Below are 57,671 nucleotides of genomic sequence, written 5' to 3'. Positions count from 1 at the left end.
TGAAATCGCCCTCTCCTCGCTGCCTCGCATTGAGCAGATTTTCGTTAACGCGCCTGCGGGCTGGCGTCCGCGCGATATGGAACGCCGTCTGTTTATCGCCCGTCGCCGCATCGAAAAACGTCTCCAGGACGATAAAGAGTTCTACGTTTGTAGCCTCTCTAACCTGGTAAACATCTATAAAGGTCTGTGTATGCCGGCTGACCTGCCGCGCTTCTACCTGGACCTGGCGGACCTGCGTCTGGAATCGGCCATTTGCCTGTTCCACCAGCGCTTCTCCACCAACACCGTGCCACGCTGGCCGCTGGCGCAGCCGTTCCGCTATCTGGCGCACAACGGCGAGATCAACACCATCACCGGTAACCGCCAGTGGGCGCGCGCCCGTACCTATAAGTTCCAGACCCCGCTGATCCCTGACCTGCACGATGCCGCACCGTTCGTGAACGAAACCGGCTCGGACTCCAGCTCCATGGATAACATGCTGGAGCTGCTGCTGGCGGGCGGGATGGACATCGTGCGCGCCATGCGTCTGCTGGTGCCGCCGGCCTGGCAGAACAACCCGGATATGGACCCTGAGCTGCGCGCGTTCTTCGACTTTAACTCCATGCACATGGAGCCGTGGGACGGCCCGGCGGGCATCGTTATGTCCGACGGTCGCTTCGCTGCCTGTAACCTGGACCGTAACGGCCTGCGTCCGGCGCGCTACGTCATCACCAAAGACAAGCTCATCACCTGCGCCTCTGAGGTCGGCATCTGGGATTACCAGCCTGACGAAGTGGTCGAGAAAGGTCGCGTCGGCCCGGGCGAGCTGATGGTTATCGACACCCGCGGTGGGCGCATCCTGCACTCCGCCGAAACCGACAACGATCTGAAGAGCCGCCACCCGTACAAAGAGTGGATGGCGAAAAACGTGCGCCGTCTGGTGCCGTTTGAAGATCTGCCGGACGAAGAGGTGGGCAGCCGCGAGCTGGACGACGATACGCTTGCCAGCTTCCAGAAACAGTTTAACTACAGCGCGGAAGAGCTGGACTCGGTTATCCGCGTGCTCGGCGAAAACGGCCAGGAAGCAGTCGGCTCCATGGGTGACGATACCCCGTTTGCCGTGCTCTCCAGCCAGCCGCGCATTATTTACGACTACTTCCGCCAGCAGTTTGCGCAGGTCACTAACCCGCCGATCGATCCGCTGCGCGAAGCGCACGTGATGTCGCTGGCAACCAGCATCGGTCGCGAGATGAACGTCTTCTGCGAAGCCGAAGGCCAGGCGCACCGTCTGACCTTTAAATCGCCGATCCTGCTGTACTCCGATTTCAAACAGCTCACCACCATGACCGAGGAGCACTACCGCGCCGACACGCTCGACATTACGTTCGACGTGACCGAAGCGAGCCTCGAAGAGACGGTGAACGCGCTGTGCGACAAAGCCGAGCAGATGGTGCGTAACGGTACCGTGCTGCTGGTGCTGTCCGACCGCAATATCGCCAAAAACCGTCTGCCGGTGCCTGCGCCAATGGCGGTGGGCGCTATCCAGACGCGCCTGGTGGATAAGAGCCTGCGCTGCGACGCCAACATCATTGTGGAAACCGCCAGCGCCCGCGACCCACACCACTTTGCCGTGCTGTTAGGCTTTGGCGCGACGGCGATCTACCCGTACCTGGCCTACGAAACGCTGGCCCGTCTGGTGGACACCCGCGCCATCGACAAAGATTACCGCACGGTGATGCTGAACTACCGTAACGGCATCAACAAGGGCCTGTACAAGATCATGTCCAAAATGGGCATCTCGACCATTGCCTCTTACCGCTGTTCGAAGCTGTTTGAAGCGGTAGGCCTGCACGACGACGTCGCCAACCTCTGCTTCCAGGGCGTGGTCAGCCGCATCGGCGGGGCCGGTTTTGCTGACTTCCAGCAGGACCTGGTTAACCTGTCCAAACGCGCCTGGCTGGCACGTAAACCGCTGGATCAGGGCGGTCTGCTGAAATACGTTCACGGTGGCGAATATCACGCCTACAACCCGGACGTGGTGCGCACGCTGCAGCAGGCGGTGCAGAGTGGCGAATACAGCGATTACCAGCAGTACGCTGAGCTGGTGAACAACCGTCCGGCGGCGACGCTGCGCGACCTTATTGCCCTCAATCCGGGCGATGAAGCGGTCAGCATTGACGAAGTTGAGCCTGCATCCGAACTGTTCAAACGCTTTGATACCGCAGCGATGTCTATCGGCGCGCTGAGCCCGGAAGCCCACGAAGCGCTGGCGGAAGCCATGAACAGCATCGGCGGCAACTCCAACTCCGGCGAAGGCGGTGAAGATCCGGCGCGTTACGGCACCAACAAAGTGTCCCGCATCAAGCAGGTGGCATCCGGTCGCTTTGGCGTCACGCCAGCGTACCTGGTCAACGCCGACGTGATTCAGATTAAAGTCGCTCAGGGTGCTAAACCGGGCGAAGGCGGTCAGCTGCCGGGTGATAAAGTCACCCCGTACATCGCCAAACTGCGCTACTCGGTGCCGGGCGTGACGCTGATCTCCCCGCCGCCGCACCACGATATCTACTCTATCGAGGACTTAGCGCAGCTGATTTTCGACCTGAAGCAGGTCAACCCGAAAGCGATGATCTCCGTGAAGCTGGTTTCCGAGCCGGGCGTCGGTACCATCGCTACCGGCGTGGCGAAAGCCTATGCGGATCTCATCACCATCGCCGGCTACGACGGCGGCACCGGCGCAAGCCCGCTCTCCTCCGTGAAATACGCGGGCTGCCCGTGGGAGCTTGGCCTGGTGGAAACCCAGCAGGCGCTGGTGGCTAACGGTCTGCGCCACAAGATCCGTCTCCAGGTGGACGGCGGCCTGAAAACCGGCCTCGACATCATCAAGGCGGCGATCCTCGGCGCGGAAAGCTTCGGCTTCGGTACCGGCCCAATGGTTGCGCTCGGCTGTAAATACCTGCGTATTTGCCACCTGAACAACTGCGCAACGGGCGTTGCGACCCAGGACGAGAAGCTGCGTAAAAACCACTATCACGGCCTGCCGTTCAAAGTGACCAACTACTTTGACTTCATCGCCCGCGAAACCCGCGAGCTGATGGCGCAGCTGGGCGTGAAGCGCCTGGTAGACCTGATTGGCCGCACCGACCTGCTCAAAGAGCTGGAAGGCTTCACGGCGAAGCAGCAGAAGCTGGAGCTGTCTAAGCTGCTGGAAACCGCGCAGCCGCACCCTGGCAAAGCGGTTTACTGCACCGAGAACAACCCGCCGTTCGATAACGGCGTGCTGAACGCGCAGCTGCTGCAGCAGGCGAAGCCGTACGTGGACGACAAGCAGAGCAAAACGTTCTGGTTTGATATCCGCAACACCGACCGCTCCGTGGGCGCATCCCTCTCCGGCTACATCGCGCAGACGCACGGTGACCAGGGGCTGGCAGCGGATCCGATTACCGCGCACTTCAGCGGTACCGCGGGTCAGAGCTTCGGCGTGTGGAACGCAGGCGGCGTTGAGCTGTATCTGACCGGCGATGCCAACGACTACGTCGGCAAAGGCATGGCGGGCGGTCTGCTGGCGGTGCGTCCTCCGGTTGGCTCAGCCTTCCGCAGCCACGAAGCGAGCATCATCGGTAACACCTGTCTCTACGGCGCGACCGGCGGTCGTCTGTTCGCAGCAGGCCGTGCGGGCGAACGTTTCGCGGTGCGTAACTCCGGTGCGATCACCGTGGTGGAAGGTATTGGCGACAACGGCTGTGAATACATGACGGGCGGGATTGTTTGCGTTCTCGGTAAAACCGGCGTGAACTTCGGCGCAGGCATGACGGGCGGTTTTGCGTACGTCCTGGATGAAGACGGTGAGTTCCGCAAACGCGTGAACCCGGAGCTGGTGGAAGTGCTGGACGTTGATACGCTGGCCATCCACGAAGAACACCTGCGCGGTTTGATTACCGAACACGTGCAGCATACCGGTTCTTCGCGCGGCGAAGAGATCCTGGCGAACTGGCCGGCGTTCTCTGCGAAATTCGCGCTGGTTAAGCCGAAGTCCAGCGATGTTAAAGCCCTGTTGGGTCACCGTAGTCGTAGCGCAGCAGAGCTGCGCGTGCAGGCGCAGTAAGGAATTCAGATGAGCCAGAACGTATACCAGTTTATCGACCTGCAGCGTGTTGATCCGCCAAAGAAACCGCTGAAGATCCGCAAAATTGAATTTGTTGAAATCTATGAGCCGTTTTCGGAAGGCCAGGCCAAAGCACAGGCAGACCGCTGCCTGTCCTGCGGTAACCCTTACTGCGAATGGAAATGTCCGGTACACAACTACATCCCGAACTGGCTGAAGCTGGCCAATGAAGGGCGTATTTTTGAAGCCGCCGAGCTGTCTCACCAGACCAATACCCTGCCGGAAGTGTGCGGCCGCGTGTGTCCTCAGGACCGCCTGTGCGAAGGCTCCTGTACGCTGAACGACGAGTTCGGTGCGGTAACCATCGGCAACATCGAGCGCTATATCAACGATAAAGCGTTCGAGATGGGCTGGCGTCCGGATATGACCGGCGTGAAGCAAACCGACAAGCGCGTGGCCATCATCGGCGCGGGCCCGGCGGGCCTGGCCTGTGCGGACGTGCTGACCCGCAACGGCGTGAAGGCGGTGGTCTTTGACCGCCATCCGGAAATCGGCGGTCTGCTGACCTTCGGTATCCCGGCCTTTAAGCTGGAAAAAGAGGTCATGACCCGTCGCCGTGAAATCTTCACCGGCATGGGCATCGAGTTCAAACTGAACGTGGAAGTGGGCCGCGACGTGCAGCTCGACGACCTGCTGAAGGATTACGACGCCGTGTTCCTGGGCGTTGGCACCTATCAGTCCATGCGCGGCGGTCTGGAGAACGAAGACGCGCCGGGCGTTTATGATGCCCTGCCGTTCCTGATTGCCAACACCAAGCAGATCATGGGCTATGGCGAAACGGCCGATGAGCCATACGTCAGCATGGAAGGCAAACGCGTGGTGGTGCTGGGCGGCGGTGATACCGCGATGGACTGCGTGCGTACGTCCATTCGTCAGAACGCGGCGCACGTCATCTGCGCCTACCGTCGTGACGAAGAGAACATGCCGGGCTCTAAGCGCGAAGTGAAAAACGCGCGCGAAGAGGGCGTGGAATTCCAGTTCAACATCCAGCCTCTGGGTATTGAAGTGAATGCCAACGGTAAAGTGAGCGGCGTGAAGATGGCGCGCACGGAGATGGGCGCGCCGGATGCAAAAGGCCGTCGTCGCGCGGAGATTGTCGCAGGCTCTGAGCATGTGATCCCGGCCGATGCCGTGGTGATGGCGTTTGGTTTCCGTCCTCACAGCATGGAGTGGCTGGCGAAGCACAGCGTGGAGCTGGATTCGCAGGGCCGCGTGATTGCGCCAGAGGGCAGCGATAACGCGTTCCAGACCAGCAACCCGAAAATCTTTGCCGGTGGCGATATCGTTCGCGGTTCTGACCTGGTGGTCACGGCGATTGCCGAAGGTCGTAAGGCGGCCGACGGGATCCTCAACTACCTGGAAGTGTAAAAAAAACAGGCCCAATCGGGCCTGTTTTTTTATTTAACGACACGTAGCGCCGGTCGACCACCGCGAGGTGGCGGATCGTCATCAGGATCGTTGTCATCTTCACGATCGGGCTTATCGCCATCAATCACGGACATTACCGTTTCGCTTTCGCTGGCGGTGATGCCTTCGTCATCGTTGAGGCTGGCAACCTCTTCATCGTATGCCGCTTCCGGCTCGAACATCGTACCTGCACCGTTTTCACGCGCGTAGATAGCCAGCACCGCAGCCAGCGGCACGGAAACCTGACGCGGCACGCCGCCGAAACGCGCGTTGAAGCGCACTTCGTCGTTTGCCAGTTCCAGGTTACCCACCGCACGCGGGGCAATGTTCAGTACGATCTGTCCGTCACGCGCGTATTCCATCGGAACCAGCACGCCCGGCAACGTCACATCCACAACCAGGTGCGGCGTGAGCTGGTTATCCAGCAGCCATTCATAGAAGGCGCGCAGCAGATACGGACGGCGTGGGGTAAGTTGTGACATTTCCACAGTCATTAGCCTCGGCCGAGACGCATTTCACGTTCCGGTTCAGTTAAAGATGCCAGGAAAGAGTCGCGCTCGAATACGCGAGTCATATAGCCTTTCAGCTCTTTTGCGCCAGGGCCGCTGAACTCTACGCCCAGGATTGGCAGACGCCACAGCAGCGGGGCCAGGTAGCAATCCACCAGGCTGAACTCATCGCTCAGGAAGAACGGTTTCTGACCAAACACTGGGGCAATTGCCAGCAGCTCTTCACGCAGCTGCTTACGCGCAGCGTCGGCTTCAGAAGCGGAGCCGCTGGTGATGACGTTCATCAGCGAGTACCAGTCTTTTTCGATACGCTGCATGTACAGGCGGCTTTCACCACGCGCAACAGGGTAAACAGGCATCAGCGGCGGATGCGGGAAACGCTCATCCAGGTATTCCATAATGATACGGGATTCCCACAGGGTCAGCTCGCGATCCACCAGCGTCGGTACGCTTTGGCTCGGGTTGAGATCGATCAGATCCTGAGGCGGGTTATCCTTTTCCACATGCTCGATCTCAAAACTGACACCCTTCTCGGCCAGCACGATACGAACCTGATGGCTATAAATGTCAGTAGGACCAGAAAACAGCGTCATTACCGAACGTTTGTTGGCAGCGACAGCCATGAAAACCTCCAGGTATATTCAGAATTTTTACTGCTACCAGCCCAACAGGGGCCAGCCAGATGTTGTATCGCCCATCCCCGAGAAGACACATTGTTCAAGAATCGAACAAAAATTGAGTATTCACCGATATTTGGGCAGAAAATTGGATGATAGTTTACCAGATTTTGATGGCTTTGTGGTGAGGGGATTCTGGAAATGTGGAAAAAGAGAAGATATATGAAATGTTACTGTGGATAACCCGCGCATTATCCATAAAAAAACCCGCCGAAGCGGGTTTTTCGCCAATCGTTCTGCGTAAGCAGAATGGATTAACGTTTGGAGAACTGTGGACGACGACGTGCTTTACGCAGACCCACTTTCTTACGTTCAACCTGACGAGCGTCACGAGTAACGAAGCCAGCTTTACGCAGTTCAGAACGCAGGGATTCGTCGTACTCCATCAGAGCGCGGGTGATACCGTGACGGATCGCACCTGCCTGACCGGAGATACCACCACCTTTAACGGTGATGTACAGATCCAGTTTTTCTACCATATCAACCAGTTCCAGCGGCTGGCGAACTACCATGCGGGCAGTTTCGCGACCGAAGTACTGTTCCAGAGAACGCTGGTTGATTACGATTTTACCACTGCCCGGTTTGATGAAAACGCGAGCTGCGGAACTTTTGCGGCGACCAGTGCCGTAGTATTGATTTTCAGCCATTGCCTATAATCCCGATTAGATGTCAAGAACTTGCGGTTGCTGTGCCGCGTGGTTGTGCTCGTTGCCTGCGTAAACTTTCAGTTTACGGAACATAGCACGACCCAGCGGGCCTTTTGGCAGCATGCCTTTAACCGCGATTTCAATCACACGCTCAGGACGGCGGGCAATCATCTCTTCAAAGGTCGCTTCTTTGATACCACCGATGTGGCCGGTGTGGTGGTAGTACATTTTGTCAGTACGCTTGTTGCCGGTAACAGCAACTTTGTCAGCGTTCAGAACGATGATGTAATCACCGGTATCAACGTGCGGAGTGTATTCCGCTTTATGCTTACCGCGCAGGCGACGAGCCAGTTCAGTAGCCAGACGGCCCAGAGTTTTACCGGTCGCGTCAACAACATACCAGTCGCGCTGTACGGTTTCTGGTTTAGCTGTAAAAGTTTTCATTAAAAGCTTACCCAAATAATAAGTTACACGTTGGTGAACACCCAAACGTTTAGTCAGTTGAGGTTCACACGACAAAGTCCGGCAAACCTACCCCTTCGAATAGCACATGCCGACACATAGAAAGTTTCGGGAAAAAAACCTTCTCGTAACGTGGGGTCGCAAGATTATAGAGAAGTTGAGGTCAAAGATCGACCCTTAAATGTGATTTGGAATGGGTTTTTCGGGGGGCGAGTTTGTGCCGCCTGATGCCCTCTCCCCCACCCCCTCTGCCACGGGGAGAGGGGGGCTTTTATGGCATATGCTCCAGCTTCAGGTACTCCTCGCTCTGCATCTCCTGCAGGCGCGAGAGGCAGCGCTGGAACTCGAACTTCAGCCGCTCGCCCTGGTAGATCTCATATAAAGGCACCTCGGCGCTGACCACCAGCTTGACGTGGCGCTCGTAAAACTCGTCCACCAGAGCAATGAAGCGCCGCGCTTCGCTCTCCATCAGCCGCGTCATCACCGGCACATCCAGCATCATCACGGTGTGGAACAGGCGCGAAAGCGCAATGTAGTCATGCTGGCTGCGGGCATCCACGCAGAGCGTCGCAAAAGAGACCGCCAGCGTTTGGTTTTCTGCGCCAAGGGTTGGCAACGGACGATGGTTAATCTCCAGCGTCGGTGCGTTTTCGCGTTTTGCACCCGCCAGCGCCAGCCAGAGTTTATCCATCTCGCGGGTGGTGTCGGCGTTTAACGGCGAAAGCCACAGGTGAGCCTGCGTTAACGTGCGCAGACGATAATCAACACCGGCATCGACATTCATGATGTCGCAGTGCTGCTTGATGGCATCGATGGCGGGCAGGAAGCGCGCCCGCTGCAGGCCGTTGCGATAGAGTTCATCTGGCGGGATATTCGACGTGGCAACGAGCGTGATCCCGCGGGCAAACAGCGCCTTCATCAGGCCGCCTAACAGCATGGCGTCGGTGATGTCAGACACGAAAAACTCATCGAAGCAGAGCACGTCCGTTTCCGCCTTGAATCTGTCAGCCACAATCTCCAGCGGATCGCTTTTGCCCTGCAGCGCGGTCAGCTCTTCATGCACCCGCAGCATAAAGCGATGGAAGTGCAGGCGCTGCTTACGCTCACCCGGCAGGCTGAGGTAAAACAGATCCATCAGCCAGGTTTTCCCGCGACCGACGCCGCCCCACATATATAAACCGCGCACCGGCGTCTTGGCCTGCGTTGCTTTTTTGCCGAGCAGGCGCCCAAACGCGGCTTTGAGTCCACCGCTCTGTTCTACTTCAGCAGGTTTTGCCGTGAGCGCCTGATAAATCATCTCCAGACGGTTTACCGCCTCACGTTGAACGTCATCAGGCTGATGAGTGCCCTCATTCAGGGCCAGTTGATATCGCGATGCAGGGGACAGGTTTTGCATAATCTTATTGTTATTCCTTCAATTAACGCTCATCAGCAGGCGTGACTGATGAAAAAAAGGCCGTTCTACACTACGCGATGATACGTCAGGATTCCACTTCTGCGGAAATAGCGGTTATAGTGGCATTATCAGGCACAGGCAGGAGCCGAGCCAACACCCTACGGAACAACAAGACAACGGGAGAAGTTCATGACCTGGGAATATGCGCTAATCGGTTTAGTCGTCGGCATCGTGATCGGTGCTGTGGCCATGCGTTTCGGTAACCGCAAATTGCGTCAGCAGCAGTCACTGCAGTACGAACTGGAAAAGAATAAAGCAGAGCTGGAAGAGTATCGCGAAGAGCTGGTCAGCCACTTTGCCCGTAGCGCCGAGCTGCTGGACAACATGGCGACCGACTACCGTCAGCTCTATCAGCATATGGCGAAAAGCTCCAGCAGCCTGCTGCCGGAAATGACCGCGGAGACTAACCCGTTCCGCAACCGTCTGGCCGACTCAGAAGCCGGTAACGATCAGGCTCCGGTTCAGATGCCACGCGACTACTCTGACGGCGCGTCCGGCCTGCTGCGCGGTGGCGCAAAACGCGATTAATCGCACAACATAAATATATTTTACGGGCGCATCTCTTGCGCCCGTCCTTTCTTCCCGTCCCCAGCTATTATTTAGTCAAACACCTCATTGTTCAGCGGTATAAAATTCAATAACATCATCATGATTTTGGGCCGTTCTTCTTTCATTCCAGGATACGAGAGTCAGCATCAATGAAGAAAAAAAACCAGCTGTTGAGCGCGTTAGCGTTAAGTGTCGGGTTATCTCTCTCGGCGTCCTTCCCTGCCGGTGCGGCGCTGCCTTCGCAGGTGCCGGGACAGGCAGCCATTCCCAGCCTCGCGCCGATGCTGGAAAAAGTGTTGCCCGCAGTCGTGAGCGTTCAGGTAGAAGGCACGGCGGTTCAAAGCCAGCGCGTACCGGAAGAACTGAAAAAATATTTTGGCGATGAGTCCCCCAACCAGCAGGCTCAGCCTTTTGAAGGCCTGGGCTCTGGCGTCATCATTGATGCAGCTAAAGGCTATATTCTGACCAACAATCATGTCATCAGCCAGGCCGATAAAATCAGCGTCCAGCTGAACGATGGCCGCGAATTTGACGCCAAACTGATTGGCGGCGATGACCAGAGCGACATCGCGCTGTTGCAGGTGCAGAACCCGAGCAACCTGACCCAGATTGCCATTGCGGATTCCGACAAACTGCGCGTCGGTGATTTTGCCGTTGCCGTGGGCAACCCCTTTGGTTTAGGGCAAACCGCCACCTCCGGCATTATCTCGGCGCTGGGACGTAGCGGCCTGAATCTGGAAGGCCTGGAAAACTTCATCCAGACCGATGCCTCAATCAACCGCGGAAACTCCGGCGGGGCACTGCTCAACCTTAACGGCGAGCTGATCGGCATTAACACGGCGATTCTGGCGCCGGGCGGCGGCAGCATTGGGATCGGCTTTGCGATCCCGAGCAATATGGCTAAAACGCTGGCGCAGCAGCTAATCCAGTTCGGCGAAGTCAAACGTGGACTGCTGGGTATTAAAGGCATGGAGATGAGCGCGGATATCGCGAAAGCGTTCAATATCAACGTGCAGCGCGGTGCGTTTGTCAGTGAAGTGCTGCCAAACTCCGGCTCGGCAAAAGCAGGCATCAAATCGGGCGATGTGATCGTCAGCCTTAACGACAAGCCGCTGAGCAGCTTTGCTGAGCTGCGTTCGCGTATCGCCACCACCGAACCGGGGGCCAAAGTGAAGCTGGGCCTGATCCGTGACGGTAAGCCGCTGAACGTCGAAGTAACGCTCGACAAGAGCACCTCGTCCTCTGCCAGTGCGGAGCTTATCGCCCCGGCGCTGCAGGGGGCAACGCTGAGCGACGGGCAGCTGAAAGACGGTACGAAAGGCATTCGCATCGACACCGTCGAGAAGAGCAGCCCTGCCGCTCAGGCCGGATTGCATCAGGAAGATGTGATCATTGGCGTGAACCGCAATCGCGTGCAGTCCATTGCCGAACTGCGCAAGGTGCTGGAGAGTAAACCGGCGGTCATTGCCCTGCAGGTCATGCGTGGCAATGAGTCTATCTACATTCTGTTGCGCTAAGCATTTGCGATCCCGGACATCACCGCTGCGTGTGATGTCCGGATAACTCATGTTATGCTGCAAATCGTTCCTTTTATCACGACACGCGCATCATGCTTTTAAAGCTCTTACGTTCCATTGTCATTGGTTTGATTGTCGCTGGCCTGCTGCTGCTGGCGATGCCGTCTTTGCGTCAGTTTAATAAGCTGTCAGCACCCCAGTTCGACAGCACGGATGAAACGCCAGCGACCTATAACCAGGCCGTTCGCCGCGCCGCCCCTGCCGTGGTTAACGTGTATAACCGCGGCCTCAATAGCTCAGCGCAAAACCAGCTGGAGATCCGCACCCTCGGTTCCGGGGTGATTATGGACGAGCGCGGCTACATTATTACGAACAAACACGTGATCAACGATGCCGACCAGATCATCGTCGCCCTGCAGGATGGCCGCGTGTTTGAGGCGTTGCTTGTAGGTTCAGACAGCCTGACCGACCTGGCCGTGCTGAAGATTAACGCCACGGGCGGCTTGCCGGTCATTCCGATCAACCGTAAACGCACGCCTCATATTGGCGACGTCGTCCTGGCAATCGGTAACCCTTATAACCTCGGCCAGACGATTACCCAGGGGATTATCAGCGCAACCGGCCGCATTGGCCTCAACCCGTCAGGGCGGCAGAACTTCCTGCAGACGGATGCGTCAATCAACCACGGTAACTCCGGTGGCGCGCTGGTCAACTCGTTGGGCGAACTGATGGGCATTAATACCCTCTCGTTCGATAAAAGTAACGATGGCGAGACACCGGAAGGAATCGGCTTTGCTATTCCGTTCCAGCTGGCGACCAAGATTATGGATAAGCTGATCCGCGACGGACGCGTGATCCGCGGCTATATCGGTATCGGCGGGCGCGAAATTGCACCGATGCATACTCAGGGCGGCGGTATCGATCAGATTCAGGGTATCGTGGTCAACGAGGTGGCACCGGGTGGCCCGGCGGCTAACGCGGGGATTCAGGTTAACGATGTCATCGTGTCGGTCAACGGCACGCCGGCAGTCTCTGCGCTGGAGACGATGGACCAGGTGGCCGAAATTCGCCCTGGCTCGATCATCCCTGTGGAAATCATGCGCAACGATAAGAAAATGACGCTGCACGTGACGATTCAGGAATACCCGGCAACAAACTAACAGCCATAAAAAAACCGAAGCCAGTAAGTGCTTCGGTTTTTTTGCCGGGAGACGCTTCGTTTTACTTGTTAACGAACTCTTCACCCAGGGTGATATCTTTCTTCAGCGTGTCCAGCATGCCTTCCATCGCGTTTTGCTCAAACGCGCTCAGCGTACCGATAGACTTACGCTCTTCAATACCGTTTTTGCCCAGCAGCAGCGGCTGAGAGAAGAAGCGGGCATGTTCGCCGTCGCCTTCAACGTAAGCGCATTCAACAACGCCTTTCTCGCCCTGCAGAGCGCGAACCAGTGACAGACCGAAACGTGCAGCCGCCTGGCCCATAGACAGGGTTGCAGAACCGCCACCCGCCTTCGCTTCCACCACTTCGGTGCCCGCGTTCTGGATACGTTTGGTCAGGTCAGCCACTTCCTGCTCGGTGAAGCTTACGCCCGGGATCTGCGACAGCAGAGGCAGAATGGTCACGCCAGAGTGGCCGCCGATAACCGGCACTTCCACTTCTGTTGGCTGTTTGCCTTTCAGCTCAGCAACGAAGGTGTTGGAACGGATGATATCCAGCGTGGTCACGCCGAACAGTTTGTTTTTGTCGTACACACCCGCTTTCTTCAGCACTTCGGCTGCGATAGCAACGGTGGTGTTCACCGGGTTAGTGATGATACCGATGCACGCTTTCGGGCACACTTCAGCAATCTGCTGCACCAGGTTTTTCACGATGCCCGCGTTGACGTTGAACAGGTCTGAACGATCCATGCCTGGCTTACGCGCCACGCCTGCAGAAATCAGGACCACGTCAGCACCCTGCAGCGCAGGACGCGCATCTTCACCGGAGAAGCCTTTGATTTTTACAGCGGTCGGGATGTGGCTCAGGTCAACCGCCACGCCTGGGGTTACCGGAGCAATATCATACAGAGAGAGTTCTGAGCCTGAAGGCAGTTGGGTTTTCAGTAGTAGGGCAAGCGCCTGGCCGATACCACCAGCAGCGCCGAGGACTGCGACTTTCATCCTAAACTCCTTATTATGGTTAACTTAAGTATCTGTAAATCCGTTGCCGCGACCTTAAATCAGCAAGTCTTTAATTACAATTTTCGAAGCTAAAGAATTTGAGGTCACACGACTTTATCTCTCACCAGAAAGCTATCTGACAACAGATGGCAACGAATTAAGAGGTGGTTACAATACACCCTGCCCCGCCACCAAAACAACATCATTTTGATAACATTTAATTTACTTTTAAGCTTATTTGCGCGGCGTGACCCAGGCATGTTTTCTGATAACGAAATCTGATAAAATCACTCCCTTTCATAACATTATTTCAGCCTGCCGTTGAGCAGATAATTTGCATAAAAATTCATCCACATGCATAATAATGTTGTTTCTTTCGTCATATTCCGGGTGACTTATGCGAAGCTCGTCTAAGCAAGAAGAATTGGTAAAAGCGTTTAAGGCGCTACTTAAAGAAGAGAAATTCAGTTCTCAGGGAGAAATTGTTCAGGCGCTGCAGGAACAAGGCTTCGATAACATCAACCAGTCGAAAGTCTCCCGAATGTTAACCAAATTTGGCGCGGTGCGTACCCGCAACGCCAAGATGGAGATGGTCTATTGCCTGCCGGCAGAACTTGGCGTGCCGACCACCTCCAGTCCGCTCAAGAATTTGGTTCTGGATATCGACTATAACGACGCCGTCGTGGTCATTCACACAAGCCCGGGTGCCGCGCAGCTGATTGCCCGCATGCTGGACTCGTTAGGTAAAACAGAGGGTATCCTTGGCACCATTGCCGGTGATGACACCATCTTTACCACCCCGGCTAGCGGTTTCTCCGTTAAGGATCTCCACGAAGCGATTCTGGTTCTGTTCGAACAGGAACTGTAATGCGCTCTCCCCGTAGCGCCGCTGCGGGGATCATTCTGCTCTTGCCTCATTTCCCCCTTTATTTCTCTGCCCTTGCTTTGACGATTAGTGCTTTTTACCACTCATTAACATTCATCCAGTGAATAACAATCCCGTAAATCGCACAAAAAATCAAAATACAATATCCCTATGATTTACTTATAAATACCAGCGCAACTTGCTCATAAAACACCCAATATTATGCAATTAGGTTATAAAAAAAAGCGTGTTTAACACGTAATAACAAGGGAAACCATTAGTCTGGTATTAATTTTTGGCGTTATTAGTGTATACTTGATTTTGTGATGAGGGTCACGAAACAAGACCCCACTAAAAAATTCGACGAGGTAAGAATCATGAAAATCAAAACTACTGTAGCGGCGCTGAGCGTCCTGTCTGTCCTGTCCTTCGGTGCTTTCGCGGCTGACGCTATTAATGCTGACCAGGCGCAATCCCGTGAGGCAATCGGTACGGTTTCTGTCGGCGCTGTTGGCACGTCTCCAATGGACATGCATGAGATGCTGAACAAAAAAGCGGAAGAAAAAGGTGCGTCATCCTATCGCATCATCGAAGCACGTTCCGGTGACCACTGGCACGCCACCGCCGAGCTGTACAAATAAGTTTTAGTAATCACTGAAGACGTAATTCTCCACTCAACGGCACCAGGCATAAAAATAGCGGTTCAACCCTTCTCGCCGTTGAGCAAAAAACTTGTTCAGGAGTAAAAACTATGAAAACCAAATTGATCATCGCAACCCTGGGTCTGGCATCCGTTCTCTCTTTCGGCGCAAGCGCAGCCGTGCAGCAAGTGAATGCCGATCAGGCACAAAATCTGCAGCCGATGGGCAGCGTCTCCGTGACGTCAGTCACCGGCTCCCCGATGGACATTCGTCAGGAACTTGCCGCCAAAGCTGAGAAAGCAGGCGCCAGCAGCTATCGCGTCACCGAACTGAATCAGGGTGACCACTGGCATGCCACGGCAGAACTGTATAAATAAACCCTCGTCGTATCTCATCATACGACTTGCCCCTGGCCTCGTGGTCAGGGGCTTTTTTTCATTTAATGCCGCGCGTTAAAGCGCAGCTGTCCTTCAAGCTCTTCCTCCGCTTCATCGAAGAGTAATATCAGCGCGCCAAAACGTCTGCGCAGCTTATCGGGCAGATGGATAAACTCAATCTCCAGCGGTAGCGGCAGCATGCTGCCGGTGACCACATCCCACAGCGTATCCAGATTGGTCACGCTTTCCCGTTCAAGATCAAACGCCCGGATAAATTCCCGATAAAAGTCTTCCTGACTGTCGATTTCGTCAAAATCAAAAGTATAGGTTTTCATTGCCAGCCACCCAGTCCAGGCGGGCGGCAGATGCCGCCCTGTCTATTATAATCCCCCGATATGCAGGGTTTTAACTTCCAGATACTCTTCCAGCCCCAGCACGGATCCCTCACGCCCAAGACCGGACTCTTTTACGCCGCCGAAAGGCCCCAGCTCGGTGGAAACGGCGCACTCGTTAATGCCAATCATCCCGCTCTCGATGGCCTGTGAAACGCGGAAAACCCGGGAAAGGTTCTGGGTGTAGAAGTAAGCCGCCAGCCCGTAAGGCGTGTTATTCGCGCGCTGGATGACCTCATCTTCCGAGGTGAAGCGGAAACACGCCGCAACCGGGCCAAACGTCTCTTCTTCTGCCAGCTTCATGCCTTCGTGACAGTCGCCCAGCACGGTTGGCATCCAGAAATTGCCGCCCAGCGGATGGGGTTTGCCGCCCGCCAGCACGGTCGCCCCTCGTGCGACAGCATCTTCAACGTGCTCACGAACCTTGTCGACCGCGGCGGATTCAATCAGCGGCCCGACGACGACGCCGTCATCAAGGCCATTCCCCACCTTAAGGGCATTAACCGCATCTGCGAGCTTATTCACAAACTTGTCGTAGACGGTTTCCTGAATGTAGAAGCGGTTAACGCTGACGCAGACCTGCCCCGCATTGCGGAACTTATTGGCGATCGCGCCTTTTACCGCAGCCTCGATGTCGGCATCCTCAAAGACGATATACGGGGCATTTCCCCCCAGCTCCATGGAGACTTTTTTCATGGTTTCTGCGGCGTTGCGCACCAGCGTTTTGCCGACGGAGGTCGAGCCGGTAAAGGAGATTTTACGCACGTCGTGGCTGGCCATGATCGCATCGCTGATTTCATGGGTATTTCCGGCCACCGCGTTGAGCACACCGTTGGGCACGCCCGCCTGTTTTGCCAGCGTCAGCAGCGCAAAGGCGCTGAGCGGCGTGTTATTGGCCGGTTTGATCACCCCGGTACACCCGGCTGCCAGCGCCGGGCCTAACTTGCGGGTGAGCATCGCCATCGGGAAATTCCACGGCGTAATGGCCGCAACGACGCCGATGGGTTCACGGGTCGCCATAATGCGCGAGCCGGGCTTGATCGGCGGAATAATTTCACCGTTCGCGCGCTTGGCCTCTTCGGCAAACCACTGGATAAAGCTGGCGGCATACTCCACTTCCCCTTCCGCCTCTTTCAGAGGCTTGCCCTGCTCGATAGTCATTAACCGCCCGAGCCAGCTTTTATTTTCAATAATCAGTTCGTACCAGCGGTAAAGAATGGCCGAACGCTCTTTCGCGGTTTTGGCACGCCATGCCGGGAAGGCTTTGGTGGCCGCTGCGATCGCTTCTTCAGTTTGCGCTTTACCCGCTTTCGCCACTTTAGCGATGACCTCACCGGTCGCGGGGTTCAGCACATCAAACGTTGTGTCCAGCGTTTTCCAGATGCCGTCAACCAGATAGCCGGTCTGAAAAAGGGTGTTGTCCTGAAGCGCCTGAGTCGTCATGTGTCCTCCCTTCCTGAATGTAAGTACGTGCTGGAATAAGTATAGCCACAAAAAAACCGGCGCTTTTGGCGTCGGTTTTTTTTACTTCAGTCAGTTATCCGTGAGGGCATTCTGGTAGCGATGCAGCATAAACACCAGCCGCCCTACCGGCTCGGTCACCTGTGGCGGCGCTTGCCAGTGCTTGAGTTTTTCCTGATAAATATCCAGTTCTTCAAGCAGTTGGGTAAAGTAACGACGGCGTTTGTCGTCACTGCTGGCGGAAAGCACATGGTCGGCGGTACGACGCAGCTGACGGTGGAAGGCCGAGAGATCGTCGTTGATCGGCACCGGCGCGTTACGCAGACGCTGGTGCGCGATGATCATGGTTAACGCCAGGCGGAACTTCGCAACGTCGCCCGGGAACTTGTTCAGCAGTAAAAACAGCTGCTGATAGAGCGCTGGCAGGTGGTTCTCTTTACGACGCGCGGTATTGGTGGTCATCGACGACACGGCAGCCGATACAAACTGGTTCAACAGCACGCGCCCCGTGCGCGCCTGTGAGTTATCCCGTACCAGCAGAATCACCATCATCGCCAGGAAACAGCCCACCAGCTGGCCCAGCGCGCTGTCGAGGAACTGGCTGAAGTGGAAGGTCATCGGGTTATCCAGCACGATGATGTTAATCGTACTCGCCAGCGCCCCCAGCGATCCCAGGCGGCGCTTTTGCACTTCAATGCCTATAAAGAACGCCATCACCGCCAGGCTAATACAGAGCAGCAGCATGCTCTGCTGCGTGGACGGGATGATGACCAGGAAATAGAGCGCGCCAATCGGCAGCGCGGCGATGGTGCCGTAGAGGAAATCAATGGCGACCATGCGCGGGTTAGGCAGACGCATCGCCAGCGCGGTCACGACGGCAATCATCACCATCGCGCCGCTGCCGGACGTCCAGCCCGTCCAAAGCCAGAACAGCGTGCCGAGCATGCAGGCAAGCGTGGTACGCCAGAAGTTGACCATCGCGTGATGGCGCTCGGCTGATTCCGCCTTGATCACCACTTCGCCCTGGAGCACCTCTTCTTCCGCCGCGCTGATTTTGGTGTTACTGATTACACCGCGCTTCAGCAGCAGATAGCGCGTCGCGGCGCCGACCCAGGTATAGATGGTTACCGGCGTGTCGCGCTCCCCGGTCCAGGCAATCACCCGGCGCATGCGCTTAAGCTGCTTATGCACGTCCTGCACGGTCTCTACCGGCTCGGCAAACAGCTCGCGGAACGTATCGGTGACCGCTTCCGGGCGGGTATTCTGGATGAGATAGGTTTCGCATGCCTGGGTAATCAGCGTCAGGGAGACGGTGTTGAGGGCTTTAAGGCGACGATTCGCCCGCGCCCAGCGCGACGACTCCATATTGAGATTGCTGCGCATCCCTTCCAGCGCCTGCGTACGGCGTACCAGCCCGCTCCAGGCTTTATCCACCTCTTCGCTGTCGCCGTGTTTAATACACAGCTGCATCAGCTGGTACTGGGCAACGATCAGAGCGTCCAGCTCGCGATCCACCTCTTGCTTGATCGAGCGCGGAGAGAAAAGCAGATCAGCCACGATGGCGCAGACAATACCAATCACAATTTCGCTGCAGCGCTCCACGGCAAACTGCGGCGCGAGAAGCGGTTCGCTTTGGATGGTGATGACAATGATCAGCGCGGTATAGCCCGCCAGCCCCCAGGCGTAGGAGTTCTCCACTTTCACCAGAGACGAGATCCAGGTGCAGAAACCCGCCCAGATGCAGCAGACCATGAGCATCAGCAGCGGCGTGCGGATCATCAGAATAATAATGGTCAGCGCCGCGAAGCAGCCGATAAAGGTCCCGATGATACGCAGCATCCCGCGATAGCGGATCGCGCCAGAGTAGGGTTCTCCACCCGCGGCGAAGGCTGGGCCCGCTGCGACAATCGCGGCGGTCAGCACCGCCCAGCGAGGGGTTTCAAGCTGGAAGTGGAAGCCGACGAACAGCGCCAGCACGATGGCGCACGCCAGCTTCACGGCGAAGCGAATGTGCTGGCTGGCGATGGAAAAGATACCCATGGCGATTAACCAAACTCGCGCAGGCGATGGGCAATTTTACGGAAGAGGGAGTCCTGGCTGGCATCCCGGTCTTTTTCTCCGGTGATCACCACCGTCGCCGTGGTACCCGCTGGCCACAGGTTGCCCTGCTGCTCATCGAGATGAATACGTACCGGCACGCGCTGCGCCAGACGCACCCACTCCAGGTTAGAATCCACCGTCGCCATCCCTTTGGCATCGTTAGAGCTGCTGGAGTTGGTTACCCCTGCGGCGACGCTGTCAACGGTACCTTTAAAGACGCGGTTGCTGCCAAGCGGCGTGACTTCTGCGCGATAACCCGGACGGACGCCCTCCAGCTTGGTCTCTTCCATATAGGCGAGCACGTAGAAGGAGTTCTGTTTAACCAGCGCCACGGCGGTTGAGCCGCGGGTGATAAACTCCCCGGCATAGACGTTGAGGTTGGTCACCCAGCCATCGGCTGGCGCGCGGATCACGGTACGCTCCAGGTCGAGCTTCGCCAGATCGCGCGTTGCCTGCGCTTTCGCCAGCTGGTGCAGCACGGTTTGCAGCACGTTGTTGGACTGGTCAATCTCTTCACGGGACATGGCCTGAACGCCCAGCTGGTTGCGGCGGCCAGCCTCACGGCGTTTCTCCGCGGCCAGCGCCTGGTAATAGGCCACGTCTGCTTCTGCTTCCTCCAGCGCCTTCTGATAGCGAGGCTGGTCGATGGTAAACAGGACCTGATCTTTCTTCACCAGCTGGTTATCGTGAACGTTAACCGCCGTGATAAGGCCGGCCACGTCGGGGGCAATAGCCACCACATCGGCGCTGAAGCGCGCGTCACGCGTCCACGGTGATTCGGTGTAATAAACCCAGGCGCGAAAAATAGCGATGAACGCGAGGATAACCAGCGCCATGGTAATGGCGGTGCGGGAGATTTTTCTTGTTAGCGTTTTCACATCAACCTCAGACAAACATGCGCGATATCAGGTAAAACAGGCAGCAATACAGCGCGGTATTGAACAATGCAGGGTGCCAGACGAAATCGTAGATCCCGGTCGGGACCAGCACCTTGCGCACCAGCCAGAAGATCGCCAGTGATAAAAGAAGCTCGAAAAATATCGGTGGGAACGACAGACCGAACACCACGATAACGGGAAACAGACTCATGTTGACCTTGATAAGAGAGAGTGCAGGCTTCAGAATTTTTAAGCGCACGCCATCGCAGGAGAGCAAGAAACGCAGGGCGAGAATGGCGCAGCCGTTATGTAATTAATAATATATTAACGTAACTGTTATGCTGTTATCTATCATATGTGATCTAAATCACTTTTAAGCCAGAGTGAACAATGGAACGTTTAAAACGCATGTCCGTCTTCGCCAAAGTGGTTGAACTCGGCTCCTTTACCGCCGCTGCGCGCCAGCTTCAGATGAGCGTCTCATCCATCAGCCAGACGGTGTCCAAACTGGAAGATGAGCTTCAGGTTAAGCTGCTCAACCGCAGCACCCGCAGCATCGGGCTGACGGAAGCCGGTAAAATTTACTATCAGGGCTGTCGCCGCATGCTGCATGAAGTGCAGGATGTTCACGAACAGCTTTATGCCTTTAACAACACGCCGATCGGCACGCTGCGCATAGGGTGTTCTTCAACTATGGCACAAAATGTTCTCGCTGCCATGACGGCGGACATGCTGAAAGAGTACCCAGGGCTTACCGTCAATCTGGTGACGGGCATCCCTGCGCCGGACCTGATTGCCGATGGATTAGACGTGGTGATCCGCGTTGGCGCATTGCAGGATTCCAGCCTGTTCTCCCGTCGACTCGGGAGCATGCCGATGGTGGTCTGCGCCTCGAAGAGCTATCTGGCACAGTACGGCGTGCCGGAGAAACCTGCCGATCTCGCTAACCACTCGTGGCTGGAGTACAGCGTCCGCCCCGATAATGAGTTTGAACTGATAGCCCCGGAAGGGATCTCCACCAGGCTTCTGCCAGAAGGCCGGTTCGTCACCAACGATCCGATGACCATCTCCCGCTGGCTGGTGGCCGGCGCCGGGATCGCCTACGTGCCGCTGATGTGGGTGATCAATGAGATCAACAGCGGCGTGCTGGAGATCCTCTTCCCGCGCTACCAGTCCGATCCGCGCCCGGTCTACGCCCTGTATACCGAAAAGGACAAGCTGCCGCTGAAGGTGCAGGTGTGTATTAACTATCTGACGGACTATTTTGTGGACGTGGCGGAGCTATTTCAGGGGATGCGGGGGAGAAGGAAAGAGTAGGTCTTTCCCCTCACCCCGGCCCTCTCCCCAAAGGGGCGAGGGGGAAAAGACCGCACCGAGCAGTCCCCTCTCCCCGTTGGGGAGAGGGTTAGGGTGAAGGGGGAGGAAAAATTACGCCGTGCCGCCCACCGTCAGGTTATCAACCTTCAGCGTTGGCTGACCCACGCCAACCGGCAGGCTCTGGCCTTCTTTACCGCAAACACCCACGCCGTTATCCAGCTTCAGATCGTTACCGACCATGGAAATCTGCTGCATGGCTTCAATGCCGGAGCCAATGAGGGTTGCGCCCTTCACCGCTTTGGTCACTTTGCCCTTCTCAATCAGGTACGCTTCTGAAGTCGAGAAGACAAACTTACCGGAGGTGATGTCCACCTGGCCGCCGCCAAAGTTTGGCGCAAAGATACCGTAATCCACGGATTCGATAATCTCCTGCGGCGTGGATTTGCCCGGCAGCATATAGGTGTTGGTCATGCGCGGCATCGGCAGGTGCGCGTAGGATTCACGACGGCCGTTACCCGTCGGCGCTACGCCCATCAGGCGCGCGTTGAGTTTGTCCTGCATGTAGCCTTTCAGCACGCCGTTTTCGATCAGCACGTTGTACTGGCCTGGCGTACCTTCATCGTCGATAGAAATCGAGCCGCGGCGGTCAGGCATGGTGCCATCATCCACTACGGTGCATAGCTCAGAGGAGACGAGCTGACCCATCTGGCCGCTGAATACGGACGTCCCGCGACGGTTAAAATCGCCTTCCAGACCGTGGCCCACCGCTTCGTGCAGCAGCACGCCCGGCCAGCCTGCGCCCAGCACCACCGGGAATGTCCCGGCCGGCGCCGCAACAGCATTAAGATTCACCAGCGCCATGCGCACGGCTTCTTTAGCCCACGTGTCAGCGCGCGCTTCGCCGTCAACGTCGCCCAGGAACCAGTCATAGCCGAAACGACCGCCGCCGCCGCTTGAGCCGCGCTCGCGTTTGCCGTTGTCATCGACCTGCACGCTGATGGAGAGACGCACCAGCGGACGCACATCGGCCGCCAGCGTACCGTCCGTTGCCGCCACCAGAATCAGTTCATACACACCGCTCAGGCTGGCGGAAACTTCCTGCACGCGTTTGTCGGCGGCGCGCGCCACTTTGTCCACGCGGCGCAGAATGTCCAGCTTCTCTTCGCGGGTCATGCTCTGCAGCGGGTCGATGCTGGTATAAAGCGCGGAGTGCTGCACTTCACCCAGGGTTTTCACGCGACCGTCGCCGGTATCGCGCACAATGGTACGTGCGGCCTGAGCGCTCTGCTCAAGCGCGGCCAGGCTAATCTGGTCGGCATAGGCAAAACCGGTTTTTTCGCCGCTGATGGCGCGCACGCCGACGCCCTGGTCGATGTTATATGAGCCATCTTTGATGATGCTGTCTTCTAAAACCCAGGATTCGTGATAGCTCGACTGGAAATAGAGATCGCCGTAGTCGAGACGGCGTTCGGTCAGTTGACCAAGAATGGAGAACAGGTCCTGATGGCTCAGGCCGTTCGCTGCGAGCAAATGTTCACTTACCAGGTTCAGACTCATCGTATTGCTACTCGTTCGTTGCCGCCCGTGGCGGTATAAAGATCGTATTTATTGAGAGTGCGGCAATTACCAGCCCACGTCAAATCATTGCTGTGCATCTTTGCGCGGCTGGCGCAGCACCTCGTTAATCTGCGGTTTATCCACCGGGCCGGTAATGCGGTAGCGCAGAATGGAGACCTTGCTCCACAGCGGCCCCAGCACTTTACTGGCGGCAAACACCGCCGCACCGACAATCGGGTTCACCACAAAGGCCGCCGCCACGCCCACGCTTGCGGAAATTTCCGGCGCCACCACGGCTTCCATATCCAGCTCGCGACGCACGAGGTTGACCGAGCCTTTCATGGCGATGTCCGCTTCCAGCCCATCCACCAGGGTGTCGTCCGTATGCAAAACGCCGTCCTTGATCCACGCCGTACTGCGGATGGAGTCATAGTAGAAACCTTCGCTGAAGGTGTCGCTGAAATCGAAGCGCAGCTTGCGCAGCAGCGCATCAAAACTCAGCAGGCGCAGGATCTGCCCGGCACGCCCCGTGCTCACGTCGGCGATTTCACCTTTGCCAAAGTGGGTTTTCAGAATACCGTTCAGCGACGCTTCGTCCGGCGTCCACGGCGCGGCGCGCCAGTGAAGATCGTAATTAACGTTAAACGAGGAGCCGCGCAGCGGCGTGCTGATGCCAAAGAAGTTGGCCGCCGCATCCAGCTTGTTGCCTTTAATGTCGCCCTTCAGGGACGTGCGCTGCTCGCCCGGCTTGTTCACCCATTCTCCGCCCGCCGTCATGCGGCCAAAGCCGGTGTCGATCAACCCGCCGGAGAGCTTGAGCGTATTCCCCTGGATGGCAAAATCACCGTCGATACGGCCGTACTTTTGCCCCCACAGCCAGCACTCCGCGCAGCGCAGCTGCAGATCGGGCCAGCCGCTAAAATCGACGCGGGAAGTAGTACTCAGCGGGGATGTATTCGCCGGTTTATCTTTACTCGCGGCGGCCGGGTTGTAGTAGAGATAGCGGATCGCTGCCTGCCACGGCGCATTATTGCGCATGGTCAGCGTGCCGTTGATCTCCCGGCCCTGAGCCTCCACTGTTGAGCCGTTAGCGGTTGGCTGTGAGACAATGCTCAGGTTGTTCCACTGCTGTCCGCCCAGCATCAGCGACGGCGTGCGTACGGTAATGGTCTGCGGGAACTGGGCGGCTTCATCAACGTTTTGCCCAACGCCTTTCTGGAACAGCGCCAGCCACTCCGCGCCATCCATCGGCGGGAGATTCAGCTCAACGCCCGCATGCTCAGGCAACGGCGGCGTGGTTTTGCTGTCCGTCGTCCAGATGGCTTTGTCGAGGGTGAGCTTGCGGTTAAGCAGCCAGCGGCTGTTAAAGTGGTTTGTTCCGCCCGCGCTTCCGGTCAGCGCGAAGCTGTCCAGATTGCCATCCACGTTAAGCTTCACCGGCAGCGGCTGTCCGGCCTGTTTATCCAGCGGCGCAGGCAGCTGGCTTTGAATATTCTTCAGGTCGCCCGTGATGTCGACCTTATACTTTGCCCCGGCGTGATAAGGCAGGTCGATGGCCACTTTGCCCTGCCAGGCGACCGCGCCCGCCACTGACGCCTCAATCGGCTTCGGCAGGACGTCCATACGCGACGGCTGCCAGTTGCCGTCCAGATTGACGGCCACCTGATAAGCCTTTTGCCCCTCGGCTGTTGAGAAGTCGATATTCACCGGCTGATTAAACCAGCTGGCGGTAAGCGGCTCGCTTTTCAAATTACCGTTTACAAAGCTGAACTGTCCGCTGAGATTTTTCAGGGTGCTATCAAGCGGTTTAATGTACAGGCTGTTGTTCTTCAGACGGACGTCACCTTTGGCGGTGGTCATCTCTCCGTCCAGCGGGATATCAAGATGTAAGCGAGCATTCACATCGCCATCGAGCTGGAGCTGCTGAAGGGTCGCCGCCAGCGACTCTTTGAGTGGAGTCTCCTCAAAGTACGGTCCCACCGCTTTCCCGGGGCCGTTGATGTCGGCATCAATCAGCAGCTTCTCTTTTGAGTAGTCCGGGATGTTGGCCGTCAGGTTGCTGGCCGTTACGCCGCCCAGCGCGACGCTGTCCGCCTTCATCCATAATCCGTCGTTGAGGAAGTTAAGCTCGATATCCAGGTTTTTCAGCGCGGGCCAGCCCGGCTGGAACGCGAAGGTGGCGTCGTGCAGCGGCACCAGCACCTGGAACTGCCCCTCATTATGTTTGTACGGGAAAAGATGCGGGTTACCGCCGTAGACCAGCGTGGCGTTTTCCGCCTGACCGCCCTGAATTGCGCCGCTCAGATAGTCGACCAGCGCCTTCCCCATCAGGTTTTCCGGGAAATAGCGCCATGCCTGAGAGCCGTCATTGGTACTGATCCCGGCCAGAATACCCAGCCACGGTTCGTCACCCTGCGGCTGCAAATAGCGGAAGTCACCGCGCGCGTGTACCGCTTTGGCTTTAACGTCGATATGGCGACCATCAAGCTGGAAGCCCTTATCGTTACGGAGCCAGTTAAGCACCGCGCTGCCCTGTTCAATTTCCAGCGGCGCGCGGAAGACCGTCTCGTAAGGCATTTTAGCGTTGTGCATATCCGCCGTCAGCCTGCCGTTCTCCACGCTCCCTTCCAGCTTGCCGCTGAAATGCTCCGCGCCCGGCAGCATCTTCCACTGCTTCCAGGCAAGATCTTTCCAGGATGCCTGGAAACGGGTTTTTTCCGTCGCCTGAAGCGGGATATCCAGCGCAAGAGAATCAATCTTTCCGCTCGGCTGCGTCGCCAGCCAGATCTCGCCCAGGTCCGGAGAGAGCTTTGCCGCCATGGAGCGCAGGCCTTCAATAGCCGCCAGATCCAGGTTACTGGCGCGGATGCGCAGCTCGTCGCTGCGTTTACTGGCCGCGCCGCCCACGTCCTGTTCCGGCATCCAGGCCAGCGTCAGCGCACCGCGCGGCCACGGCTTGCCGTCCATCGTGATGCGCGTATCCGGGATGGCGAACTGCCAGCCCTCTTTTTCCTGCGTCACGTGCGCGGTGAGGTTATCAACGGAAAGCTGATGCTGCTGTTTTTCGCCCTTCCAGCTCGCGCCCCCCTGCTTCAGCCAGATATCGCCGCTGGCAAATTTCCCTTTCGTCAGGGTCATCCAGCCCTCAAGGCTGAAACGGGCGGTTTCCAGCTGCATGTTTTGCTGTAACCAGTCGCCGAGCCAGGGCTTAACATCCACATCGTCGGCCTGCAGCCAGACTTTGCCGTTGTTTAACAGGCCGTCATCGTCACGCAGGTCCATACGCACCTGCATGACGCCGTGCTGGCCGTTCAGGCTGGAGAGGTTAACCTGCCCCTCGGCGCGGTGCCGATCCTTGCCGTTGAGCCAGGTCAGCTGCGGGATCGCCAGCTCGGCGCGCTGGCCGGAAAGGGTAATAAAGCTCACTTCGCTGTCGCGCAGATCGAAATGATCGAACTGGCGGAGGAAGAGATCGCTGAAGCGGTTGGCTTCCAGGCCCTGATTGTTATCACCGCCCGTCAGCGGCGTATTGGTCAGAAACTGGAGTTGATAAAAGGTGAGATCGCGAAACTGCCAGCGCAGATGCAGCAGGCTCTGCCAGACGTCCAGCGCCAGGGTCACGCGTTTGATTTTCAGGTAGCCGCCGTCTTTCAGGCTGGCGTTGATGTCCCGGACATCGAGCGTCGGGCCAAAGTTCTGCCAGCTGGCGCTGACCTGGCTGACGTCCACCGGCACGCCGGTGGTGGATTCGATTTTCGCCAGCAGCTGCGGACGCCAGCTGTCCAGATGCGGTAACACGAGGCGTAGCCCGCTCACGAGCAACGCGACAATCACGACCAGCGTTGCCCCTGTAAGCAATAAAATCCCCGGCAATCGCCTCACGCATCTCTCCTTGTCAGCTTTCGTCACGCAGCGTACTGCGTTTTACATCATTACGACGTCAAACTGCTCCTGGTTATAGAGCGGTTCAATTTGTACTTTTACCTGTTTGCCGACAAAGATTTCCACTTCCGCCAGCGCGTGCGACTCTTCGCCTTTCAGCGCTTCAGCCACCGCAGGGGAAGCATAGACCAGAAAACGATCGGAGTCGTAGGCATGATGAACACGGACGATTTCGCGCATAATTTCGTAGCAGACGGTCTCAACCGTCTTTACCGTTCCGCGTCCATGGCAGGTTGGGCACTCATTACACAGCACATGCTCAACGCTCTCGCGGGTGCGCTTGCGCGTCATTTCCACCAGCCCCAGCTGAGAGAAGCCGTTGATGCTGGTCTTCACGCGATCTTTACTCAGCGCCTGCTCCAGCGAGTGCAGCACGCGGCGGCGATGGTCTTCATTACTCATATCGATGAAGTCGATGATGATAATGCCGCCGAGGTTGCGCAGACGAAGCTGGCGCGCAATCGCCTGCGTGGCTTCGATGTTGGTGTTGAAGATGGTGTCATCCAGATTGCGATGGCCGACAAACGCGCCGGTGTTGATATCGACGGTGGTCATCGCTTCGGTTTGATCGATGATCAGATACCCGCCGGACTTCAGTTCGACCTTACGCTCCAGGGCGCGCTGGATCTCGTTTTCGACATCATAGAGATCGAAGATCGGCTGACGCCCGGTGTAATGCTCCAGCAGGCCCGGCATTTCCGGGATGTATTCAGCGGTAAACTCCAGCAGCGCTTCATACGTCAGGCGAGAGTCCACGCGGATGCGGTCGAGCTGCGCGTCGGCAAAATCACGCAGCACGCGCTGCGCAAGCGCCAGCTCCCCGTAAAGCTGGTAGCGGGTCTGGTTGCGCTTTTTACGCTCCATCACTTTGGTCCAGACGCGCTTCAGGTAAGCCGCATCCGACGCCAGGTCTTCTTCGCTGATCCCTTCTGCGGCGGTGCGGATAATAAACCCGCCCTGTTCATCGCAGTAGGCGCTGACCACTTTCTTCAGCCGCTCGCGCTCGCTTTCGCTTTCAATACGCTGCGAAACGCCCACGTGCGACGCGCCCGGCATAAAGACCAGGTAGCGGGAAGGTAAGGTAATGTCGGTGGTCAGACGGGCACCTTTGGTGCCGAGGGGATCTTTCACCACCTGTACCATTAAGTCCTGGCCCTGACGCACCAGCTCGGAAATGTCGCGAACGGCAAACTGCTTTTGCTCTTCGCCCGCAACGCACTCGGTGTGCGGCATGATGTCGGAGGCATGTAAAAATGCCGCCTTATCCAGTCCAATATCTACAAAAGCCGCCTGCATACCCGGCAGTACACGACTGACACGACCTTTGTAGATATTGCCTACTATTCCGCGCCGCGCTTCACGCTCAATATGAATTTCCTGAAGAATGCCACCGTCAATATAGGCCACACGGGTTTCCGATGGCGTTACGTTTACCAACAATTCAGCCGTCATAATTATCCCTTCCCTCACGCAGTGAGTTAAAATTGCTCAGCAACTCATACGTTTCCACCAGCGGTAAGCCGACTACGGCGTGATAGCTGCCATTAATCTTCCTGACAAAACAGCCACCCAGCCCTTGAATACCGTATGCACCTGCTTTATCCATCGGTTCACCGCTGGCAATGTAAGCGGCGATCTCGTCGTCGGTAAGCACTCTGAACGTGACATCCGTAACCACCAGGCAATCCAGCACGTGCTGGCTGTCCGCCAGCGCGACGGCCGTCATCACCTGGTGCGTTTGCCCGGACATCTTGCGCAGCATGCGCGCCGCATGGTCGGCGTCATGCGGTTTCTCGAGGACTTCACCGTTAAGGATAACGATGGTATCCGCTCCCAGCACGGGCAGATCGCGCGGCACGCAGGCCACGCCTGCCAGCGCTTTCTCGCGCGCCAGACGAGACACGTACTGCCGGGCACTTTCGCCCTCAGCACGTTTTTCTTCAATGCCGGTCACGATGCGTTCAAAAGAGACCCCTAACTGCGCCAGGAGTTCCTGACGGCGCGGGGAGCCGGAAGCAAGATACAGAGACGTCATAGAAACCTTTTATTGCACAGCAAACTGCTGGCGAACCTTACGCATCAGCAGGAATAGCCACGGCCAGAGCACACCGTTTACTACACTACTCCAGAACACTTCCGGTCGGAAAGAGACGTTGATCACTAAAAACTCTGCCCAGAAAACAACGATATCCGCAGAAAGCGACAACAGCATCACGACCAGGGCCTGTTGCCAGAGCGCGAGGTTACGGAAGAGCTGGAATTTCAGTGCGACGAGGTACGCAATAATGCTCATGGACAGGGCGCGCACGCCCAGCGTAGAGCCACTAATGAGATCCAGTATGGCACCCATCACAAAACCCGTGCCGACATTTACGCGATGCGGCAGAGCAAGGATCCAGTAAAGTAAAATGAGCAAGACCCAGTTTGGCCGGAAAACGAGAATGTTATCCGGCCAGGGCATAATCTGCAGCAACAGTGCAATAAGGAACGAGAGCCAGATGACCCAGCGTCCCTGGCTACGATAGCTTGCCACTACTGCCCTCCCGAAGAGAGTTTAGGCGGTGGCGGCGCATCAGGCTGCGGCTGCGTTAACCCTGTTGCTGGCGCAGGCACGGGCGCAGGCGGCCCCATAGAGTCCGCTGGCGGGAGAACCTGCGGCATCATCTGCATCAGGCGTTCGTTCGCCACGCGATGCACCTCTTCAGGCGTCATCGGGTTAGCACCGTTACGATCGGCGCCCCAGAGCAGCAGCAGGTAGCGCAGACGCTGTAAACCGGCGGTTGGACGGGCCTGAATCACGGTGTATGCACGCTGCGTATCCAGCTTAACCGAAGAGACCACCGCAACCGGGTAGCCCTCAGGGAAGCGTCCACCGAGACCGGACGTCACCAGCACGTCGCCGACACGGATGTCCGTGTTAGCAGGCAGGTGTTCCAGCTGCAGATCGTCCGTGCAGCCGTTACCGGCCGCAATCACGCGGATATCGTTACGCAGGACCTGGATCGGCAGCGCGTGGGTGGCGTCGCAAATCAGCAGCACGCGGCTGGTCAGTTTGGCGACGGCAACAACCTGGCCTACTACGCCCTTATCACTGATGACGGGCTGACCTTCATACACCCCGTTCACGCTCCCTTTGTCGATCACAACCTGATCGCTATAAGGGTCGTTCACGGTGGAGATCACCTGGGTAACCATCTTCTGCTCGTCCTGACGCAGCGGCGAGCCGAGCAGTTCACGCAGACGCGCGTTTTCCTGCTTGTATTGCCCCAGCATCAGCAGTTCGCTGTTTTTCAGCAGCAGTTCCTGGCGTAATGCCCGGTTTTCAAGTTCGAGCTGGTCTCGTGAAGACAACGTTTGAGAAACGGAGTCGAGCAGTTCACGGGGACCATTTGATATAAAGTAGAAAGGACTGACGGCGGTATCCATGTACGTTCGGATCTGGCTGAACGTACCGAGGCGGCTATCGGCAATAATGACGCCAAGCGCAACCAGAACCGCCAGAATGAGGCGAAACTGTAGCGATGGGCCACGGCTAAAAATTGGCTTCATAGGCTATGCGTATTCTCGTGTCAGAGAGAAAGGGTAGCGATTCGCTACCCTTTCACCATGACTACTCTTCGCTGAACAAGTCGCCGCCGTGCATGTCGATCATTTCCAGCGCCTTGCCACCACCGCGGGCGACGCAAGTCAGTGGATCTTCTGCAACTACGACAGGAATACCTGTCTCTTCCATCAACAGGCGGTCGAGGTTACGCAGCAGCGCACCACCACCGGTCAGAACCATACCGCGCTCGGAGATGTCGGACGCCAGCTCTGGTGGACACTGTTCCAGCGCAACCATTACCGCGCTCACGATGCCCGTCAGTGGTTCCTGCAGTGCTTCCAGAATTTCGTTGGAGTTCAGGGTAAAGCCGCGTGGAACACCTTCCGCCAGGTTACGGCCACGCACTTCGATCTCACGCACTTCATCGCCCGGATATGCAGAACCGATTTCGTGTTTGATACGCTCTGCGGTGGCTTCACCGATCAGAGAGCCGTAGTTACGGCGCACGTAATTGATGATGGCTTCATCGAAGCGGTCACCGCCGATACGTACGGAGGAGGAGTACACCACGCCGTTCAGAGAGATAACGGCTACTTCAGTGGTACCACCACCGATATCCACCACCATAGAACCGGTGGCTTCAGAAACAGGCAGGCCCGCACCGATTGCCGCAGCCATTGGCTCTTCAATCAGGAACACTTCACGTGCACCAGCACCCTGGGCGGATTCACGGATTGCGCGACGTTCTACCTGAGTTGCACCAACCGGCACACACACCAGCACACGCGGGCTTGGGCGCATGAAGCTGTTGCTGTGAACCTGCTTGATGAAGTGCTGAAGCATTTTTTCAGTCACGAAGAAGTCAGCGATAACGCCGTCTTTCATTGGGCGAATAGCGGCAATGTTGCCAGGGGTACGACCCAGCATCTGCTTCGCGTCATGACCCACTGCGGCCACGCTTTTCGGCGAGCCTGCACGATCCTGACGAATGGCCACAACAGAAGGCTCATTCAATACGATGCCTTGTCCTTTTACATAAATAAGGGTATTCGCGGTACCCAGGTCAATGGACAGGTCATTGGAAAACATGCCACGAAATTTTTTCAACATACTAAGGGATAATCCTGAAAGCTGGGGCGGAAAACAAAATCCGCTTACTTTACCAACCACACGCAGCAGCGACAAGGCGCAAAAATCATCTGCAACGGTGAAAATTTGTGCAGTACGTTTCCTGATGTTACAAATTCATCCCCTGACTCCCTAAGGGCTGAGTAAACAGTCGTGTTCCTCACTGACATTTGTAACCCGTTAAAGGTCGTTCACTGGCTTTTTGCTCGACATACTCAAAGCTACAGGCGCGATATTCTACGTGAAAACAACGTAAACGGCAGGTCAAACAGAGTATCTTTGCAAATATTTTTTCACGTTGGTGTCAAGCGGCTGAGAGGCAGCAAAAAAATCGCCCTGACCACCCGTTACCCCGCGCTCTGCTAACATCTGCCATTCGCCTCTGGAGCGCACGCCTGCGGCAAATACTTGCGTTCGCGTTCCCTTACACGCTTCAACCAGACTCTGAACCAGCAGTTGGTTTTCCGTGCGCTTTTCAATATTCCTTACCAGCCCCGGATGTAGCTTTAATAGCTCCACATCCAGCTCCTTGATCCAGCTGGTGCTGACCAGCGTTAAACCAGCCTGCGTTACCGCGACACGGGCACCGAGCGCGTTGATCAAACGGACCACCGGACGCAACCGGCTGATGTGTTGACCCACATCCGCCTCAGCAAGTTCAAAAATAATGCGTTTGCGTTGCGATTTTTCGCATTGCATTAATGTATCACGCAGCCAGCGCTGAAAACGCGGGCGTATTAATGACTCAACGGTGACCTGTAACGCCAGGTTCTCTTCGGGCCAGAATGATAAAAACGGAATCAGGCGTGTAATTTGCTGGCGGTCATACTCTTCGGAGAGCCCAAATTGCAGCACCATCGGCAGATATTCCCCAGAAATAACCTCTTCCGTCCCGTCGAAAATACGGCACATCAATTCCCGGTGATGAACATAGCCGTTTTTCATGACCGCCGGTTTTTGATAAATACGTGGCCCACCGCGACTCAGCATTTGCTCAATCAAAGTTCGCCAGCGCACGTTTCCGCGCCCTTTTTCCGGCAGCGAATCATCGTAGACCGCCCATCCGTTCGCCCCCTGCAATACCGCGTTGCGGGTGGCCGCTTCCGCATGCTCCATCACCTGCTCTGTCGACTGTCCGCCGCGCCAGGCGCAGATCCCCATATGGACCATATCGTCTCTGTCGAGCATTTTGCTCTGCGGCAGCGCGTCGACGGCCTTAAGCAGCTGGCTGGCAATGCTTTCTGATTCCTTCAGCGTGCGGTGCGGCAGCAATACGGCAAAGTCGCTGCGGTGGTAACGGGCCAGCAGCGCGCCCGGATAGCGCATAATAAAGGTGGAGAGGAGGTTGATCAGCGTAAAGAGATTTTCTTCCGCCGCCCGCTGTCCCCATGTGTCGCGCAGCAGATCAAAATCGGGCAGGCGAATCATCATCACCACCCCGTGCGTGCCCACTTTCTCCGGGTCGTCGAGCAGCGTGGCGAGTTGATTGTCAAAGAAAAGGCGGTTGTTAAGGCCGGTTTTATTATCCTGCGCGGCATAAGAGCGGATTAGCGTATCCATACGGCTGCGCTGGTCGCTGGCAAACTGGATCTCTGAGAGCAGCGTATCCAGCGCGCTGCTGGCGCGTGACGGCCATTCATGGACCGAGCCGCGCACCTGCGGGCCGCGTTCACCGTTCAGGATACGCACGGAGCGGTTCTCCAGCAGTTCCTGACCGGAGAGCTGGCGGCGCAGCCAGCGGACCGCGAGAAAAATCAGCAAAATAATGAAGCCGACGGCGACAGTGAGCGGCGCGGTGGTCATCATGGAACGGAAATAGCTGGCCATCGGATCGAGGTAGACCATGCGTATGGTCATCCCCGGATTTTTAAGGGAGTGCACCGTTACTTCCCGATACTGGCTCACCACACCCGCAGGTCGATAGCTGTCCTGCCGTTCATGGCTTAAAACCGCATGCTTCCCCTGCTGAATGTCGACCTGAATAATATCAACCGGCACCATCAGCTCATCCAGCTCCCGGGAAAGCTCAGGAAGCGGAGTGGTCAGCAGACGCGTATCAATCACCGACGCAACGGACTGCACCCGGTTGACCAGTTTGTCCTGGATGGCGTTATAAAAGCTCAGAGAGCAACCAAGAAGCGTGACAAAGATGGTAAGCCCCGTCAGCAGGGTGATAAAAGCCGAGAACTTCGTCGTTAATCGCATCCTTGAGATTACTCCGTGGGTTGATGGGGTAGCGAGTAAGCGCTAACTTGCATTTCAAATGCGGCATACTACCAAACCTGGCGTATCTGGCAATTTATTGCGTTAAATCGGCATTGCTTTACCCTGAGCGAGTATAGTCTCCAGGAACTATTTTCCAATCATCTGAGCCGTGAGGACTCCATATGCAGGCTTTAATCCTAGAACAGCAGGACGGCAAAACGCTTGCCTCCGTACAGGCCGTAGAAGAGACTCGCCTGCCGGAAGGCGACGTCACCGTCGACATCGACTGGTCCAGTTTAAATTATAAAGATGCGCTCGCGATCACCGGTAAGGGTAAAATCATCCGAAATTTCCCTATGGTGCCCGGTATTGATTTTGCTGGCCGGGTTCACAGCAGCGAAGATCCTCGTTTTCATGCGGGCCAGCAGGTGCTGCTCACCGGCTGGGGCGTGGGCGAAAATCACTGGGGCGGGCTGGCAACGCAGGCGCGCGTGAAGGGCGACTGGCTGGTGCCTATGCCGAAAGGCATAGATGGCCGCAAAGCGATGATCGTTGGTACCGCGGGCTTTACCGCCATGCTGTGCGTGATGGCGCTGGAAGATGCAGGTATTCGCCCCGAGTCGGGTGAAATTGTCGTGACCGGGGCCAGCGGTGGCGTGGGCAGCACGGCGGTCACGCTGCTGCACAAGCTGGGTTATCAGGTTGCGGCGGTTTCCGGCCGTGAAAGCACGCATGATTATCTGCGTCAGCTCGGCGCCAGCCGCATTCTTGGCCGCGATGAGTTTGCCGAGACCCGCCCGCTGGAAAAACAGGTCTGGGCAGGCGCGGTGGATACCGTCGGTGATAAGGTGCTGGCTAAAGTCCTGGCGCAGATGAACTACGGCGGCTGCGTGGCAGCCTGCGGCCTGGCGGGCGGATTTGCCCTGCCAACGACCGTCATGCCATTTATTCTGCGTAACGTCCGCCTGCAGGGCGTGGATTCCGTGATGACGCCTGCGGCTCGCCGTGCAGAGGCATGGGAGCGTCTGGTGCGCGATTTGCCGGAATCTTTCTATACCCAGAGCGCCACCGAAATTACGCTCAGCCAGGCACCTGAATATGCCAGCAAGATCATGGATAACCAGTTCCACGGCCGCGCGCTGGTGAAAATCGCCTAATCTTCAAATTTTCGTGACATATTCGCGCTAACGCTTCTCCTCCGTCATGCTTAGAAAAACGCATGACGGAGGATGCCATGAAAAACCGAAAACTGACGGAAGCCGACGTAACGTCTGAGTCTGTCTTTATGTTACAGCGCCGCCAGATCCTGAAAATGCTTGGCATCAGCGCCACGGCACTGACGCTCTCTCCAGCGGCGCACGCCGACCTGCTCGACTGGTTTAAAGGCAACGATCGCCCAAAGGCCCCTTCCGGTGCCCCGCTTACCTTTACCCAACCCGCCGAATGGCAAAACAAGCTGGCGCTCACGCCGGAAGATAAAGTCACCGGCTACAACAACTTCTACGAATTTGGTCTGGATAAAGCCGATCCTGCCGCCAATGCCGGCAGCATGAAAACCGATCCGTGGACGCTGAAAATCGACGGCGAAGTGGCAAAACCGCTGACGCTGGACCATCACGATCTGACCACCCGCTTCCCGCTCGAAGAGCGTATCTATCGCATGCGCTGCGTAGAGGCCTGGTCGATGGTGGTGCCTTGGGTAGGCTTCCCGCTGCATAAGCTGCTGGCGATGGTTGAACCCACCAGCAACGCAAAATACGTCGCCTTCCAGACGCGCTACGCCCCGGACGAGATGCCGGGCCAGAAAGATCGGTTCATCGGCGGCGGGCTGGAGTATCCGTACGTTGAAGGGCTACGTCTTGACGAAGCCATGCATCCCCTTACCCTCCTGACCGTCGGCGTTTACGGCAAGGCGCTTCCGCCGCAGAACGGTGCCCCCATCCGTTTAACCGTGCCGTGGAAATACGGTTTCAAAGGGATTAAATCAATCGTCAGCATTAAGCTGACCCGCGAACGTCCGCCAACGACATGGAACCTGGCGGCGCCGGGTGAATACGGCTTCTTCGCCAACGTGAACCCGCATGTGGATCATCCCCGCTGGTCGCAGGCGACGGAACGCTTTATCGGCTCCGGCGGCGCGCTGGACGTGAAGCGCCAGCCCACGCTGCTGTTTAACGGGTATGCGGATGAAGTGGCGTCTCTTTACCGTGGCCTTAATTTACGGGAGAACTTCTGAGTGCGATTAACGGCAAAGCAGATAACCTGGCTGAAAGTGCTGCTGCATTTAGCCGGGATACTTCCTTTTCTGTGGCTGTTCTGGGCGGCCAGCCAGGGCCTCTTTAGCGCCGATCCGGCAAAGGATATCCAGCATTTTACGGGTCGGATGGCTCTGAAATTTTTGCTGGCCACCTTGCTCGTCTCGCCGCTGGCGCGCTACGCTAAACAGCCATTATTGATACGCACCCGTCGGCTTTTGGGGCTATGGTGTTTTGCCTGGGCGACCCTGCACCTCACCAGCTACGCCCTGCTGGAACTGGGAATTAACAATCTGACACTGCTTGGCCGCGAGCTGGTGACTCGACCTTATCTGACGCTGGGTATTGTGAGCTGGGTGGTTTTACTGGCGTTAGCGCTGACGTCCACGCAATATGCGCAGCGAAAGCTGGGCCGTCGCTGGCAGTTGCTGCACAACTTCGTCTATCTTGTCGCGATCCTTGCCCCCATTCATTATCTGTGGTCGGTGAAGATCCTCTCTCCGCAGCCGGTCCTTTACGCGCTGGCGGCCGTGGCGCTTTTAGCATGGCGTTACAAGAAGTTCCGCCAGTGGTGGCGATAGTTCGCGAAACTGTGCGTTTTCCCGCAGATTACCTCTCAACCGCAAATCTTTTATGGATTGCGGTTGATAATCTTCCCTGATAAGACCAGTATTTAGCTGCCAAATGCTACGAAATCGTTATAATGTGCGACCTTGATTCGCCTGACAGCGGTTTTGGGCCTCTGAAAAGGTGACATTTGCGCTTCGACGGTATATTTTGTTTTTTACCCGAAAATCGCAGGAGATAGCGGCATAATGACTGATAAGTTCCATATCTTAGTTTTAAACGGACCGAACCTGAACATGCTCGGCACCCGTGAGCCAGAGAAGTACGGCACGCTGACATTGAGCGAAATTGTTAACCGTCTGAGCACGGAAGCAGCCTCGCTGAATGTGGATTTGGATCATTTTCAGTCAAACGCGGAGTACGCAATCATCGACCGTATTCATCAGGCTAAAGACACTGTGGACTATATCCTGATCAATCCGGCCGCGTTTACGCACACCAGTGTTGCTATCCGCGACGCACTGCTTGCGGTGAGTATCCCGTTTATCGAGATCCACCTGAGTAACGTGCACGCCCGAGAGCCGTTCCGCCACCATTCGTATCTGTCGGATATCGCTGCTGGCGTTATCTGCGGACTGGGCGCAGACGGCTATTCATACGCTTTACAGACAGCGGTAAAACGCTTGTCACAATCACACTAAACAAGAGTACGGAACCCACTCATGGATATTCGTAAGATTAAAAAACTGATCGAGCTGGTTGAAGAATCAGGCATCTCCGAACTGGAAATTTCTGAAGGCGAAGAGTCTGTACGCATCAGCCGTGCAGCCCCAGCCGCTAGCTTCCCGGTAATGCAGCAAGCTTACGCTGCGCCAGTGCAGCAGCCTGCGCTTTCCGCAGCCGTTGCGCCAGCAGCAGCTGAAGCCGCACCTGCCGCTGCAGCAGAAATCAGTGGTCACATCGTACGTTCCCCAATGGTTGGTACTTTCTACCGCACCCCGAGCCCGGACGCGAAGGCGTTCATCGAAGTGGGTCAGAAAGTCAACGTAGGCGATACCCTGTGCATCGTTGAAGCGATGAAAATGATGAACCAGATCGAAGCAGACAAATCAGGTACTGTGAAAGCGATTCTGGTCGAAAGTGGTCAGCCGGTTGAATTTGACGAGCCGCTGGTCGTCATCGAGTAACGAGGCGAACATGCTGGATAAAATTGTTATCGCCAACCGCGGCGAGATCGCACTGCGTATTCTTCGTGCCTGTAAAGAATTGGGCATCAAGACCGTCGCTGTGCACTCAAGCGCGGATCGCGATTTAAAACACGTATTGCTGGCGGATGAGACGGTCTGTATTGGCCCGGCTCCGTCCGTAAAAAGCTATCTGAACATCCCGGCTATCATCAGCGCCGCTGAAATCACCGGCGCGGTGGCAATTCATCCGGGTTACGGCTTCCTCTCTGAGAACGCCAACTTTGCTGAGCAGGTTGAACGTTCTGGCTTTATCTTCATCGGTCCGAAAGCCGACACCATTCGCCTGATGGGCGACAAAGTGTCTGCAATCACCGCGATGAAAAAAGCCGGTGTTCCAACCGTACCAGGCTCTGACGGCCCTCTGACCGACGACATGGATGCTAACCGTGCTCATGCTAAACGCATTGGCTACCCGGTTATCATCAAGGCGTCCGGCGGCGGCGGCGGTCGCGGTATGCGCGTTGTGCGCAGCGACGCTGAACTGGCACAGTCCATCTCCATGACCAAAGCGGAAGCGAAAGCGGCTTTCAGCAATGACATGGTGTACATGGAAAAATACCTGGAAAACCCACGCCACATCGAAATTCAGGTGCTGGCTGACGGTCAGGGTAACGCGATCTATCTGGCAGAACGTGACTGCTCAATGCAGCGTCGTCACCAGAAAGTGGTCGAAGAAGCGCCAGCGCCGGGCATTACCCCGGAACTGCGTCGCTACATCGGCGAGCGTTGCGCCAAAGCGTGCGTCGATATCGGCTATCGCGGGGCGGGTACCTTTGAGTTCCTGTTCGAAAACGGCGAGTTCTACTTCATTGAAATGAACACCCGTATTCAGGTTGAACACCCGGTGACCGAAATGATCACCGGCGTTGACCTGATCAAAGAGCAGCTGCGTATCGCAGCCGGTCAGCCTCTGTCCATCAAGCAGGAAGAAGTCGTGGTGAAAGGCCATGCGGTAGAATGCCGTATCAATGCCGAAGACCCGAACACCTTCCTGCCAAGCCCGGGTAAAATCACGCGTTTCCACGCGCCGGGTGGCTTTGGCGTGCGTTGGGAATCTCATATCTACGCCGGTTACACCGTACCGCCGTACTATGACTCAATGATCGGTAAGCTTATCTGCTACGGCGAAAACCGTGACGTGGCGATTGCCCGCATGAAGAACGCCCTGCAGGAATTGATCATCGACGGTATCAAAACCAACGTTGACCTGCAGATGCGTATCATGAGCGACGAGCACTTCCAGAATGGTGGAACTAACATCCACTACCTGGAGAAAAAACTCGGCCTGAACGAGAAGTAAGAGAGCTGTGTTGCTAAAAGGCCGGATTATCCGGCCTTTTTTTATTTCTGGGGATCGCAAAGCCCCATCATGTACAATCCCCGCTTTCTGCATCCACAAGGGACAAAAAATGGACAAACGTTTTGTTCAGGCCCATAAAGAAGCGCGCTGGGCGCTATGGCTGACCCTTCTCTATCTTGCTGCATGGTTAGTAACTGCTTACTTACCTGACTCTGCTATTGGCATCACCGGCCTGCCGCACTGGTTTGAAATGGCCTGCCTGCTGGTACCGCTGGTGTTTATTCTGCTGTGCTGGGCGATGGTGAAATTCATCTACCGGGATATTCCGCTGGAGGACGATGATGCAGCTTGAAGTCATTCTGCCGCTTGTCGCATACCTGCTGGTCGTGTTTGGTTTATCCATTTATGCCATGCGTAAAAGAGCGACCGGCACTTTCCTGAATGAGTATTTCCTCGGCAGCCGTTCGATGGGTGGCGTCGTGCTGGCGATGACGCTTACCGCGACCTATATTAGCGCCAGTTCGTTTATTGGCGGTCCCGGTGCGGCCTACAAATACGGGTTAGGCTGGGTATTGCTGGCCATGATCCAGCTACCTGCCGTCTGGCTCTCCCTCGGTATTCTGGGCAAAAAATTTGCCATTCTGGCGCGCCGCTATAATGCCGTCACGCTCAACGACATGCTGTTTGCCCGTTACCAGAGCCGCTTACTGGTGTGGCTGGCGAGCTTAAGCCTGCTGGTGGCCTTTATCGGCGCGATGACCGTACAGTTCATCGGCGGGGCGCGCCTGCTGGAGACGGCGGCCGGGATCCCTTACGAGACAGGCCTGATTATCTTCGGGGTAAGCATTGCGCTGTATACCGCGTTTGGCGGGTTCCGCGCCAGCGTGCTGAACGATACGCTGCAGGGAATGGTCATGCTCATCGGCACGATCGTTCTGCTGGTGGGGATTGTTCATGCCGCGGGTGGACTCACTCATGCGGTGGAAACCCTTGAAGCGATTGACCCGAAACTGGTCTCACCGCAGGGCGCGGATGATATCCTCTCGCCGACCTTTATGACCTCATTCTGGGTGTTAGTCTGCTTCGGGGTGATTGGTCTGCCGCATACCGCCGTGCGCTGTATCTCCTATAAAGACAGTAAAGCCGTTCACAAGGGCATCATCATCGGGACGATTGTGGTCGCGGTCCTGATGTTTGGCATGCATCTGGCAGGTGCATTAGGGCGCGCGGTGATCCCCGACCTTACCGTGCCGGATCTGGTGATCCCGACGCTGATGGTTAAAGTGCTGCCGCCCTTCGCCGCCGGGATTTTCCTCGCTGCGCCAATGGCCGCCATTATGTCGACCATTAACGCCCAGTTACTGCAAAGTTCCGCTACGATCATTAAAGATCTCTATCTGAACCTGCGCCCTGAGCAGGTTGAAAATGAACGTCGCCTGAAGCGGATGTCTGCCGTCATTACGCTGGTATTAGGCGCTTTGCTGATGTTAGCCGCATGGCGTCCGCCGGAGATGATTATCTGGCTGAACCTGCTTGCGTTTGGCGGTCTTGAAGCCGTTTTCCTGTGGCCGCTGGTATTAGGTCTTTACTGGGAACGCGCGAACGCTGCAGGCGCGCTGAGCGCGATGATTGTTGGCGGCGTGCTGTATGCCATCCTTGCGACATTTAAGATTCAGTATCTGGGCTTCCATCCGATTGTGCCTTCGTTACTGCTAAGTTTACTGGCGTTTGTGGTGGGGAACCGTTTCGGTCAGCCCGCACCACAACCCGCTATGATTTCTACTGATAAATAAAGAGTTTTGCCATGCCGTGGATCCAACTAAAACTGAACACAACCGGCGCGAACGCCGAAGAGCTGAGCGATGCGCTGATGGAAGCCGGCTCTGTCTCCATCACCTTCCAGGACACGCACGACACGCCGGTCTTTGAACCGCTGCCGGGCGAAACGCGCCTGTGGGGTGATACCGACGTGATTGGCCTGTTTGATGCCGAAACCGACATGAAAGAGGTGGTGGCGATTCTGGAAAACCATCCTCTTCTGGGTGCAGGTTTTGTGCATAAAATCGAACAGCTGGAAGACAAGGACTGGGAACGCGAGTGGATGGACAACTTCCACCCGATGCAGTTCGGCAAACGTCTGTGGATCTGCCCCAGCTGGCGCGAGGTTCCCGATGAAAACGCGGTTAACGTGATGCTCGACCCAGGCCTGGCGTTTGGCACCGGCACCCACCCAACCACGTCCCTGTGCCTGCAGTGGCTGGATGGTCTGGATCTGGAAGGTAAGACGGTGATCGACTTCGGCTGCGGTTCCGGGATCCTTGCGATTGCCGCCCTGAAACTGGGCGCGGCGAAAGCTATCGGGATCGATATCGATCCGCAGGCCATTCAGGCCAGCCGCGATAATGCCGAGCGTAACGGCGTCTCCGATCGCCTGGAGCTATACCTGCCGGAAGCGCAGCCAGAAGCCATGAAAGCCGATGTGGTGGTCGCAAACATCCTCGCGGGCCCACTGCGTGAACTGGCGCCATTAATCAGCGTGCTGCCCGTTGAGGGCGGTCTGCTGGGACTTTCTGGCATCCTGGCAAGCCAGGCAGAGAGCGTTTGCGAAGCCTACGCCGATCTTTTCGCTCTCGACCCTGTTGTGGAGAAGGAAGAGTGGTGCCGTATTACCGGTCGTAAAAAATAAGTATTTGGCGTGGTCCTCTGACCACGCCTTTTCTCCTCGAATATTCCTCCCGCCCCTGGCCTGCCTCCGGTAAAATAACCATGCAAATCATATTGATATGTTTTGATTTGGATAATAAAAATTCACAGGAAGAATATTATGAAACACGTTTATGGCAAGGCAGCGCTGTTAGCGCTGAGCATGATCTCGGCTTCAGCATACGCATCACACTGGAGCTACAAAGGAGAAAGTTCACCGGAGCACTGGGGCGAACTGGATGAAGCGTACAAAACCTGTCAAAGCGGAATGTACCAGTCTCCGATTAATATTGACTCGACCGTTAACGCCCACCTTTCCCCGCTGCAAACGCACTACATCGACGGCCCTGTGACGCTGACAAACAATGGCCATACCATTCAGGCAAGCGAGCAGGCCGACACACGCGACACCATCACGCTGGATAAGCAAACCTGGACGTTACAACAGTTCCACTTCCACGCGCCGAGCGAAAACACCGTGCATGGCAAGCATTACGAAATGGAAATGCACCTTGTGCATAAAAACGCGAAGGGGGAACTGACGGTGGTCGCGGTCATGTTCGACAAAGGGGCCGAGAATCCGGAGCTGGATAAATTGTGGAGCGTGATGCCTCAGCAGGCCGAGCTGAACGTCTCCATCAAGCAGGAGCTCAATCTGAATAAGCTGCTGCCGGATGATAAAACGTACTGGCGCTTTAGCGGTTCGCTAACCACGCCACCGTGTTCAGAAGGCGTCACCTGGATCGTGCTTAAGCATCCTCTGACGGTCTCCGCCGAGCAGCTTGAGAAATTCACCCACACAATGCATCACGATAATAACCGTCCGGTACAGTCCCTCCATGGTCGTCTTGTGGTCGAATAACCTGCATTTTTTGCCCTGAGATCATGTTCTAAAATGCGACGTAGATCGCAATGAAGCGGGGAAATCTGCTGCTAAAAACAGCAGATTATCCCGCTCATATGTCGCATTTATTCAGAATTGATGAGAAGTTACGGGAAATTGTAAGCGCCCATAAAACAACCATTCAAGCATAACCTAATGATTTAAATAATGAATAATTTTCAACAGAAAGATTGAGCGGCGATTCCTTGATCTATAACAGTGGATTGTTCAAAGTTTGGCCTTTCATCTCGTGCAAAAAATGCGTAATATACGCCGCCTTGCAGTCACAGTATGGTCATTTCTTAACTCATGCGCATCGGACACCACCAGCTTAGAAATCGCCTGATCGCAGCCCCAATGGCAGGTATTACAGACCGGCCGTTCAGGACGCTGTGCTATGAGATGGGAGCCGGTTTAACCGTATCCGAGATGATGTCGTCTAACCCGCAGGTTTGGGAAAGCGATAAATCCCGCCTTCGGATGGTGCACATTGATGAACCTGGTATTCGCACCGTGCAAATTGCCGGAAGCGTGCCTGAAGAGATGGCAGATGCCGCGCGTATTAACGTGGAAAGTGGTGCCCAGATTATTGATATCAATATGGGTTGCCCGGCCAAAAAGGTGAATCGCAAGCTTGCAGGTTCAGCCCTTCTGCAATACCCCGACCAGGTGAAAGCTATCCTGACGGCGGTTGTCAGCGCAGTGGACGTTCCTGTTACGTTGAAGATTCGCACGGGTTGGTCGCCGGAACACCGTAACTGTGTAGAGATTGCCCAACTGGCCGAAGATTGTGGTATTCAGGCCCTGACCATCCACGGACGCACTCGCGCCTGTTTGTTCAATGGTGAAGCTGAATACGACAGCATTCGGGCAGTTAAGCAGAAGGTTTCCATTCCGATTATCGCGAATGGCGACATAACTGACCCGCTTAAAGCCAGGGCTGTACTCGACTATACGGGAGCTGATGCTCTGATGATAGGACGTGCAGCTCAGGGAAGACCCTGGATCTTCCGGGAAATCCAGCATTATCTGGACACTGGGGAGCTGCTTGCCCCACTGCCTCTGGCAGAGGTAAAGCGCTTGCTTTGTTCGCATGTTCGGGAACTGCATGACCACTACGGTCAGGCAAAAGGGTACCGAATTGCGCGTAAACACGTCTCCTGGTATCTCCAGGAGCACGCTCCAGATGACCAGTTTCGGCGCACATTCAACGCCATTGAGGATGCCAGCGAACAGCTGGAGGCGTTGGAGGCATACTTCGAAAATCTTGCGTAATGAAATAAAGAGCTGACAGAACTATGTTCGAACAACGCGTAAATTCTGACGTACTGACCGTTTCTACCGTTAACTCTCAGGATCAGGTAACTCAAAAGCCCCTGCGTGACTCGGTTAAACAGGCACTGAAGAACTATTTTGCTCAACTGAATGGTCAGGATGTTAATGACCTGTATGAGCTGGTACTGGCTGAAGTTGAACAGCCACTGTTGGACATGGTGATGCAATACACCCGCGGTAACCAGACCCGCGCTGCGCTGATGATGGGTATCAACCGTGGTACTCTGCGTAAGAAACTGAAAAAATACGGCATGAACTAATTTCGATTAGCTAACTGCTTGTTTAAAAAGGCGCTACCTGGCATGGGGATGCGCCTTTTTTATTGTCGTTTTCTGTCACCGTCAACGCTTTGTAAACCTTCGCTTATCCCGCTTTTAAACCGCATCTTTTCGTGTATATTTCCACCACTTCAGTGGCTCTCTCTTTTCGCGGAATGACACAATGATTCGTAAATACTGGTGGCTGGTTGTCTTTGCAATCTCCGTTTTCCTTTTCGATGCCCTCTTGATGCAGTGGATTGAACTGATGAGCACCGAAACCGACAAGTGCCGCAATATGAACTCCGTCAATCCGCTGAAATTAGTGAACTGTTCAGAACTCGATTAACGTCCTGCCGTCACCGACCTCCCCGTATTACCCACTAAAAACGGGGATTTAAATCCCTTTGAGCCGTTACCTGACGGTGATAATGTCTCGCCCTTCTCTACCTCTCCTGCGTAACGTCATACTCGAGTAGAACCGACCATGCTGGTTAGCCAATACAACCCTATCCTTGTAGCCCTCTCCTTTGCTGTTGCCATCCTTGCCGCTTATACCGCGCTGAATATGGCAGCACGTGTCGCCGGGAGTCAGGGCGTCGCAGCGCGCGTCTGGCTGGCGGGAGGCGGTGTTGCAATGGGCATTGGCGTATGGGCCATGCACTTTATCGGCATGCTGGCGATGGATCTCTCCATGAGCATGAGCTACAACGCGACCCTGACGATTTTATCTATGGTCATCGCCGTGGGGTCGTCACTGTTTACGCTATGGCTCGTCAGCTGTGAACAGCTGCGCATGCGCCGCCTGCTCCCCGGCGCTCTGGTGATGGGAATCGGTATTGTTGCCATGCATTACACCGGTATGGCTGCGCTGGAGGTGGTGCCGGGGATAGTCTGGGACACGCTGTGGGTAGCCATTTCGGTCGTGATTGCGCTTGCCGCTTCGCTTGCGGCATTGTGGCTGACCTTCCGCCTGCGCCACGAAGCCGCTCAGGAGGTGCTGATGCGCCTGGGTGCCGCCATCACAATGGGAATTGCCATCGCCGGTATGCACTACGCCGGGATGAAAGCCGCGCAGTTTCCAATGTCTACCATGGTTCACCATCACGGTATTAACGGCAGCTGGCTGGCCGTGCTGGTCAGCGTCGTCGCGCTCTCTATTCTTGGGATCACCCTGCTGGTGTCGATGCTGGATGCCCGCCTGCAGGCACGAACCGCCCTTCTGGCTTCGTCGCTGGCAGAAGCGAACCGGGAACTTGCGCAACTGGCGCTGCACGATACGCTGACGCGTCTGCCCAACCGTATCCTGCTGGAGGACCGGCTCGATCAGGCCATCAGCAAAGCCGATCGTGAAGGTACCCATTTCGCCCTGATGTTCATGGATCTCGACGGTTTTAAAGCCGTCAATGACGCCTACGGCCATGATGTCGGTGACAGGCTGCTGGTCGCCGTTACGCAGCGTCTGCTGCATCTCCTGAAGGGCCAGTTTACCCTTGCACGCATTGGCGGCGATGAGTTTGTTCTGCTGGCTGAGGGAGAAGGTCCGGACGATGCGGCCTCGCTGGCAAATTCGCTGGTGCGGGCGATCGATAGCCCGTTCACTCTAGACCCCTATGAACTGATGGTAACGCTTAGCATTGGTATCGCCCTCTACCCTCACGACGGCAAAACCGAACCGTGAGCTGATGTTTAACGCCGACGCGGCGATGTATCACACCAAGCATATGGGCCGAAACGGGTATCACTTTTTCCAGCCCTCCATGAACACGCTGGCGCAGACCCATCTTCAGTTAATGAACGATCTGTGGATGGCTATCGATCGTGATGAACTGCGCCTGCTTTATCAGCCAAAATTTCACGCGCCCGCGGGCCCCCTGCTCGGGTTTGAAGCGCTGCTGCGCTGGCAGCATCCGAAGCAGGGTTTACTGACGCCGGATCTTTTCCTGCCGCTGGCGGAAAAAACCGGGCTTATCATTCCTATTGGTAACTGGGTGCTCAATGAAGCCTGTCGCCAGCTGAGGGAATGGCATCTTCAGGGGCATCGAAACTGGTCAATGGCAGTAAACCTGTCGACGCTGCAGTTCGAACAGCCCTCGCTGGTTAAAACAGTGCTCGACTGCCTGGAGCGTCATCACGTCCCGCCGGAAATGTTGATCCTGGAAGTCACGGAAACTACGGCGATGAGCAACCCCGATGAAAGCGTGCGGGTGCTGACAGAGCTTACGGATGCTGGGGTGAAAGCCTCGATTGATGATTTCGGGACCGGATATTCGAGCCTGCTGTATCTCAAGCGTTTACCGGCCTGTGAACTGAAGATAGACAGAGCGTTTGTGAAAGAGTTAAGCGGTGAAAGCGAGGATGCCACCATTGTCTCTGCGATAGTGGCCCTCGCGAAAACGCTCAATCTCAAAGTCGTGGCTGAAGGTGTGGAAACCGAAGCGCAGCAAACCTTTTTGACGGAGCTGGGCTGTAATACCTTACAGGGTTATCTGTTAGGTAAACCCGCCAGCGCGCAGACCATCGAGGCGCTTTGCGCAAGGGGTGAAATGTTGCCAGGCGCTGTGGAGTAATCATCACGAGGCGACACGCGCAAGAGAGGGAGTGTCGCCAGAATACAATCGACCAGGGCTGGCGCCTGCTGATAAAGATTGAAACTGTCGGTATTCATTAACCAGTTTTTAATGATGCCGCTAAAAAAACCGTGGAATACGATTATGGTCAGATCAACGTTCATCTGCGACGAAATGATGTTCCGAGAAATACATTTTTCCAGCGTAACGCGCAAAAAATCATAATTGAACCCAATGCGTTTCCGAATTTCATTCTCTGAAATCATATCGCTAGTAAATTCACACTTATGATACAAAATTTGTAACAGCGCACATTGACGGGGTTCGTGCGCGATATACTGCAACGCAGTAATAAATTGCTCACGAAGCATTAACAACGGGTCATCATTTTCGGAGAGAGAAAGCCTGTCGCGAATGATGTCACGTAGTGGTAATTGCTGTTCCCATATGGCATTAAATATTTCTGCTTTACTGGTAAAGTGCCAGTAGATAGCACCGCGCGTAACCTTTGCGGCATCTGCGATATCCGTCAGCGTCGTGCTGGCTACGCCTCGCGTCGCAAACTGCCCGATAGCCGCCTCTATCAACTGCTGTCGGGTTTGTTGAGCCTCTTCTTTCTTTTTACGCGCCATTGACAGCTACTCTTTACTCACTGGGTATATACGTAACATCAGGTACGGATGGCTGGAAGTATTCACTAAAACCCGTTTTAATTTTGCACAAAAAAAGGCAATTCACTTAATCTATAAGTAACCTAAATACATACCTGGAATTAAATTCACGAAATAAATGATTTGCGTATTAAACCCTATTAACCTGATTTATCGGGCAGAAGTATATCCCTCTTTTCTACGAGACCGATTCTGATTTTCCCCTCAGGCCTCGTCATTCGCACTTATAAATTAAAAAACATTAAATACCCTCATTATTATACGCAGCTACATTTTATTTTTTCCCTCTGCCCCAACTACCGATCTACGGCAAACATCGGTTAATGGGTATTTAAAGGAACAGTAATGACGAATCATTTCAGACGTTTACCCTTAGCCGGTTTCATTGTCTGCGCTGTACTGCTCACTGGATGCGATGGCCAGGAAAATCAACAACAACATGCACAGGCGCCTCAGGTCAGCGTCCATATCGTGAAAAGCGCGCCGCTGGCCGTCACAACTGAACTCCCGGGCAGAACAGATGCGTTCCGCGTTGCGGAGGTTCGTCCACAGGTTAGCGGTATCATTCTGCGTCGCAACTTCACGGAAGGTAGCGATGTAAAAGCAGGGGATTCACTTTATCAGATTGATCCTGCCACCTATCAGGCGGCTTACGACAGCGCGAAAGGCGAGCTGGCAAAGGCGCAGGCGGCAGCCAATATTGCACACCTGACGGTGAAACGTTATCTCCCACTGGTGGGAACACAGTACGTCAGCAAGCAGGAGTATGACCAGGCCGTGGCCACGGCCCAGCAGGCAGATGCCAGCGTTGTCGCCGCAAAAGCGGGCGTTGAAAGCGCACGTATCAACCTTGCGTATACCAAAGTAACGTCCCCTGTCGATGGCCGCATCGGCAAATCCAGCGTGACGGAAGGGGCGCTCGTCACGAACGGGCAAGCCGCAGCGCTGGCGACGGTCCAGCAGCTTGATCCGATTTATGTCGATGTCACCCAGTCGAGCAATGAATTTATGCGCCTGAAGCAGACGAGCCTGCAAAAAGGTGACACGGCCAGCAGCGTTGAGCTGCTGATGGAGAATGGCCAGCCCTATCCGCTGAAAGGCACCCTGCAGTTCTCCGACGTTACGGTGGATGAAAGCACCGGCTCAATCACGCTGCGCGCCATTTTCCCGAATCCTCAACACCTGCTGTTACCGGGGATGTTCGTTCGCGCCCGCATTGATGAAGGCATACAGCCAGATGCCATTCTGGTTCCGCAGCAGGGTGTGACCCGTACGCCGCGAGGCGACGCAACCGTGCTGGTGGTTAATGATAAAAACCAGGTTGAATCACGTACCGTCGTTGCGCCTCAGGCCATTGGCGACCGCTGGCTGGTGACGGAAGGGCTGAAAAACGGTGACCGCGTGATTGTCAGCGGATTACAAAAAGTCAGACCAGGGGCTACCGTCGTCGCCACGCCAGATACCACCACGACTCCCGCCGGTTAAGGAACGACGACATGGCTAATTTCTTTATTCAGAGGCCGGTTTTCGCCTGGGTACTTGCCATCATTTTGATGATTGCAGGCGGGCTGGCTATTCTCAAACTGCCCGTTGCCCAGTATCCGACGATTGCTCCGCCTGCCGTGGCAATTTCCGCAACCTACCCCGGCGCTGACGCCCAGACGGTGCAGGATACCGTGACCCAGGTTATCGAACAGAACATGAACGGCATCGATAACCTGATGTATATGTCTTCCACCAGCGATTCGGCAGGTAATGTCACCATCACCCTGACCTTCGAGTCAGGAACGGATCCGGACATCGCCCAGGTGCAGGTGCAGAACAAGCTGCAGCTCGCCATGCCGCTGCTGCCGCAAGAGGTACAGCAGCAAGGGATTGGCGTTGAGAAATCCAGCAGCAGCTTCCTGCTGGTCGCCGGTTTTGTTTCGGACAACAAAAACCTCACTCAGGATGATATCTCCGACTATGTCGCCTCGAACGTCAAAGATGCTATCAGCCGCACGACGGGCGTCGGCGACGTTCAGCTGTTTGGTGCCCAGTATGCGATGCGCATCTGGCTCGACAGCAACGCGATGAACAAATACCAGCTGACACCGCTGGATATTATCAACCAGTTGAAAACGCAGAACGATCAGATAGCGGCAGGCCAGCTGGGCGGTACGCCGTCTGTGCCCGGACAGCAGTTGAATGCCTCCATCATCGCGCAGACTCGCCTGAAATCACCCGAAGAGTTTGGCCGCGTGACGCTCAAAGTGAACCAGGACGGCTCGATGGTTCACCTGAAGGATGTCGCTCGCATTGAGCTGGGTGGCGAAAACTACAATATGGTGACCAAAATCAACGGGCAGGCAGCCACTGGCCTGGGGATTAAGCTGGCAACCGGGGCAAACGCGCTGGATACAGCGGCAGCCATCAAGAGCAAACTGGCGCAACTGCAACAGTTCTTCCCGCAGGGGCTGAAGGTCGTCTATCCCTATGACACCACGCCTTTTGTGAAAATTTCTATTCATGAAGTGGTGAAGACCCTTTTTGAAGCGATCGTTCTGGTCTTCCTGGTCATGTATCTGTTCCTGCAAAACCTGCGGGCAACCCTTATCCCCACGATTGCGGTGCCGGTCGTGCTGCTGGGGACTTTCGCAGTACTGGCGGCGTTCGGCTTTTCCATCAACACCCTGACGATGTTCGGGATGGTGCTGGCGATAGGGCTGCTGGTTGATGACGCCATCGTGGTCGTTGAGAACGTTGAGCGCGTGATGGTCGAGGACAAGCTGCCGCCGAAAGAGGCCACGCAGAAGTCTATGGAACAGATCCAGGGCGCGCTGGTGGGGATCGCCATGGTTCTCTCGGCGGTCTTTGTTCCGATGGCCTTTTTTGGTGGCTCGACAGGTGCCATCTATCGTCAGTTCTCGCTGACTATCGTTTCCGCCATGGCGCTCTCCGTGCTGGTTGCGCTGATCCTGACGCCTGCACTCTGCGCAACGCTGCTTAAGCCCGTCTCTGGCGATCATCATGAGAAGAAAGGGGGGTTCTTTGGCTGGTTCAATGCGCTCTTTGATAAGAGCGTGGAGCACTACAGCAACAGCGTAAGCGGTATTTTGCGTAAGACCGGTCGCTATCTGGTGGTGTACGTCATTATTGTCGGTGGGATGGCGGTGCTGTTCCTGCGCTTACCTACCTCCTTCCTGCCTGAAGAGGATCAGGGGGTATTTATGACGATGGTCCAACTCCCGGCGGGTGCGACCCAGACGCGTACTCAGCAGGTTCTCGACCAGGTTCAGGACTACTATCTGACCAAAGAGAAAGCGAACGTTGAATCCGTCTTTACCGTTAACGGCTTTAGCTTTAGCGGCCAGGGCCAGAACTCCGGTATCGCCTTCGTTAGCCTGAAGCCATGGGAAGAACGTTCTGGAGAGGAAAATAGCGTTGGGGCCATCGTGGGCCGAGCGACAAAAGCGTTCAGCCAGATTAAAGACGGCCTTGTATTTCCGTTTAACCTGCCTGCCATTATCGAGCTGGGAACCGCAACGGGCTTCGACTTTGAACTTATCGATCAGGCAAACCTGGGGCATACCCAGCTGACGCAGGCGCGTAACCAGCTGCTCGGTATGGTGAAAGAGCACCCTGACCTGCTGGTTCGCGTGCGCCCTAACGGTCTGGAGGATACACCGCAGTTCAAGCTGGACGTCGATCAGGAGAAAGCGCAGGCGCTGGGTATTAGCATATCTGACGTCAACCAGACGATATCGACGGCATTGGGTGGTACCTATGTGAATGACTTTATCGATCATGGCCGCGTGAAAAAAGTTTACGTCCAGGCGGATGCGAAATTCCGTATGTTGCCGGGGGACATCAACAACCTCTACGTGCGCAGCGCGAATGGGGAAATGGTGCCGTTCTCATCCTTCAGCAGCGCTCACTGGGTTTACGGTTCCCCTCGTCTGGAACGCTATAACGGCATGCCGTCCATGGAGATCCTCGGTGAGTCAGCCCCAGGGAAAAGTACCGGTGAGGCCATGGTGATGATGGAAAGCCTGGCGGCAAAACTGCCTTCCGGCATCGGCTATGATTGGACGGGAATGTCTTATCAGGAGCGCCTTTCCGGTAACCAGGCGCCTGCCCTGTACGCCATTTCGCTGATCGTGGTGTTTCTGTGCCTGGCAGCGCTGTACGAAAGCTGGTCCATTCCCTTCTCTGTCATGCTGGTTGTGCCGCTGGGCGTCATCGGGGCGCTTTTCGCAGCGTCGCTGCGCGGGTTAAACAATGACGTCTATTTCCAGGTCGGTCTATTGACGACGATTGGCTTATCGGCGAAAAACGCCATTCTGATCGTCGAATTTGCTAAAGACCTGATGGAAAAAGAAGGTAAAGGGATTATTGAGGCCACGCTGGAAGCCTCACGAATGCGCCTTCGCCCGATCCTGATGACCTCCCTGGCCTTCATTCTTGGCGTTATGCCGCTGGTGGTCAGCTCCGGGGCCGGGAGCGGTGCGCAAAACGCCGTTGGTACGGGCGTAATGGGAGGCATGCTTTCCGCAACGCTTCTGGCGATTTTCTTCGTGCCCGTTTTCTTTGTGGTGGTCCGGCGACGATTTACCAACCATAAGGATTAATATATCCCTGAAGGCACCGTTTGGTGCCTTTTTTATTTTTAATATAAACAAAGGATTAGTCATTATCGGATTGCACATTAAAACCTCATGAGTTTGCATTAAGTAAAAATGCCCTCTTGCGTCTCCATAATTTCTCCATGAATTCATTCATGAAACGTTTTTTCTCCATGATTTTTACAAACTACATAATTTGAGATTATTCCACGTGTAACGGGAACTTATCCTGGTGGTAAAATAATCTCCAGTTCGTTAATAGCCCTCCTGGCTTTGTAGCGAATGAGAAATAATACTGAGGTAACATCATGAAAAGATTCATTTCCGTTGCACTTCTCGCTGCGCTGCTTGCTGGTTGCGCGCACGACTCTCCTTGTGTACCGGTTTACGATGACCAGGGTCGACTGGTCCATACCAATACCTGTATGAAAGGCACCACCCAGGATAACTGGGAAACAGCGGGTGCTATCGCCGGCGGCGCTGCCGCCGTAGCGGGTTTGACGTTAGGTATTGTTGCCCTGACGAAGTAACATCTGCTCAGAAAGCGCGGCTCCGGCCGCGCTTTTGCTTTTAATGAGTGCACCATTTTCTAATAAATAAAAAAGTACCGTATTTATTCTTATATGTAATTTCATCCAACCGCTATCAACACTTTTTTATATCTGATGATTTTCGTACATTAATACTATTGAATACTCTGCCAATATTCACTGCTGAAACTATCTCGTCTTTTATCTCATCCCGATTAAAACTTTTGCTCCAATTTGTGGCACAGGTTGTAATTTCGCACTGTTTCGGGGCGCTCATTTTATTTAAGCCTGTCTACACTCTGCATTAAGCGTTCAGTTATCACTTATTTCGCTGAACGCAAAACTGGCATTACGTTTGCTTTATAAACGTTGGCCAATGCCACAGACAGGTTAAGCGCTTAAAAACGCTTCTATAACAATAAATTTCGCCACACAGGATCCATTATGAAAAAGACGATGATAGCCAGCCTGACCGCTGCAGGCATGTTGTTTGCCATAGCTGGTCAAGCCCATGCGGGAACGACGCTGGATGCCGTTAAAAAGAAAGGTTTTGTTCAATGCGGTATCAGTGACGGTTTGCCTGGCTTCTCTTATGCCGATGCGAACGGCAAATTTACCGGTATCGATGTGGATGTCTGCCGTGGCGTCGCCGCTGCGGTTTTTGGTGATGACAGCAAAGTAAAATACACCCCGCTGACGGCGAAAGAGCGCTTTACGGCGCTGCAGTCCGGCGAAGTTGACATGCTCTCGCGTAATACCACCTGGACCTCTTCCCGTGACGCAGGCATGGGGATGTCATTTACGGGCGTGACCTATTATGACGGCATCGGCTTCCTGACCCACAATAAAGCGGGCCTGAAAAGCGCCAAAGAACTGGACGGCGCCACCGTGTGTATCCAGGCGGGCACCGATACCGAGCTGAACGTCGCGGATTATTTCAAAGCAAATAAGATGAAATACACCCCAGTGACTTTCGACCGCTCGGATGAATCAGCCAAAGCGCTGGAATCTGGTCGCTGCGACACGCTGGCCTCTGACCAGTCACAGCTGTATGCCTTACGCATTAAGCTGAGCAATCCGGCGGAATGGATTGTTCTGCCTGAAGTAATCTCCAAAGAACCTCTCGGACCGGTTGTTCGTCGTGGCGATGAAGACTGGTTCTCTATCGTTCGCTGGACGCTGTTTGCCATGCTGAATGCAGAAGAGATGGGCATCAACTCGAAAAACGTCGATGAGAAAGCGGCGAATCCTTCCACACCGGATATGGCGCACCTGCTCGGTAAAGAAGGTGACTTCGGCAAGGATTTGAAGCTGGATAACAAATGGGCTTACAACATCGTCAAACAGGTGGGTAACTACGCTGAGATCTTCGAGCGTAACGTGGGATCGGAAAGCCCGCTGAAGATCAAACGCGGCCAGAACAATCTCTGGAATAACGGCGGCATTCAGTACGCGCCACCAGTACGTTAAGTCATAGCTGTAACGGGCACTGCTCGGGCAGTGCCCACTCCAGAGTCATGGTTACTGAGGTTTCTTTATGTCCCATCGCCGCTCAGCCGTAAAAGGATCGCTATCCTTTTCTCATCCCGCGGTCCGCGCCTGGCTATTCCAGATTATTGCTATTGTTGCGGTTGTTCTTATCGCCGTGTATCTCATCCATAACACCATCACTAACCTGAATAATCGCGGTATTACCTCCGGGTTTGCGTTTCTGGATCGCAGCGCGGGGTTTGGGATTGTTCAGCACCTTATCGACTATCAGGAAGGAGACACGTACGGACGCGTGTTTGTGGTTGGTTTACTGAATACGCTGTTGGTATCCGCACTGTGTATTGTCTTCGCGTCCATCCTGGGCTTCTTTATTGGGCTGGCGCGTCTTTCTGAAAACTGGCTCCTGCGAAAGCTTTCCACTATTTATATTGAGACGTTTCGCAACATCCCACCGCTGCTGCAGATCTTTTTCTGGTATTTCGCGGTGCTGCGTAACCTTCCCGGTCCCCGCCAGGCCGTCGATGCGTTTGAGCTGTTTTTCCTGAGTAATCGTGGGTTATACATTCCCTCTCCGCAGGTTGCCGAAGGGATTTACGCCTTTATCGTCGCTATTATTGTTGCGCTCGCGATTTCCGTCGGCCTGTTCCGCTATAACCGCAAGCACCAGATTAAAACCGGACAGCTTCGTAAAACATGGCCAACTGCCGCTGCGCTGACTGTTGGCTTACCGTTAGTTGCTCACTGGCTTTTTGGTGCAGCCCTGCACTGGGATATTCCTCATCTGCGCGGGTTCAACTTCCAGGGCGGTATGGTGTTAATTCCTGAACTGGCAGCACTAACGCTGGCGCTTTCAATTTACACCTCCGCGTTTATTGCGGAAATCATCCGCTCCGGGATCCAGGCCGTACCTTACGGGCAGCACGAGGCGGCACGTTCACTCGGTTTGCCGAATACCGTGACGCTTCGCCAGGTCATTATTCCGCAGGCTTTACGGGTGATCGTTCCGCCCCTGACCAGCCAGTATCTCAACATTGTCAAAAACTCGTCGCTGGCAGCTGCCATTGGTTATCCGGATATGGTGTCTCTTTTCGCCGGAACCGTGCTTAACCAGACCGGACAGGCTATAGAAACCATTGCCATCACCATGTCCGTCTATCTGATCATCAGTCTGGCCATTTCGTTGCTGATGAACCTTTATAACCGTCGTATAGCACTGGTCGAGCGCTAAGGATCTATGATGACAAAAGCGATACTGTCGCACTCCTCGCGCCCTGCCAGCTCGACGGGTGGACGTTTTATTCTCTGGGCGCGTAAGAATCTATTCTCCAGCTGGAGTAATAGCCTGCTGACGATTGTCTGCCTGTGGCTCATGTGGGAATTGATCCCTCCCCTGCTGAACTGGGCGGTTATACAGGCCAACTGGGTCGGTTCAACCCGAGCAGACTGCACAAAAGCTGGCGCTTGCTGGGTATTTATTCATGAGCGCTTCGGTCAGTTCATGTATGGATTGTATCCGCATGAACAGCGCTGGCGGATTAATCTGGCGCTGGTCATCGGCCTGCTCTCTATCGCGGTGATGTTCTGGAAAAAGCTGCCTCATCGTGGACGGTATATTGCCGGCTGGGCAGTGGTATATCCAATTATTGTCTGGGTGCTGATGTATGGCGGTTTCCTGGGGCTGGAACGTGTTGAAACACGCCAGTGGGGCGGTCTGACGTTGACGTTGATTATCGCTTCAGTAGGGATCGCCGGCGCGCTGCCGTGGGGCATTTTACTCGCCCTGGGTCGCCGTTCAAAAATGCCGGTCGTACGCGTGCTTTCCGTTATCTTTATTGAATTCTGGCGCGGCGTACCGCTTATCACCGTACTGTTCATGTCGTCGGTCATGCTGCCGCTGTTTATGGCGGAAGGCACAACGATCGACAAGCTGATCCGTGCCCTGGTCGGGGTGATTCTCTTCCAGTCCGCCTATGTCGCTGAAGTTGTGCGCGGTGGCCTGCAGGCGTTGCCCAAAGGCCAGTACGAAGCGGCGGAATCGCTGGCGCTCGGTTACTGGAAAACGCAGGGGCTGGTGATCCTTCCGCAAGCGCTCAAGCTGGTTATCCCTGGGCTGGTCAATACGATCATTGCTCTCTTCAAAGATACCAGCCTGGTGATCATCATCGGATTGTTCGATCTCTTTAGCAGCGTACAACAGGCAACCGTTGACCCTGTCTGGCTGGGTATGTCCACCGAGGGCTATGTCTTTGCCGCTCTGATCTACTGGATCTTTTGTTTTAGCATGTCGCGCTATAGCCAGCATCTGGAAAAGCGCTTTAACACCGGGCGTACACCGCACTGAGGAAATTATGAGCCAGATTACTATGACACCCGCCAACGCGATGATTACGCTGGAAAACGTCAATAAATGGTACGGACAGTTTCATGTCCTGAAGGACATCAATCTTAAGGTAAAGCAGGGCGAACGCATCGTCCTTTGCGGCCCTTCCGGTTCAGGTAAATCCACAACCATTCGCTGTATTAACCATCTTGAAGAGCATCAGCAAGGGCGCATTGTGGTTGATGGTATCGAGCTGAATGAAGATATCCGCAATATCGAACGCGTGCGGCAGGAAGTGGGAATGGTATTCCAGCACTTTAATCTGTTTCCACACCTGACCGTTCTGCAGAACTGTACGCTTGCGCCGATTTGGGTCCGAAAGATGCCGAAACAGGAAGCGGAGGCGCTGGCGATGCACTACCTGGAACGCGTTCGTATCGCGGAGCACGCCAATAAGTTTCCCGGCCAGATCTCGGGCGGACAACAGCAGCGTGTGGCTATCGCCCGTTCGCTTTGCATGAAACCCAAAATCATGCTGTTTGACGAACCAACATCTGCGCTGGATCCCGAAATGGTGAAAGAGGTACTGGATACCATGATTGGGCTGGCGCAATCCGGTATGACGATGCTCTGCGTGACGCATGAGATGGGTTTTGCCAGAACGGTGGCAGATAGGGTGATCTTTATGGACCGCGGCGAGATTGTTGAGCAGGCGGCGCCGGATGAGTTCTTTGCGCATCCGAAGTCAGAACGTACGCGAGCATTCCTTTCGCAGGTGATTCATTAGTCGTTTGCTCTGCCGGGTGGCGGCTTCGCCTTACCCGGCCTACGGTTTGTGCAGGGCAGAAACGCAAAAAGGCCATCCTTGCGGATGGCCTTTTCACTTATTTGATGTCTGGCAGTTCCCTACTCTCACATGGGGAGACCCCACACTACCATCGGCGCTACGGCGTTTCACTTCTGAGTTCGGCATGGGGTCAGGTGGGACCACCGCGCTAAAGCCGCC

Annotated in this window: 49 protein-coding genes, 1 rRNA gene and 1 pseudogene (1 of these 51 running past the window's edge); 30 read left to right on the top strand and 21 right to left on the bottom strand. The window is 55.5% G+C overall.

Annotation, left to right across the window (positions count from 1 at the left end; translation table 11 throughout):
* On the top strand, nucleotides 1–4,081 hold the 3' portion of the coding sequence (gltB, locus tag UTO39_RS15570; protein WP_253543353.1) for a glutamate synthase large subunit. It extends 380 nt beyond the left edge of the window; 4,081 of the gene's 4,461 nt are visible here — the last part of the coding sequence; its start codon lies off the left edge, out of view; it ends in the stop codon at nucleotides 4,079–4,081.
* Nucleotides 4,082–4,090: 9 nt separating this feature from the next.
* Nucleotides 4,091–5,509: a glutamate synthase subunit GltD gene (gene gltD, locus UTO39_RS15565; protein ID WP_061096937.1), complete on the top strand. Its 1,419-nt coding sequence runs from the start codon at nucleotides 4,091–4,093 to the stop codon at nucleotides 5,507–5,509.
* 29 nt (nucleotides 5,510–5,538) lie between these two features.
* Here gltD and sspB read toward each other — a convergent pair whose 3' ends face one another.
* From sspB to zapE, 5 genes are all read right to left on the bottom strand, one after another.
* Nucleotides 5,539–6,036 (bottom strand): ClpXP protease specificity-enhancing factor, encoded by a 498-nt coding sequence (gene sspB, locus UTO39_RS15560; protein WP_061099617.1) that lies wholly within the window; start codon nucleotides 6,034–6,036, stop codon nucleotides 5,539–5,541.
* 5 nt (nucleotides 6,037–6,041) lie between these two features.
* On the bottom strand, nucleotides 6,042–6,680 hold the full coding sequence (gene sspA, locus UTO39_RS15555) for a stringent starvation protein SspA (RefSeq protein ID WP_028014589.1): 639 nt from the start codon (nucleotides 6,678–6,680) through the stop codon (nucleotides 6,042–6,044).
* Between the two features lie 308 nt (nucleotides 6,681–6,988).
* Nucleotides 6,989–7,381 (bottom strand): 30S ribosomal protein S9, encoded by a 393-nt coding sequence (rpsI, locus tag UTO39_RS15550; RefSeq protein WP_003860436.1) that lies wholly within the window; start codon nucleotides 7,379–7,381, stop codon nucleotides 6,989–6,991.
* Nucleotides 7,382–7,396: 15 nt separating this feature from the next.
* Nucleotides 7,397–7,825, bottom strand: a complete 429-nt coding sequence (gene rplM / locus UTO39_RS15545; protein WP_003860434.1) for a 50S ribosomal protein L13 — start codon at nucleotides 7,823–7,825, stop codon at nucleotides 7,397–7,399.
* Between the two features lie 289 nt (nucleotides 7,826–8,114).
* Nucleotides 8,115–9,239, bottom strand: a complete 1,125-nt coding sequence (zapE, locus tag UTO39_RS15540; RefSeq protein ID WP_320727534.1) for a cell division protein ZapE — start codon at nucleotides 9,237–9,239, stop codon at nucleotides 8,115–8,117.
* Nucleotides 9,240–9,428: 189 nt separating this feature from the next.
* On the opposite strand from zapE, the gene zapG reads away from it, so the two are divergent.
* The 3 genes from zapG to degS all read left to right on the top strand — a co-directional run bounded on the left by zapG (nucleotide 9,429) and on the right by degS (nucleotide 12,525).
* The gene (zapG, locus tag UTO39_RS15535) at nucleotides 9,429–9,827 is read left to right on the top strand and encodes a Z-ring associated protein ZapG (RefSeq protein WP_010436126.1); all 399 of its coding nucleotides are present in this window, start codon (nucleotides 9,429–9,431) and stop codon (nucleotides 9,825–9,827) included.
* A gap of 170 nt (nucleotides 9,828–9,997) precedes the next feature.
* On the top strand, nucleotides 9,998–11,365 hold the full coding sequence (gene degQ, locus UTO39_RS15530; protein ID WP_320727533.1) for a serine endoprotease DegQ: 1,368 nt from the start codon (nucleotides 9,998–10,000) through the stop codon (nucleotides 11,363–11,365).
* Nucleotides 11,366–11,457: 92 nt separating this feature from the next.
* A complete protein-coding gene (gene degS, locus UTO39_RS15525) occupies nucleotides 11,458–12,525 on the top strand; it encodes an outer membrane-stress sensor serine endopeptidase DegS (RefSeq protein WP_320727532.1) in 1,068 nt (355 codons plus the stop codon).
* Nucleotides 12,526–12,586: 61 nt separating this feature from the next.
* Here the strand turns inward: degS and mdh are convergent, their stop codons facing one another.
* Nucleotides 12,587–13,525, bottom strand: a complete 939-nt coding sequence (mdh, locus tag UTO39_RS15520) for a malate dehydrogenase (RefSeq protein ID WP_014885422.1) — start codon at nucleotides 13,523–13,525, stop codon at nucleotides 12,587–12,589.
* 397 nt (nucleotides 13,526–13,922) lie between these two features.
* On the opposite strand from mdh, the gene argR reads away from it, so the two are divergent.
* The 3 genes from argR (at nucleotide 13,923) to yhcN (UTO39_RS15505) (ending at nucleotide 15,408) form a co-directional block, all read left to right on the top strand.
* Nucleotides 13,923–14,393, top strand: a complete 471-nt coding sequence (argR, locus tag UTO39_RS15515) for a transcriptional regulator ArgR (RefSeq protein ID WP_008502836.1) — start codon at nucleotides 13,923–13,925, stop codon at nucleotides 14,391–14,393.
* A gap of 374 nt (nucleotides 14,394–14,767) precedes the next feature.
* Nucleotides 14,768–15,031 (top strand): peroxide/acid stress response protein YhcN, encoded by a 264-nt coding sequence (gene yhcN / locus UTO39_RS15510; RefSeq protein ID WP_014885423.1) that lies wholly within the window; start codon nucleotides 14,768–14,770, stop codon nucleotides 15,029–15,031.
* A 110-nt stretch (nucleotides 15,032–15,141) separates the two neighbouring features.
* Nucleotides 15,142–15,408 (top strand): peroxide/acid stress response protein YhcN, encoded by a 267-nt coding sequence (yhcN, locus tag UTO39_RS15505; RefSeq protein WP_061096934.1) that lies wholly within the window; start codon nucleotides 15,142–15,144, stop codon nucleotides 15,406–15,408.
* A gap of 62 nt (nucleotides 15,409–15,470) precedes the next feature.
* Here yhcN (UTO39_RS15505) and UTO39_RS15500 read toward each other — a convergent pair whose 3' ends face one another.
* From UTO39_RS15500 to aaeX, 5 genes are all read right to left on the bottom strand, one after another.
* Nucleotides 15,471–15,743 carry a barstar family protein gene (locus tag UTO39_RS15500; protein WP_028014596.1) on the bottom strand — a complete coding sequence of 91 codons (273 nt, stop codon included), beginning with the start codon at nucleotides 15,741–15,743 and terminating at the stop codon, nucleotides 15,471–15,473.
* 45 nt (nucleotides 15,744–15,788) lie between these two features.
* Nucleotides 15,789–17,243 (bottom strand): NAD-dependent succinate-semialdehyde dehydrogenase, encoded by a 1,455-nt coding sequence (locus UTO39_RS15495; RefSeq protein ID WP_320727531.1) that lies wholly within the window; start codon nucleotides 17,241–17,243, stop codon nucleotides 15,789–15,791.
* 90 nt (nucleotides 17,244–17,333) lie between these two features.
* Entirely contained in the window at nucleotides 17,334–19,301 is a 1,968-nt protein-coding gene (gene aaeB / locus UTO39_RS15490) for a p-hydroxybenzoic acid efflux pump subunit AaeB (protein ID WP_151412461.1), read from the bottom strand.
* Nucleotides 19,302–19,306: 5 nt separating this feature from the next.
* On the bottom strand, nucleotides 19,307–20,239 hold the full coding sequence (aaeA, locus tag UTO39_RS15485) for a p-hydroxybenzoic acid efflux pump subunit AaeA (RefSeq protein WP_028014599.1): 933 nt from the start codon (nucleotides 20,237–20,239) through the stop codon (nucleotides 19,307–19,309).
* A 7-nt stretch (nucleotides 20,240–20,246) separates the two neighbouring features.
* Nucleotides 20,247–20,450: a p-hydroxybenzoic acid efflux pump operon protein AaeX gene (aaeX, locus tag UTO39_RS15480; RefSeq protein ID WP_003860416.1), complete on the bottom strand. Its 204-nt coding sequence runs from the start codon at nucleotides 20,448–20,450 to the stop codon at nucleotides 20,247–20,249.
* Nucleotides 20,451–20,629: 179 nt separating this feature from the next.
* On the opposite strand from aaeX, the gene aaeR reads away from it, so the two are divergent.
* Nucleotides 20,630–21,556 (top strand): HTH-type transcriptional activator AaeR, encoded by a 927-nt coding sequence (gene aaeR / locus UTO39_RS15475; protein ID WP_028014600.1) that lies wholly within the window; start codon nucleotides 20,630–20,632, stop codon nucleotides 21,554–21,556.
* Between the two features lie 111 nt (nucleotides 21,557–21,667).
* Here the strand turns inward: aaeR and tldD are convergent, their stop codons facing one another.
* The 8 genes from tldD to csrD all read right to left on the bottom strand — a co-directional run bounded on the left by tldD (nucleotide 21,668) and on the right by csrD (nucleotide 33,932).
* The gene (gene tldD / locus UTO39_RS15470) at nucleotides 21,668–23,113 is read right to left on the bottom strand and encodes a metalloprotease TldD (protein WP_320727530.1); all 1,446 of its coding nucleotides are present in this window, start codon (nucleotides 23,111–23,113) and stop codon (nucleotides 21,668–21,670) included.
* A gap of 84 nt (nucleotides 23,114–23,197) precedes the next feature.
* Complete coding sequence (yhdP, locus tag UTO39_RS15465) at nucleotides 23,198–26,995, bottom strand: AsmA2 domain-containing protein YhdP (protein WP_320727529.1); 3,798 nt, start codon at nucleotides 26,993–26,995, stop codon at nucleotides 23,198–23,200.
* Nucleotides 26,996–27,037: 42 nt separating this feature from the next.
* Entirely contained in the window at nucleotides 27,038–28,507 is a 1,470-nt protein-coding gene (rng, locus tag UTO39_RS15460; RefSeq protein ID WP_008502847.1) for a ribonuclease G, read from the bottom strand.
* On the bottom strand, nucleotides 28,497–29,090 hold the full coding sequence (locus tag UTO39_RS15455; protein ID WP_061096929.1) for a nucleoside triphosphate pyrophosphatase: 594 nt from the start codon (nucleotides 29,088–29,090) through the stop codon (nucleotides 28,497–28,499). The genes rng and UTO39_RS15455 overlap by 11 nt, the downstream gene beginning before the upstream one ends.
* Nucleotides 29,091–29,099: 9 nt before the next feature.
* Nucleotides 29,100–29,588, bottom strand: coding sequence for a rod shape-determining protein MreD (gene mreD / locus UTO39_RS15450; RefSeq protein ID WP_151412459.1), 489 nt, complete (start codon nucleotides 29,586–29,588; stop codon nucleotides 29,100–29,102).
* A complete protein-coding gene (gene mreC, locus UTO39_RS15445) occupies nucleotides 29,588–30,604 on the bottom strand; it encodes a rod shape-determining protein MreC (protein WP_028014605.1) in 1,017 nt (338 codons plus the stop codon). Before mreC ends, mreD begins: the two co-directional genes overlap by 1 nt.
* A gap of 61 nt (nucleotides 30,605–30,665) precedes the next feature.
* Nucleotides 30,666–31,709, bottom strand: coding sequence for a rod shape-determining protein MreB (gene mreB / locus UTO39_RS15440; protein ID WP_000913396.1), 1,044 nt, complete (start codon nucleotides 31,707–31,709; stop codon nucleotides 30,666–30,668).
* Between the two features lie 282 nt (nucleotides 31,710–31,991).
* Nucleotides 31,992–33,932: an RNase E specificity factor CsrD gene (gene csrD / locus UTO39_RS15435; protein ID WP_320727528.1), complete on the bottom strand. Its 1,941-nt coding sequence runs from the start codon at nucleotides 33,930–33,932 to the stop codon at nucleotides 31,992–31,994.
* Between the two features lie 182 nt (nucleotides 33,933–34,114).
* On the opposite strand from csrD, the gene UTO39_RS15430 reads away from it, so the two are divergent.
* From UTO39_RS15430 to UTO39_RS15365, 14 genes and pseudogenes are all read left to right on the top strand, one after another.
* Nucleotides 34,115–35,089 carry an MDR family oxidoreductase gene (locus UTO39_RS15430; protein WP_061096927.1) on the top strand — a complete coding sequence of 325 codons (975 nt, stop codon included), beginning with the start codon at nucleotides 34,115–34,117 and terminating at the stop codon, nucleotides 35,087–35,089.
* A gap of 77 nt (nucleotides 35,090–35,166) precedes the next feature.
* Nucleotides 35,167–36,168 carry a protein-methionine-sulfoxide reductase catalytic subunit MsrP gene (msrP, locus tag UTO39_RS15425; RefSeq protein ID WP_151412458.1) on the top strand — a complete coding sequence of 334 codons (1,002 nt, stop codon included), beginning with the start codon at nucleotides 35,167–35,169 and terminating at the stop codon, nucleotides 36,166–36,168.
* Entirely contained in the window at nucleotides 36,169–36,768 is a 600-nt protein-coding gene (gene msrQ / locus UTO39_RS15420; protein ID WP_320727527.1) for a protein-methionine-sulfoxide reductase heme-binding subunit MsrQ, read from the top strand.
* 234 nt (nucleotides 36,769–37,002) lie between these two features.
* Nucleotides 37,003–37,455 (top strand): type II 3-dehydroquinate dehydratase, encoded by a 453-nt coding sequence (gene aroQ, locus UTO39_RS15415; protein ID WP_028014610.1) that lies wholly within the window; start codon nucleotides 37,003–37,005, stop codon nucleotides 37,453–37,455.
* Nucleotides 37,456–37,476: 21 nt separating this feature from the next.
* The gene (accB, locus tag UTO39_RS15410; protein WP_008502856.1) at nucleotides 37,477–37,941 is read left to right on the top strand and encodes an acetyl-CoA carboxylase biotin carboxyl carrier protein; all 465 of its coding nucleotides are present in this window, start codon (nucleotides 37,477–37,479) and stop codon (nucleotides 37,939–37,941) included.
* 10 nt (nucleotides 37,942–37,951) lie between these two features.
* A complete protein-coding gene (gene accC, locus UTO39_RS15405) occupies nucleotides 37,952–39,301 on the top strand; it encodes an acetyl-CoA carboxylase biotin carboxylase subunit (protein ID WP_003860388.1) in 1,350 nt (449 codons plus the stop codon).
* A 109-nt stretch (nucleotides 39,302–39,410) separates the two neighbouring features.
* The gene (locus UTO39_RS15400) at nucleotides 39,411–39,653 is read left to right on the top strand and encodes a YhdT family protein (RefSeq protein ID WP_006178860.1); all 243 of its coding nucleotides are present in this window, start codon (nucleotides 39,411–39,413) and stop codon (nucleotides 39,651–39,653) included.
* A complete protein-coding gene (panF, locus tag UTO39_RS15395; RefSeq protein WP_151412478.1) occupies nucleotides 39,643–41,094 on the top strand; it encodes a sodium/pantothenate symporter in 1,452 nt (483 codons plus the stop codon). The genes UTO39_RS15400 and panF overlap by 11 nt, the downstream gene beginning before the upstream one ends.
* An 11-nt stretch (nucleotides 41,095–41,105) precedes the next feature.
* Complete coding sequence (gene prmA, locus UTO39_RS15390; RefSeq protein ID WP_061096922.1) at nucleotides 41,106–41,987, top strand: 50S ribosomal protein L11 methyltransferase; 882 nt, start codon at nucleotides 41,106–41,108, stop codon at nucleotides 41,985–41,987.
* A 138-nt stretch (nucleotides 41,988–42,125) separates the two neighbouring features.
* Nucleotides 42,126–42,866 (top strand): carbonic anhydrase family protein, encoded by a 741-nt coding sequence (locus UTO39_RS15385; protein ID WP_320727526.1) that lies wholly within the window; start codon nucleotides 42,126–42,128, stop codon nucleotides 42,864–42,866.
* 330 nt (nucleotides 42,867–43,196) lie between these two features.
* Complete coding sequence (gene dusB / locus UTO39_RS15380) at nucleotides 43,197–44,162, top strand: tRNA dihydrouridine synthase DusB (protein WP_008502861.1); 966 nt, start codon at nucleotides 43,197–43,199, stop codon at nucleotides 44,160–44,162.
* A 23-nt stretch (nucleotides 44,163–44,185) separates the two neighbouring features.
* On the top strand, nucleotides 44,186–44,482 hold the full coding sequence (gene fis / locus UTO39_RS15375; protein WP_000462905.1) for a DNA-binding transcriptional regulator Fis: 297 nt from the start codon (nucleotides 44,186–44,188) through the stop codon (nucleotides 44,480–44,482).
* 181 nt (nucleotides 44,483–44,663) lie between these two features.
* Nucleotides 44,664–44,828: a DUF2556 family protein gene (locus UTO39_RS15370; RefSeq protein ID WP_014885446.1), complete on the top strand. Its 165-nt coding sequence runs from the start codon at nucleotides 44,664–44,666 to the stop codon at nucleotides 44,826–44,828.
* Nucleotides 44,829–44,966: 138 nt separating this feature from the next.
* A pseudogene (locus UTO39_RS15365) lies at nucleotides 44,967–47,049 on the top strand (putative bifunctional diguanylate cyclase/phosphodiesterase).
* On the opposite strand, the gene envR reads toward UTO39_RS15365, so the two are convergent.
* Nucleotides 46,965–47,681, bottom strand: coding sequence for an acrEF/envCD operon transcriptional regulator (envR, locus tag UTO39_RS15360; protein WP_320727525.1), 717 nt, complete (start codon nucleotides 47,679–47,681; stop codon nucleotides 46,965–46,967). The pseudogene UTO39_RS15365 and the gene envR sit on opposite strands and share 85 nt — an antisense overlap.
* Nucleotides 47,682–48,065: 384 nt before the next feature.
* Here envR and UTO39_RS15355 point away from each other — a divergent pair, with 384 nt between their 5' ends.
* From UTO39_RS15355 to UTO39_RS15325, 7 genes are all read left to right on the top strand, one after another.
* Nucleotides 48,066–49,205, top strand: a complete 1,140-nt coding sequence (locus UTO39_RS15355; protein ID WP_266178940.1) for an efflux RND transporter periplasmic adaptor subunit — start codon at nucleotides 48,066–48,068, stop codon at nucleotides 49,203–49,205.
* Nucleotides 49,206–49,216: 11 nt separating this feature from the next.
* A complete protein-coding gene (locus tag UTO39_RS15350) occupies nucleotides 49,217–52,330 on the top strand; it encodes an efflux RND transporter permease subunit (RefSeq protein ID WP_320727524.1) in 3,114 nt (1,037 codons plus the stop codon).
* Between the two features lie 302 nt (nucleotides 52,331–52,632).
* Nucleotides 52,633–52,854 carry a lipoprotein gene (locus tag UTO39_RS15345; RefSeq protein WP_008502867.1) on the top strand — a complete coding sequence of 74 codons (222 nt, stop codon included), beginning with the start codon at nucleotides 52,633–52,635 and terminating at the stop codon, nucleotides 52,852–52,854.
* Nucleotides 52,855–53,298: 444 nt separating this feature from the next.
* Nucleotides 53,299–54,324: an amino acid ABC transporter substrate-binding protein gene (locus UTO39_RS15340; protein ID WP_061096916.1), complete on the top strand. Its 1,026-nt coding sequence runs from the start codon at nucleotides 53,299–53,301 to the stop codon at nucleotides 54,322–54,324.
* A 67-nt stretch (nucleotides 54,325–54,391) separates the two neighbouring features.
* The gene (locus UTO39_RS15335; RefSeq protein ID WP_061096915.1) at nucleotides 54,392–55,573 is read left to right on the top strand and encodes an amino acid ABC transporter permease; all 1,182 of its coding nucleotides are present in this window, start codon (nucleotides 54,392–54,394) and stop codon (nucleotides 55,571–55,573) included.
* Nucleotides 55,574–55,582: 9 nt separating this feature from the next.
* Entirely contained in the window at nucleotides 55,583–56,686 is a 1,104-nt protein-coding gene (locus UTO39_RS15330) for an amino acid ABC transporter permease (RefSeq protein ID WP_266178937.1), read from the top strand.
* A 7-nt stretch (nucleotides 56,687–56,693) separates the two neighbouring features.
* The gene (locus UTO39_RS15325) at nucleotides 56,694–57,452 is read left to right on the top strand and encodes an amino acid ABC transporter ATP-binding protein (protein ID WP_320727523.1); all 759 of its coding nucleotides are present in this window, start codon (nucleotides 56,694–56,696) and stop codon (nucleotides 57,450–57,452) included.
* A 106-nt stretch (nucleotides 57,453–57,558) separates the two neighbouring features.
* Here UTO39_RS15325 and rrf read toward each other — a convergent pair.
* Nucleotides 57,559–57,671: ribosomal RNA gene (rrf, locus tag UTO39_RS15320) — 5S ribosomal RNA — on the bottom strand; the annotation flags it as partial.

This window comes from Enterobacter sp. 118C5 (genome assembly GCF_034107645.1).
Taxonomy (GTDB): domain Bacteria; phylum Pseudomonadota; class Gammaproteobacteria; order Enterobacterales; family Enterobacteriaceae; genus Enterobacter; species Enterobacter nematophilus.
Note: the sequence above shows the minus strand (reverse complement) of the source record. Positions and strands in the feature narration are given on the sequence as shown.

Coding starts and splice junctions, on each gene's coding strand:
- argR (WP_008502836.1), top strand. CDS start 13,923: ATGCGAAGCTCGTCTAAGCAAGAAGAATTGGTAAAAGCGTTTAAGGCG.
- mreC (WP_028014605.1), bottom strand. CDS start 30,604: ATGAAGCCAATTTTTAGCCGTGGCCCATCGCTACAGTTTCGCCTCATT.
- accC (WP_003860388.1), top strand. CDS start 37,952: ATGCTGGATAAAATTGTTATCGCCAACCGCGGCGAGATCGCACTGCGT.
- prmA (WP_061096922.1), top strand. CDS start 41,106: ATGCCGTGGATCCAACTAAAACTGAACACAACCGGCGCGAACGCCGAA.
- yhcN (WP_061096934.1), top strand. CDS start 15,142: ATGAAAACCAAATTGATCATCGCAACCCTGGGTCTGGCATCCGTTCTC.
- UTO39_RS15335 (WP_061096915.1), top strand. CDS start 54,392: ATGTCCCATCGCCGCTCAGCCGTAAAAGGATCGCTATCCTTTTCTCAT.
- sspA (WP_028014589.1), bottom strand. CDS start 6,680: ATGGCTGTCGCTGCCAACAAACGTTCGGTAATGACGCTGTTTTCTGGT.
- UTO39_RS15345 (WP_008502867.1), top strand. CDS start 52,633: ATGAAAAGATTCATTTCCGTTGCACTTCTCGCTGCGCTGCTTGCTGGT.
- UTO39_RS15385 (WP_320727526.1), top strand. CDS start 42,126: ATGAAACACGTTTATGGCAAGGCAGCGCTGTTAGCGCTGAGCATGATC.
- tldD (WP_320727530.1), bottom strand. CDS start 23,113: ATGAGTCTGAACCTGGTAAGTGAACATTTGCTCGCAGCGAACGGCCTG.
- mreB (WP_000913396.1), bottom strand. CDS start 31,709: ATGTTGAAAAAATTTCGTGGCATGTTTTCCAATGACCTGTCCATTGAC.
- rplM (WP_003860434.1), bottom strand. CDS start 7,825: ATGAAAACTTTTACAGCTAAACCAGAAACCGTACAGCGCGACTGGTAT.
- msrP (WP_151412458.1), top strand. CDS start 35,167: ATGAAAAACCGAAAACTGACGGAAGCCGACGTAACGTCTGAGTCTGTC.
- UTO39_RS15400 (WP_006178860.1), top strand. CDS start 39,411: ATGGACAAACGTTTTGTTCAGGCCCATAAAGAAGCGCGCTGGGCGCTA.
- rpsI (WP_003860436.1), bottom strand. CDS start 7,381: ATGGCTGAAAATCAATACTACGGCACTGGTCGCCGCAAAAGTTCCGCA.
- UTO39_RS15355 (WP_266178940.1), top strand. CDS start 48,066: ATGACGAATCATTTCAGACGTTTACCCTTAGCCGGTTTCATTGTCTGC.
- csrD (WP_320727528.1), bottom strand. CDS start 33,932: ATGCGATTAACGACGAAGTTCTCGGCTTTTATCACCCTGCTGACGGGG.
- envR (WP_320727525.1), bottom strand. CDS start 47,681: ATGGCGCGTAAAAAGAAAGAAGAGGCTCAACAAACCCGACAGCAGTTG.
- UTO39_RS15370 (WP_014885446.1), top strand. CDS start 44,664: ATGATTCGTAAATACTGGTGGCTGGTTGTCTTTGCAATCTCCGTTTTC.
- dusB (WP_008502861.1), top strand. CDS start 43,197: ATGCGCATCGGACACCACCAGCTTAGAAATCGCCTGATCGCAGCCCCA.
- UTO39_RS15455 (WP_061096929.1), bottom strand. CDS start 29,090: ATGACGTCTCTGTATCTTGCTTCCGGCTCCCCGCGCCGTCAGGAACTC.
- UTO39_RS15330 (WP_266178937.1), top strand. CDS start 55,583: ATGACAAAAGCGATACTGTCGCACTCCTCGCGCCCTGCCAGCTCGACG.
- degS (WP_320727532.1), top strand. CDS start 11,458: ATGCTTTTAAAGCTCTTACGTTCCATTGTCATTGGTTTGATTGTCGCT.
- UTO39_RS15340 (WP_061096916.1), top strand. CDS start 53,299: ATGAAAAAGACGATGATAGCCAGCCTGACCGCTGCAGGCATGTTGTTT.
- UTO39_RS15325 (WP_320727523.1), top strand. CDS start 56,694: ATGAGCCAGATTACTATGACACCCGCCAACGCGATGATTACGCTGGAA.
- degQ (WP_320727533.1), top strand. CDS start 9,998: ATGAAGAAAAAAAACCAGCTGTTGAGCGCGTTAGCGTTAAGTGTCGGG.
- yhcN (WP_014885423.1), top strand. CDS start 14,768: ATGAAAATCAAAACTACTGTAGCGGCGCTGAGCGTCCTGTCTGTCCTG.
- UTO39_RS15500 (WP_028014596.1), bottom strand. CDS start 15,743: ATGAAAACCTATACTTTTGATTTTGACGAAATCGACAGTCAGGAAGAC.
- UTO39_RS15430 (WP_061096927.1), top strand. CDS start 34,115: ATGCAGGCTTTAATCCTAGAACAGCAGGACGGCAAAACGCTTGCCTCC.
- zapG (WP_010436126.1), top strand. CDS start 9,429: ATGACCTGGGAATATGCGCTAATCGGTTTAGTCGTCGGCATCGTGATC.
- mdh (WP_014885422.1), bottom strand. CDS start 13,525: ATGAAAGTCGCAGTCCTCGGCGCTGCTGGTGGTATCGGCCAGGCGCTT.
- UTO39_RS15350 (WP_320727524.1), top strand. CDS start 49,217: ATGGCTAATTTCTTTATTCAGAGGCCGGTTTTCGCCTGGGTACTTGCC.
- gltD (WP_061096937.1), top strand. CDS start 4,091: ATGAGCCAGAACGTATACCAGTTTATCGACCTGCAGCGTGTTGATCCG.
- accB (WP_008502856.1), top strand. CDS start 37,477: ATGGATATTCGTAAGATTAAAAAACTGATCGAGCTGGTTGAAGAATCA.
- aroQ (WP_028014610.1), top strand. CDS start 37,003: ATGACTGATAAGTTCCATATCTTAGTTTTAAACGGACCGAACCTGAAC.
- rng (WP_008502847.1), bottom strand. CDS start 28,507: ATGACGGCTGAATTGTTGGTAAACGTAACGCCATCGGAAACCCGTGTG.
- UTO39_RS15495 (WP_320727531.1), bottom strand. CDS start 17,243: ATGACGACTCAGGCGCTTCAGGACAACACCCTTTTTCAGACCGGCTAT.
- panF (WP_151412478.1), top strand. CDS start 39,643: ATGCAGCTTGAAGTCATTCTGCCGCTTGTCGCATACCTGCTGGTCGTG.
- aaeR (WP_028014600.1), top strand. CDS start 20,630: ATGGAACGTTTAAAACGCATGTCCGTCTTCGCCAAAGTGGTTGAACTC.
- fis (WP_000462905.1), top strand. CDS start 44,186: ATGTTCGAACAACGCGTAAATTCTGACGTACTGACCGTTTCTACCGTT.
- zapE (WP_320727534.1), bottom strand. CDS start 9,239: ATGCAAAACCTGTCCCCTGCATCGCGATATCAACTGGCCCTGAATGAG.
- aaeB (WP_151412461.1), bottom strand. CDS start 19,301: ATGGGTATCTTTTCCATCGCCAGCCAGCACATTCGCTTCGCCGTGAAG.
- aaeX (WP_003860416.1), bottom strand. CDS start 20,450: ATGAGTCTGTTTCCCGTTATCGTGGTGTTCGGTCTGTCGTTCCCACCG.